This is a genomic window from Sutterella sp., assembly GCF_052272535.1.
Classification (GTDB): domain Bacteria; phylum Pseudomonadota; class Gammaproteobacteria; order Burkholderiales; family Burkholderiaceae_F; genus Sutterella.
In genome coordinates this window covers 1-48013 of record NZ_DAVZJY010000002.1, presented here as the reverse complement: position 1 = coordinate 48013, position 48013 = coordinate 1, and the positions used below count along the sequence as shown (strand labels likewise).

Sequence of the window (48013 nt, the reverse complement as noted above, 5' to 3'; positions counted from 1 at the left end):
TTGGTGGAGATCTATCGTTCGACGAAGTGACCACTTCGCCGTGCGTCAGCCCTGTGTGGGAAACTTTTACTAACCGAAGTCTTATTGGATATGTGACATTGGTCCGCCCGGCGAGGCTCGAACTCACGACCCTCTGCTTAGAAGGCAGATGCTCTATCCAACTGAGCTACGGGCGGACTGGGATGGGGATGGACGACGATGGTCGGGGTGGCGAGATTTGAACTCGCGACATCTTGCTCCCAAAGCAAGCGCGCTACCGGACTGCGCTACACCCCGAAGTCTGTGGATTATATGGGGTGGGTCCGGAGCGGGGCAAATTTTCCCCCGCCGCCGCCGCGGCCCCCTTAAAATCACGTCTCTCCATAGTCTTCCCAAAGAAGAGGCTTTCCATGAGCGAAGCTCAAGACAACTCCAACGATCCCCTGCATGCCAAGAAGAAGGCCTGGTCCGGCCGCTTCTCCGAACCCGTCGACGCCTTCGTGCTGCGCTACACCGCCAGCGTGGACTTCGACAAGCGCATGGCGCTCGTCGACATCGACGGCTCCGTCGCCCACGCCACCATGCTCGCCAAGGTCGGCGTGATCACGCAGAAGGACCTCGAGGACATCAAGCGCGGCATGGCCCAGATCCGCGAAGAGATCCAGTCCGGCAAGTTTGAGTGGCAGCTTGAGCTTGAGGACGTGCACCTCAACATCGAGGCGCGCCTCACCGCTCTGATCGGCGACGCCGGGAAGCGTCTGCACACGGGCCGCTCGCGCAACGACCAGGTCGCGACCGACATCCGCCTCTACCTGCGCGGCGAAGTGGACGAGATCATCAAGCGCGTCGAGCACCTTCAGGAAGTGCTCGTCGCCCAGGCCGAAAAGAACTATAACGTCATCATGCCGGGCTTCACGCACATGCAGGTCGCCCAGCCCGTGACCTTCGGCCACCACATGCTCGCCTACGTCGAGATGCTCGAGCGCGACCGCGCTCGCCTGCTTGACCTGCGCCACCGCGTCAATGTCTCGCCCCTCGGCTCCGCGGCCCTTGCCGGCACGACCTACCCGATCGACCGCGAATACACGGCTCAGCTCCTCGGCTTCGAGGCCGTTTCCCAGAACTCGCTCGACGGCGTTTCCGACCGCGACTTCGCGATCGAGTTCTGCGCCGCCGCTTCGCTCATCATGATGCACATCTCCCGCCTCTCCGAGGAGCTCGTGATCTGGATGAGCCAGCGCTTTGGCTTCATCAAGCTGCCGGACCGCTTCACGACGGGTTCGTCCATCATGCCGCAGAAGAAGAATCCGGACGTTCCGGAAACGGCCCGCGGCAAGTCCGGCCGCGTCTTCGGCGACTTGATGTCGATGCTCACGCTCATGAAGGGCACGCCGCTCGCCTACAACAAGGACTTCCAGGAAGACAAGGAACCGGTCTTCGACGCCATCGACACCGTCAAGGACACGCTGCGCGCCTTCTGCGACATGATGGCCGGCGTCGAACCGCAGACCGATGCCATGCATCAGGCCGCGCAGATGGGCTTCCCCACCGCCACCGACCTTGCCGACTACCTCGTCCGCCACGGCGTTCCCTTCCGCACCGCCCACGACATCGTGGGTCAGACGGTCCGCGCCGCCGCTGAGCGCAAGTGCGGCCTCGAAGAGCTCCCGCTTGAAGTTCTTCAGGGCTTCTGCGACAAGATCGAAGGCGACGTCTACAAGGTGCTTTCGCTCGAAGGCTCCGTCAACGCCCGCAACCATCTTGGCGGCACCGCCCCCAATCAGGTTCTCGCGCAGACGAAACGTTGGGAAAAGATCTTTGCTGAGCGCGCTGCCAAGGCCGCGAAGTAAGCGCCGATCTTCCTGACCCCAAACGGGCCGCCCGATCCGATTTCGGGCGGCCCTTCGTTTACCCGCTGCCAGACACAGGCGAGCTTTGCTAGCCTCAGGGAGAGATCCTTGAGGAGGGGCGCCAGTCCGGCAAAAGCCTTTGAAAGGCTTGCTCCGACGTCTCAGCCGGTTTTCATTGCGTTCCCAATGCAGCCGCGCGCGGCCGATAGCGCTTTCCTCCCGCGCCAGTTTCCACCCGAAGTTCCATCTAGAGGCAGTCGTGTTCGTTGGTCTGATGTTCGGCGTTTTCGCCTGCGCCCTTTGGGGGTTGGTCTACATGATCCCCTTGTGGCTCTCCGCCTACGACCCCATGCTGATCGCGCTTGCCCGCTACACGATCTTCGGCGCCTTTTCGGCAGTGCTTCTCTGCTTTCAGCGAGAGTCGCTCAGAAAAATGACGCGGAGCGACTGGGGAAACGCTCTGGCGCTCGGCGTCGTCGGAAACCTCTTCTTCTACTGGCTTCTCGCGTCTGCCGTACAGTTGTCGGGCGCGCCGATCGCCGGCGCCTTCACGGCGATGATTCCGATCTGCGTGGCGGTGGTGGCGAACCTCCGTGCGCGCCGCCACGGCCAGGCCGTGGCCTGGCGCAGGCTCGCCTTTCCGCTGACCTTGGTTGCGCTCGGTATGGTCTGTCTCAACTGGACGGAGTTCTCCTACTTTCTCGCGAGTTCCGATGAACCACCTTCTGGCTTCTGGCTCGGCGTCTTCTTTGCCTTCCTCTCCCTCATCGTCTGGACCTGGTACCCGATCAGCAATGCCGAATGGCTGATCCACCACCGCGGCCAGCTCTCGGCCACCTTCTGGACGGCCGCGCAGGGTGCGGCCGCGCTCCCTGCCGCCGCTTTCGGCCTGGTCTGGTGGATCGCCGCCGCGCCTTCCGTTGAGGCCGTGTTTGCCCCAACGCCGGAACACTTCCTCATCGGCACCCTCATCCTCGGCCTCATCTGCTCATGGTTGGCCATCTGCTTCTGGAACGCCATGAGCCAGCGCTTGACGCCTGCACTGGGTGGTCAGATGATCATCTTTGAGACGATCTTCGCCGTGATCTACGCCCACATCATGCGGCACGCCCTGCCTACGCCCCTGATGAGCACCGGCATGACGCTTCTCCTGATCGGCGTCTTCCTCTCCGTACGGGTCTTTCAGAAGTCATCCGCCCGCAAGGGGGAAATTGAACTTTCCGAGAAGACGCAGCATTCGGCTCCCTGAAAAATCACCGACCGACAACAATCAATCCGCATCCTCCATGCTTCGCCTCGTCATCAATCTCGACCGGTCTCCCGAGCGTTGGGAATCCGTAAGAAATCAATTTGACCAACTGAATCTCCCCATCACCCGCATCTCAGGCGTCGACGGGCGGCAACTGAGCACCGAAACACTCCGGAATATTCAGATGCCGCTTAAGGACAAATGGGAGTTCCCGAGACTTCTGTCCCCCGGAGAAGTCGGCTGCTACCTTTCCCATATCAAATGTTGGGAGCTTCTGGCGAAGTCAAAGGAATCCTGGGCGCTCATCATTGAAGACGACATTCAGATCTCCCCGGAAGCCGCAGACTTTTTCCGCGATGCCTCATGGATCCCGAAGGATCTGGAGTTGGTGCAGCCCTTCAACTTCTTCGACAACTGCACCATGAAGGTTGCCAAACATGAGTACTCCGTCATGCACGGGAGGAAGCTCATGCATCCCTACAAGCCCTCCCCGATTGGCACCCTTGCCTACTTTATTACGAAAAAGTGTGCCCTTGATGCCCTCGCAGCCAGTCGAAAATTGGGCATGCCGGTGGATGAATTCTTGTTTGGCTCGATGTCTTCCTGGGCGAAAAAACATCCGGTATGGAAACTCAACCCCGTCCTGGCGTTGCCCGTCGGATTCGATTCAACCATCCAGTTGAACCGCGGCAAGAAGCCCCACACATCGTCGACATGGGCGCGCCTTTCTCCACGTCGCTATTTCATGAGGCTACAGAACTCGCTTCGTCGTCGTCTTTGCTCGAAAAAGGAGGTCTTCATTTTCAAATGACCTCCTTCACCCCGCCGAGGTACCAGTCGACGGTATCCCTGAGGCCCGTGTAGAAGTGAATCTTCGGCTTCCACCCCAGCGTGCGCCTCAACTTCTCCGGATTGAGCCCATAGCGCACGTCGTGTCCGGGGCGGTCCGCGACGTGGCGGATGAGGTCCGCGTAGGAGCCGTCCGGATGAGGAGCGAGTTCGTCAAGGATGCCGCAGATGCGACGGACGTAGTCGATGTTGGCGAGTTCGTTTTCCGCCCCCACGTTGTAGATCTCGCCGGGCGCGCCGCCTTCGAGGATGCGTTCGAGCGCCCTGCAGAAGTCCGAGACGTGGATCCAGTCGCGGATCTGACGGCCGGAGCCGTAGATCGGGATCGGCTCGCGGGCGAGCGCCTTTTGTATGACGCTCGGCGTGAGCTTCTCGCAGTACTGCCGCGGGCCGTAGTTGTTCGTTGAGCGCACCGTTATGACGGGCAGCCCGTAGGTGCGCGCATAGGCGCGGCCGAGTTGATCGGCCGCAGCCTTGCTCGCCGAGTAGGGACTGCTCGGGTCGAAGGGCGTCGTTTCGACGGCGGGCGGCGCGACGGGCGTGAGAAACCCGTAGACCTCGTCGGTCGAGATGTTGATGAAGCGGAATTCCGACTTTTCACTCGGCGGGAGCGACTCCCAGTAGCGCTTCGCGGCGTCGAGCATCGTCGCCGTACCGAGCACGTTCGTCTCAATGAAGATCTTCGGCCCGGAGATGGATCGGTCCACGTGGCTCTCGGCGGCGAAGTGAATCACCACCCGCGGGCGCGCCCGGTCGAAGGCGTCCGCTACCGCCTCGGCGTCCGCTACGCTAGCGTGGATGAAGCGGTGGCGGACGTCGCCGCGCAGATCGGAGAGGTTCTCAAGGTTTCCCGCGTAGGTGAGCGCGTCGAGATTCGTCACCGGTTCGTCGTGGTGAGCGAGCCAATCAAGAATGAAGTTCGAGCCGATGAAGCCGGCGCCGCCGGTGATGAGGAGCATGCGTTCGAATTCCGTCTGTCGCGAGCGCCGCCCCCTATACAATGGGGCGGCATTTTTTCTTTTCGTGAGGAGGCGCCCCGGGAAGGCGGGCGTCGTGAGTTCGTGGAACAGATACTCATCAACAGCTCCAGAGAGGAGGCGCGCGCCGCCATTTTAGAAGACGGCGTTCTGCAGGACATTCTGATCGAGCGCACCTACGCGAGAGGCTTGGTCGGCAACGTCTACTACGGCCAAGTGGTCCGCGTGCTTCCCGGCATGCAGAGCGCGTTCCTCGACGTCGGACTCGAGCGGACGGCGTTCCTTCACATTGCGGAGATCGAAGGCGCGCGCACGGAGTCCGGCGCCTTGAAGCCCATCGAGACGATGCTCCACGAAGGGCAGCGTCTGATGGTGCAGGTGGCGAAGGACCCGATCGGCACGAAGGGTGCGCGCCTCACGACGACGATTTCGCTCGCCGGCAGAAAGCTCGTCTACCTTCCGAACGACAACCACGTCGGCGTGTCGCAGAAAATCGACGACGAAGCGCTCCGCGAGCGGCTGCGCGCCGAGGTGACGGCGCTCCGTCCTCCTGAAGAAAAGGGCGGCTACATCATCCGCACGAGCGCCGAAGAGGGCGCGACCGAAGCGGAGTTCCGCGCCGACATGACGTACCTCTCACAGCTCTGGCAGGGCATCCGCAAGGCCGCGCAGGAAGCGAAGGGGCCGGCGCTCCTCTACGAGGACCTCACGCTCGCACAGCGGATTCTGCGCGACCTCGTGCACGAAGAGACCGTCTCGATCGAGGTGGACGACGAAAAGGCCTGCACCGCCCTGCGGCGCTTCGCCGAACAGTTCGTGCCGGCAGCCGCCGGACGGCTCAAGCACTATACGGGCGACGCGCCGCTCTTCGAGCACTACGGCATCGAGCAGGAGATCGAGAAGGCGCTCGCGCGCCGCGTCGACTTGAAGAGCGGCGGCTACCTCGTCTTCGACCAGACGGAGGCGATGTCCACGATCGACGTCAATACGGGCGCCTACGTGGGCAAGCGCGACTTCAGCGACACCATCTTCAAGACGAACCTCGAGGCGGCGCAGGTGATCGCGCGGCAGCTGCGGCTGAGGAATCTCGGCGGCATCATCATCGTGGACTTCATCGACATGGCGAAGGACGCGCACCGCGAGGCGGTGCTCTCGGAGCTGCGCCGCGAAGTCGCGCGTGACCGCACGAAGATGACGGTCTCGAACTTCAACGAACTCGGCCTCGTCGCGATGACGCGCAAGCGCACCCGCGAGTCACTCGCGCACGTGCTCTGCGAAACGTGCCCGATCTGCGGCGGAAGAGGCGAGATCAAGACCGCCCGCACGGTCTGCTACGACATCCTGCGCGAGATCGTGCGGCTCGCCAAGCAGTACCGCACGATGAAGGAGTTCCGCATCCTGGCGAGCCAGACCGTGATCGATCTTCTGCTCGAAGAGGAATCGCAGGCGCTTGAACTCCTGCAGCAGTCGATTGAAAAGCCCATCCTGCTCGAAGTCGAGAGCGCCTACCCGCAAGAGGAGTGGGACGTGATCATCGCGTAGTGCCCCCCCGAGAGACCAGAGAAACGAAAAGAAGAAAGGACGAAAGACACCATGGCTGAGCAGACAGGGCGCGGCGCCCCCCAAACCTTCTACTGGTACGACTACGAAACCTTCGGCGTCAATCCCCGCCGGGACCGCCCTGCGCAGTTCGCGGGGCGGCGCACGAATCTGGACCTCACGCCTGCCGGTGAAGGCGAAGTCTTCTACTGCCGTCCGCCCATGGACCAGCTCCCGAGCCCGGAAAGCGCTCTTCTCACCGGCATCACGCCACAGCTTTGCGCGGAAAAGGGGCTCAACGAGGCCGAATTCTCGCAGCGGGTGTTCGAGCGGCTCAACACGCCCGGCACCATCAGCATCGGCTACAACACGCTCGGGTTCGACGACGAGGTGAACCGCTTCCTCTTCTGGCGCAACTTCCTCGATCCCTACACGCACAGCTGGCAGCAGGGATGCTCGCGTTGGGATCTCTTCCCCCTCGTCTGCGCCGCCTGGGCGCTCCGGGGCGACGGCATCGTCTGGCCGCAGTGGCAGGACCTGGTCGACGTCTACCCGAAGGCCAGGGGGCGCTCGGGCGTCTGCTTCAAGCTCGAATTCCTCACCAAGGCGAACGGCGTCGGGCACGACCACGCCCACGACGCGCTCTCGGACGTCCATGCGACGATCGGGCTCGCTCGCCTGCTGGTGGAGAAGGAGCCGCGCCTCTGGCAGTGGGCGCTTGAGAACCGCACGACGCAGAAGGTGCACGAGGCGTTGGCCGACCGCAAGCCCGTCGTCTGGGTGACGCCGCGCTTCGGCGTCGCGCGCGGCTGCACGGGCATCGTCGCCTGCCTCCACCAGGAGAAGCACGACTGCTGGATGTGGGACCTCACTGCGGATCCGACCCTTCTGCGCACGCTCTCCTTTGAAGAGCTCCGCCGCCGCATCAAGCTTCCCCACACGGACCCGGAGGCGCTCCCGATCCGCAAACTGAAGGCGAACGCCTCGCCCTTCGTCTGCGCGAACCTGCGGGTGCTTTCGCCCGAGCGCGCCGCGCGCTACGGCATCGACCTCGCGGTCGCGGCGGAAAACATCCGGAAGTTCCAGGAGCTCGCCCCGTTGGTGGCGCCCGCGCTCGCGGACGTCCTCTCCGATCGATTTGCCAACGAAGACGCCGCTCCCGTGACCAACCCCGACGCCTCGCTCTACCAGGGCTTCCCTTCGAGAAACGACAAGCTCGCCTTCGCGCGGATCCGGGCGAGCAGCCCTGAGCAGCTCAAGGCTGCCGCAGCGTCGGGGGAGATCCATTTCGACGACCCGCAGTTCGCCGAGCTGCTGCTGCGCTACCGCGCGCGCAACTGGCCCGAAACGCTCTCGGAGGAAGAGGCGCAGCACTGGCGGGCGTTCTGCCGCTCGCGGCTGATCGAAGGCGCCGACCGGGCGATCACGCTCCAGAAGTACTTCGACGAAATTGACGCCCTGCAGGCCTCGCCCCGGTATGAGGACGAGGCGCATCAGGAAATCCTGGGCGCGCTCTACGACTGGGGGGAATACCTTGGGTCCGCAGCCGAATAGTTGCGCTAAATTGGAGAAATACGGCCGGACCAGCCGTTGAGGAGAAAACACATGGCACAAAAGAAAATCGGCATCGCCTGCGGCATCAATCCGCTGCCCGCTCTGAAGGCGAAGTCCTGGGTGATCGGCGCGGCTTCGGACTCCGACCAACAGGTCGAAGTGGTGGAGTCCGCCGTCGAGCTGCCGCTCGAGGCGCCCACGGACCGCATTGCGTTGGGCGACCGCAAGATCACGGCGTTCCTCGCGGTGCGCGAGCTCGAGCGCGCGGGATGCGACGCGGCGGTGCTCCCCGACATCAAGAGCATGCCCTTCCTCGCCGAGGTGCAGCAGGAGGTGCAGATCCCCGTGGTCTCCCTCTTTGAAGCCCTCGTCGCGAAGGTGAAGACGGGCGCGGTGAAGAAAATCGGCCTTCTCGGCAAGGCGCTTCCCGTCGAGTTCTATGAGAAGCTCTTCGACGATGCGCTCGAGGTGATCCACCCCGACGAAGCGCTTCTGGCGGTCTTCGCCAAGGTGCAGAACCCCTGCGAAGGCCTGAGGAAGTACGGCCTCACGCCGGAATTCAATGAGCTCCTCCTCAAGGCGGGCGAGAAGCTCGTCGCCGAAGGAGCGGAGCTTCTCATCCCGAACTGCACGCAGATGGCGCGCTTTGCCGAAGAGCTCCGCCTCGAAGGCCTTCCCGTCGAGGACATTCTCAAGGACGCGGCGGACATCGCGGTTCTGAAGACGCCCGTGAAGCGCCCGAAGCCCTTCAAGGTCGGCATGATCGGCGGCCTCGGGCCGGCGGCGACCGTCGACCTCTACGACAAGATCGTGAAGGCGACCCCCGCCAAGATCGACCAGGAGCACATCAAGCTCGTCGTTGAGCAGAACCCGCAGATTCCCGACCGCACGGCCTGCCTCCTCAAGGGCGGCGAAGACCCGACGCTCGCGCTCTTCAACTGCGCCAAGCGCCTCGAAGAGGACGACTGCGACGCGCTCATCGTGCCCTGCAACACCGCGCACGCGTTCCTGCCCTACCTCGAGCGCTTCATCCGCATTCCGTTCATCAACATGCAGCAGGCCGCGCTCGACGAGATCAAGGCGAAGCTGGGCGACAAGGCGCGCATTGGGCTTCTCGCCACGACGGGCACGGTCCAGACCGGGATCTACGGCAAGAAGGCCGAGGCGATGGGGCTGCCGATGTTCACGCCGGGCGCCGAAAATCAGGAGCGCGTCATGGCGGCGATCTACGGCCCCAAGGGCGCCAAGGCGGGCTTCACCGACGGTGTGTGCCGCGAGGATCTCCTCGCGGGCGCCGAAGAGCTCGTTCGCGAGCACGGCTGCAACTGCCTCATTCTCGGCTGCACGGAGCTCCCGCTCATCCTCGACGAATCCGACGACTTTGAAGTGGCCGGCGCCCACGTGGTCGTGATCGACCCGACGGCGGCCCTGGCGCGCAAGGTCGTGAAGACCGCCGAGGCTTCGTTTGAAAAGACGGGCGTCCGCTAAAGACACCTGATTCCGCCTCTCCGGCGCCGGTTCTTCTTCAAGAGGCCGGCGCCGTTTTCCTTTTTCCCTCGAGGAGACTCCTCATGCCTCAGCACAACACCACGCCCCGCCGCGCCGCCTTCATCGGGCTCGGCGTCATGGGCTATCCGATGGCGGGCCATCTCGTCCGCGCGGGCTACGCCGTCACGGTCTACAACCGCACGGCGGAAAAGGCCGCGCGGTGGGTGAAGGAAACGGGCGGCGCCGCCGCGCCGACGCCGCGCGAAGCCGCCGCAGGGGCCGACGTCGTCTTCGCCTGCGTCGGCAACGACGACGATCTGCGCAGCGTCGTCCTCGGGCCTGACGGCGCCTTCGCCGGCATGAAGGCGGGCACGGTCTTCGTGGACCACACCACGGCGAGCGCGCTCGTGGAGCGCGAGCTCGCAGCCGAGGCGCAGCAACGTGGCTTCGGATGGCTCGACGCGCCCGTGTCGGGCGGTCAGGCGGGCGCGGAGAAGGGCTGCCTCACGGTCTTTGCGGGCGGCGACGCCGCCGTGCTTGAAGCCGTTCTTCCGGTGCTTGAAGCCTACAGCGCCAAGGTGACCCATTTCGGCGCCGCGGGCTCGGGGCAGCTCGCGAAGATGGTGAACCAGATCTGCATCGCCGGGTGCGTCGAGGGACTCGCCGAAGGGCTCGCCTTCGGCATGAACGCCGGACTCGACATGGAGAAGCTCCTCGACGCCCTCTCGGGGGGCGCGGCCTCCTCCTGGCAGATGGTGAACCGCGGCCGCACGATGGTCGAAGAGAAGTTCGACTTCGGGTTCGCGCTCGACTGGATGCGCAAGGACCTCGGGTTCGCGCTCGCCGAAGCCGGGCGCAACGGCTCGGAGCTTCCGGTCACGCGCGCCGTCGCCGAACGCTACGACCGGCTTTCGGCCGCGGGCGACGGCCGGCTCGACACGTCGGCCCTGATCCGTCTCCTGCCACGCCCCAATGCGGAGGAATCCGCCGCAAAGCCGCGGTAGAGACGCGCTGCGGCGCTAAAATCAAAGGTTTTCAGAACACTTTTCCCTGAGGGCGCGGCGCCTGCCGCCGCGCCCCATCAATCTTTCCCTGGATCACACACGCGATGACGGACAACACGGAAGCCCAGGCCGGGCGCGCGACCAACTTCATCCGCAACATCATTGAAGAAGACCTCGCCGAAGGCGCCAATCAGCCCCGCTTCTGGTGCGGGCATCCGGCCCCGTATTCCGAGCAGCTCGAAAAGGGCGTGCCCGACCCGGCCAAGATCCGCACGCGCTTTCCGCCCGAACCGAACGGCTACCTCCACATCGGCCACGCGAAGAGCATCTGCCTCAACTTCGGGCTCGCCCGCGACTACGGCGGACGCTGCCACATGCGCTTTGACGACACGAATCCGGTGAAGGAGGATCAGGAGTACGTCGACGGCATTCTCGACAGCGTCAAATGGCTCGGCTTCACCTGGGAGCACGGCGCGGAGAAGAACCTCTACTTCGCGAGCTCGTACTTCGAGTACATGTACGCCTTCGCCGAGCATCTGATCAAGACGGGCTACGCCTACGTGGACGAGCAGACGGCCGACGAAATGCGCGACAACCGCGGCACGCTCACCGAGCCGGGCCGGAATTCACCCTACCGCGACCGTCCGGTCGAAGAGAACCTGCGCATCTTCCGCGAGATGCGCGAGGGCAAACACGCCGAAGGCTCCATGGTGCTGCGCGCCAAGATCGACATGGCGAGCCCCAACATCAACCTGCGCGACCCGGCGATCTACCGCATCCGCTTCGCCGAGCACCATGCGACGGGCACGAAGTGGTGCATCTACCCGATGTACACGTTTGCCCATCCGATCGAGGACTCGCTCGAGAACATCACGCACTCGATCTGCACGCTCGAGTTTGAGGACCAGCGCGCGTTCTACGACTGGGCGCTCGAGCGCATCGTTCCGGCGCTGCGCACGCCGCAGTTCGAAGAGGCGAAGCGCCTCGTCGCCGAAATGGCCGCGGGCGCCCACCCGAAGGCGGCCGAATTCGTCGCCGCGGCCTACGCCGCCCGCGAAAAGTTGGGCCAGAGCGCTCCGGAAGCGCGCGCCGCGGAGACCTTCGCCGGCTGGCAGGACGCGGTTCCCGCGCTCGACGACGCCTCCGTGAAGACCTTCTTCGAGCTGCTCCTCGCGCACCCCGAGAACTTCACGCCGCTCCTGCAGGCCGCGCTCTCGGTGGTCCGGAAGAACTTCTTCCTCCTCTCGCACCAGTACGAGTTCAACCGCCTCAACCTCACCTACGTCGTGGTGAGCAAGCGCAAGCTCATCCAACTCGTCACCGAAAAGCGCGTGGACGGCTGGGACGACCCGCGCATGCCGACGATCGTCGGTCTGCGCCGCCGCGGCTACACGCCCGAGAGCCTGCAGAAGTTCGCCGAACGCTGCGGCGTCTCGAAGGTTTCGGGCGGCTGGATCGACTACGCGGTCCTCGAGCAGTGCCTGCGCGAGGACCTTGAGGCGCGCGCGCTGCGCCGCTCCGCGGTGCTCCGCCCCCTGAAGCTCGTGATCGACAACTACCCCGAAGGGCGGTCCGAAACGCTCGTCGCCGAGAATCACCCGCAGAAGCCCGAGCTCGGCCAGCGCGAGATCACCTTCTCGCGCGAACTCTGGATCGAGGAGAGCGACTTCGCCGAAGTGCCCCCGAAGGGCTTCCGCCGCCTCACGGTCCCCGCCGACGGCTCGCCCGCGAAGCCCGTGCGCCTGCGCTACGGCTACGTGATCGTGCCCACGGGCTTTGAGAAGGACGCCGACGGGCGCGTCACCGTCGTGCACGCGAACTACCTCCCCGAGACGAAGTCCGGCACCGAGGGGTCGCTCGCCGTGAAGACGAAGGCGACGATCCACTGGCTCGACGCCGCGACGGCCGTGCCCGCCGAAGTGCGCGTCTACGACCGGCTCTTCAACGTCCCGAACCCGGAGGCGGGCGAAGGGAGCTACCTCGACCGCCTCACCCCCAACTCCAAGGTCGTGCTCTCGAGCTTCGTCGAACCGGCCGCGGCCGCCGCCGCGCCCGACGAGAAGTTCCAGTTCGAGCGCTGCGGGTACTTCGTCGCCGACCGCAAGGACCACGCGCCCGAGCACCCCGTCTTCAACCTCTCCGTGGGGCTGCGCGACTCCTGGGGCAAGTGAGCCCGTAGAGAATCGTTTTGGCCGTTCGGACTACGCCAAGAGGAGTCTCTCCAAATGGGGAGGCTTCTCCCGAACGCCCAAATTCTCTGTGATATCATGAGCCGTCGCTTGAGATACGGGATTACCCCGCCTCGGCGTACAACATTCCAACCTCCGGACGGCCCTCCGGACGAACGAACGTCCCGCCGCCCTTTGGTTCATGCGCATTTTTTTGGAAGGAAACTGCAATCATGAAGAAGATCATCGTCGCCGCCGCCGCCGCTCTCCTCGCCGTCGGCGCTCAGGCCGCCACCTACAAGGACGGCTCCTACACGGGCGAAGGCAAGGGCCGTGAATCCGTGATCACCGTCCAGGTTGATGTTGCCGGCGGCAAGATCTCCAACGTCAAGGTCCTCAAGCACGGCGAAACCGAAATGATCATCGCCGCTCCGATCGAGCAGATGATCCCGGAAATCGTCAAGAAGAACGGCGTCGAGGGTGTTGACTCCGTCGGCGGCGCCACGCTCTCCTCCGAGGGCATCAAGGCCGCCGTCAAGGACGCGCTCTCCAAGGCCAAGTAATCCGGCTTTGAGCTGAGATCCGGTCTTCGGGCCGGTTCGCAGAAGATCCGCAAAGGGGGAAACGCAGTTTCTGCGCCTTCCCCCTTTTTGTTTTGAGACCTTCCCCGCACCCGGGAGCCCCTCATTGAACCGCGCCGCCCCTGCTCCATCATGCGCATCGCCACTCTGAAGCCCCTTCTTCTCTCCTCCGCTCTTGCTCTTCTTCTTGCCGCCGGTCTTCCCGCCGCCGCGGAGCCCGCCGCGCCCGCAGCGGCGGCCGGGCAGCCCGAAGCCGTCGAATACGAGCTCGACACGGCCACCTTCCACATGGGCACGCTCGTGAAGGCAAAGGTCTTCGGCAGCACGCAGGAGGAGACGAAGCGCTTCGCCGAGCTCGTTGAATCCGAGGTCGTCCGCTTCGACGACATGATGAGCGTGCACAAGGCGACGCCCCTGAACGAAGTCAACCGCCGTGCGGGCGAGTGGGTTCCCGTGACGCCCGAGATCGCCGAAATGTCCAGTACGGCCTTCGAAATCGCGGACCTCACGGGGAGCGCCTTCGAGCCGATGATCGGGCCGCTCGTGAACCTCTGGAAAATCGGCTTCGGAGGCGACAAGGTGCCCGACGAGGCCGAGATCAAAAAGGCCATCGCCCTCGTGGACCACCGCCACGTAAAGATCACCGAAAAGAAGGGGCAGTGGTATATGCGGATCGCCCCGGGGCAGAACGTCGACATGGGCGGCATCGCCAAGGGCTACATCGGACAGAAGCTCGTCGAGAAGCTCTCGGCCGAAGGCGCCCGCCATGCGCTGCTCGACCTCGGCGGCAACGTGGTCGCCCTCGGCGAAAAATTCCCGGGCCAACCCTGGCGCATCGGACTGCAGAGCCCCGACAAGACGCGCGGCGACTACTTCGCCGTCCTCTCGGCCGCAGACGAAAGCGTGATCACCTCGGGCGCCTACGAGCGCAACTTCGAGAAGAACGGCCATCGCTACGGCCACATCCTAAGCCCGACCACGGGACGCCCCGTCGAGACCGACCTCGCCTCCGTCACCATCGTGGACCGCGACGGCGCACGCGCCGACGCACTGTGCACGGCGCTCTTCGCGATGGGCTTTGAAAAGGCCGAAGCCTTTCTCACGGCGCACCCCGAAATTCACGCCGTACTCCTGCGCGACGACCTGAAGGAGACGCTGGTCTCGGCCGCCCTGAAGCCGAAGTTCCAAGCCTTCGACGAACACCTCGTCGTGCGCTTCCTCGAGGCGAAGTAGCACTCCCGCGCAGAGGGAGAGTACGCAGAGACTCACCGAACGCTCTTCCTCTATCATCCTTCATCGGCGCCGATCCTCCGTCGGGGACCGGCGCCTTTCCTTCCGCCCAATCCCCGCCGCGCTCCTCCGCCCGCATGTCGTCCGATCCCCGCTTCATCCATCTGCGCTTCCATTCCGAATATTCGATCACGGACGGCATCGTCCGCATCGACCCGATGATCCACGCCGTCGCGCAGTCGGGCGGCGTTGCGGTGGGCATCAGCGACCTGATGAACATCTTCGGCGGGCTGCGCTTCTACACGCATGCGCTCGCCGCGGGCATCAAGCCGATCCTCGGGTGCGACCTGCGGATCATCAACCGCAAAGACCCGGCGAAGCCCTACCGCATGGGCGTCGTGTGCATGAACCACACGGGCTACCACTCGCTCTGCGTGATCCTCACCAGGGCCTTCCTCACGAAGAACGACGCCCAGAGAGGGCTCGTGGACCCGGCCTGGTTCGACGACGGCGGTGCCGAGGGGTTGATCGGCCTTTCGGGCGCGGCCCAAGGTGAACTGGGGCAGCTCCTTCTCGCGAAGCGTTGGGTGCCCGCCAAAGAGGCCTTGGAGCGCCTCAAGGCGCAGTTCCCCGGGCGCTTCTACATTGAGCTTCAGCGCGCCGGAAGGCCTTCGGACGAGCTCGCCACCGCCCGGCTCGCGAACTTCGCGGTCGAGCATCAGATGCCCGTGGTCGCGACCCACCCGATTCAGTTCCTCAACAAGGAGGACTTCGAGGCGCACGAAGTGCGCTGCTCCATCGCCGAGGGCTACACCCTCGGCGACCCGCGCCGCTCACGGCTCTTCACCGAGGAGCAGTACTTCAAGAGCGAGGAGGAGATGTGCGCGCTCTTTGCGGACATCCCCGCCGCGCTCGAAAATTCCGTCGAGATCGCCAAGCGCTGCAACCTCGACGGCGTGCTCTCCAAGCCCCAGCTGCCGCTTTTCCCCACGCCCGACGGCATGTCGCTCGACGACTACATCGACAAGCTCGCCAAGGAGGGCCTGCAGCGCCGTCTCGAATTTCTCTACCCCGACCCGAAGGTGCTCGAGGAGAAGCGCCCCCCGTACGACAAGCGCCTTGAGTACGAGCTCGGCATCATCAAGGGGATGAAGTTCCCCGGATACTTCCTCATCGTGCAGGACTTCATCAACTGGTCCAAGCGCAACGGCGTGCCCGTGGGGCCGGGCCGCGGCTCGGGCGCGGGCTCGCTCGTTGCCTATTCGCTCGGCATCACGGACCTCGATCCCCTGCACTTCGACCTCCTCTTCGAGCGGTTCCTCAACCCGGAACGCGTCTCGATGCCCGACTTCGACGTGGACTTCTGCCAGTACAACCGCGACCGCACGATCGAGTACGTGAAGCGCGCCTACGGCGCCGACGCGGTGAGCCAGATCGCGACCTTCGGCACCCTCGGCGCCAAGGCCGTGGTGCGCGACGTCGGCCGCGCGCTCGACGTACCGTACATGAAGACCGATGCGTTGGCGAAGCTCATTCCGATGCAGCCCGGGCGGAACATCTCGCTCGACGAGGCGATCGCCGAAGTGCCTGAATTCAAGGAGGCGATCGAGAACGACGACGAGTACCAGGAGATCATCCGCATCGCCCGGCCGCTCGAAGGCCTCACGCGCAACCTCGGCATGCACGCCGGCGGCGTGCTGATCGCGCCGGGCAAGCTCACCGACTTCTGTCCGCTCTACAACTCGGACGGACGCCCCGAGAACACCATCAGCCAGTACGACAAGAAGGACGTCGAGAACGTCGGCCTCGTGAAGTTCGACTTCCTCGGCCTCACGACGCTCTCGATCCTCGCCAAGGCGGTGGAGTTCATCGACAAGCTCTACCCCGAGCAGCGCTTCGAACTTGAGCGCATCCCGGTGGACGACGCCGAGACGTACGAACTCTTCCAGCAGGGCAACACCGCCGCGGTCTTCCAGTTTGAATCGGAAGGCATGCGCACGCTTCTCAAGCAGGCCAAGCCCGACCGCCTCGAAGACCTCGTCGCCTTGAACGCCCTCTACCGTCCGGGCCCGATGGACCTGATTCCGTCCTTCATCGACCGAAAGTTCGGCCGCGAGAAGGTCGAGTACCTTGACCAACGCATGGAGAGCGTGCTCAAGGAGACCTACGGCATCATGGTCTATCAGGAGCAGGTGATGCGCGTCGCGCAGGTCGTGGGCGGCTATTCGCTCGGCGGCGCCGACCTCCTGCGCCGCGCCATGGGCAAGAAGAACGTCGAGGAGATGAAGCGCCAACGCGCCGTCTTCGTCAAGGGCGCGGGCGAGCGCGGGGTGAAGGAGTCGGTCGCCACCGAAATCTTCGACCTGATGGAGAAGTTCGCGGGCTACGGCTTCAACAAGTCCCACGCGGCCGCCTACTCCTACGTCGCCTATCAGACGGCGTACCTGAAGGTTCACCACACCGCGAGCTTCTTCGCCGCCAACCTCTGCATGGTGATGGACGACGGCGACAAGATGAAGGCGCTCGTCAACGACGCCAAAGCGAACGGCGTGAACTTCCGCATCGCCGACGTCAACAAGAGCGAATGGTTCTTCTCGGTCCCGACGGAGGCGCACATCCGCTTCGGTCTCGGTGCGATCAAGGGCATGAACCGCTCGATAGTCGATTCGATCCTGCGCACGCGCGCGGCCGAAGGCCTCTTCACGGACATCTTCGACTTCGCCAAGCGCGTGCCGGAAGTGAACCAGAAGATCTTCGAGAGCCTCATCAAGGCGGGCGCCTTCGATTCGATCGACCCGCGCCGCGGGGTGCTGCTCGCGAACGTCTCCGACGCCATCCAGTATTCGCGCAACCTCCAGGAGCACCTCGGTCAGGACGCGCTCTTCGGCGACGAAGTCGAAAAGCCCACGCTCACGAAGCCCTCGATCGACTGGTCGCCCATCAAGGCGCTCGATGAGGAGCGCGGCGTCTACGGCTTCTGGGTGAGCGGCCACCCCTACGGCGCCCTGCAGCGCCTGATGCCCCGCCTCAAGGAGAAGCGCCTCCTCGACCTCGCCCCCTCGCAGACCTCCGAGCAGGTCTGCGGCCTCGTCTCCGAGGTTCGTCAGGTGACGGGCAAGAAGGGCGTCTTCGGAATCCTGAAGCTCGACGACGGCACGGCCGCGCTCGACGTCCTCTGCTACAGCTCGATCTGGGAGCACGTGAAGGGCAAGGTCGCCGTCAACAACTTCCTCGCCGTCACCGGCAAGGTGAAGTTCGACGACTACACGAAGCAGCTCTCCGTCATCGCCGACGGGTGCCTCTCGCTCGAGGAGTACATCGCGGCGAACGACCTGCGCCTGAGCATCACCTACGTGCCCGAGCTCTTCGAGGCGCTCACGAAGGACCTGCTCCACAACACCCAGGGCATTCCCGCTTCGATCGTCTACGCTTCGAAGGAGAAGGGCTACGCGGGACGGATCGACGTCCGGCGCTTCCGCGGATCGGCCGCGAAGCTCCTGCAGCTGAGCGACATGGTCCCCCTGAGCTTGAACTGACCTGAGGTGAACGACATCATGCGCATCGGATTCTTCTTCCGCCCCGCCAACCCCTGCGGATGGCGCGACGCCTACGTCGCCGACCTCGTCGAAGCGGCGGCCGTGCTCGGACACGTTCCGGTCGTCTTCGCAATGGCGGAGGACGCCGCGGAACTCCCGTCCAAGACCGTCGAGACGCACGTCTACGCGCCGCCGAGGCTGCTTCCGGCGGCGCTCCGCCTGCGGCTCTTCCACAATTGGCTCGTGAAGGAAGCGCCCCGTCATGCGCTCGACATCACGATCGGCTTCGGCGCCGGAGGGCTCCCCGACATCCTCGTCATGAGGAGCGTCGAGGAGAGCCGCCTTCTCGCGGTGTGCGAGCACGCACTTCCCTTCGACCAGATCGTGATCAGCCTCGAGAAGGAGGCCTGCGCGAAGGCCTCGCGCGTAATCGCGCTCTCCCCGCGCATCCGCGAGGAGCTCATTGCGACCTACGGCGTTCCGCCCGAGCGCATCCGGGTCGTCCGGCCGCCCTTTCAAAAACCCGCAGCGTGCTCGCTCACGCGCCGGGAGCTGCGCGACAAGTACGGCGTCCCGCAGGACCGGACCGTCTTTCTCTTCCCCTCCTTCGATGTGAAGGGGAACGGCTTCGACTTTCTGAAGCGCTACTTCACCTCGAACCCGCACGACTTCATGCTGCTCGCGGCGGGCCGTCCCGTGCCGGGGAACCGCTTCATCAAGTCCGTTCCACGACTGGAGAACATGTCGGACCTCTACCGGCTCGCCGACTACACGATCCTCGCCGCGCCCTACGATCCTGTCGGCACGATTGCGTGGGAGAGCGCCGCCTGCGGCACGCCCGTCGTCGCGACGGAGAATATCGGCGAACCAGAGGAACTTCCGGAAGATGTCTGCAGGACCTACAGCCCGCTGGAGATCAACTCTCTGGGGCTACTGATGGATGATTTGGCAAAGAATCCATTATCCCCGGCAAGTCAGTCTCGTATTCCTCATGAGCGAGACGAGCACACGCTGCAAGCACATCTGCAGACATTATTAATAGCAAATAGCTGAATAATTGAAGCAAGCGAGTGATTTAATTTACTTAATTTAAAACAAGGGGGCACGGCATGCGGATCGGTTTCTTTTGCTGTACTTTTGGCAAATCTGGGGGCATGGAGACCTATGCACTGAACCTGATACAGGCCGCTATTTCACTTGGACACAAGCCCATAGTTTTCTGCATGAAGTCGGACCCTCAATTGAAGCTGCGGGAACAATGCGAAGTTGTCGAGCACAAAATCCCATCCCTTATTCCGAATAAACTTGGCGTATATCTTTTCCATCGTTGGCTGATCAGCGAGTCAGCCAAGCACAATTTAGACTTATCCATTGGCTGCTGCACTGGGGGGTTACCTACCGTCATGGCATGTGGCGGAATCAAGGCAGGATATCTGAAAGCCATGGGGAAAATCGCCCTGCCGCTAGATCAGCTGATTATGCGGATTGAGAAATCCGCATATTCTGCTGCAAAGATTATCGTAGCTCATTCCAAAATGATGGCCTCCGAACTGGAAAAATACTATAAAATAAACAGTAGCAAAATACACGTCATCTACCCCCCGGAAAAAACAAACCAATCACCCAAAATGTATGACAAAAATAAACTGCGGGAGAAATACGGCATTAAAAAATGGGAAACAGTATTTCTATTCCCCTCATCCAGTCACAAAAGAAAGGGGCTGGATGTTATCAGAGATTACTTTACAACCAATAAAACGCATGATCTTCTCTTGGTTGCCGGAAAACCTGCGAAGGAAGAAGGCAACATCAAATCCCTCGGTTTTTGCGAAAATATGCAAGAACTTTATCAATTGGCCGACTACACCGTATTAGCAAGTCGCTACGAGCCCCTTGGCTTGGTGGCGGCAGAAAGCATCCTTAATGGAACTCCCGTCATTATCTCCAAAAATAGTGGATGCTGCGAAGTTTTGTCCGAGAAGGCTATACGCACGTTTGATCCATTCAAAAAACACGACTTTGAGGACCTCGTTGCAAAAGTGAAGGTCGCCCCACCTGCCATAACGCCGCCATTCTCTAAATACATATCCCCCGAGTTTTTTGAGACTCCTTGCAAGCACCTCGAGAAAATCATCACATTAACGCAAGGAGAGTGACGCAATGACATTAATCCACAAAACCCTCGCAGCATACAGAAATATCAATACCAAGAGGCTTTTGCGCCGAAAAGCATAAGGAATAAACAACTTTGTCGAGAGAATTAACAGCGATTCGCTCAAGCTCCTTCATGGAGTCGTGCAGAACATACCCGGATGCTCGTTGATTATTACTCCCGACACTTCGATCATTCATGTCGCATCAGCATTCAACATCCCCGTCGTCGCCATGTATAGAAACAACGGCAGGGAATACTACAATTACACGATGTTGGAGACTTTGACCCCTCTTTTCGAAACAAGAGAAATCATCATCAGTTCTGAAAAATTAAAACGATCACCCCCATATCTCGGATATCAAACCACACAATCATAAATTCAATCGAAAGCATTCTCACCAAACTCTCTACATTGGATCGTTGATATGCCTAATGTCTTGTGTCGTCTCCCAAACCACGTCGGCGACTGCTGCATGGCGCTTCCCGGTCTTCGTCTGCTCGAGGCGAGCGGCGTCAAGCCCGTTCTAACGGGCAAGCGCTGGGCTGAAGATCTGCTCGCCGGCACGGGCTGGCAGTTCGAGCCGATCGAAGGCCACGTGACGGAGGATCTCTCCCGCATCCGCAACATCGCCAACCGCTTCGGCGGCCACCCCCGCGGACTGCTCTTCCCGAACTCCTTCAGCTCGGCGCTCCTCTATGCCGTGGGCGGCATCAAGAGCGCGGGGTACCCGACGGACTGGCGGCGGTTCCTGCTCGAAAAGTCCGTCCCCGAACCCGGGAAAATGCACGAAGTGGAGCGCTTCTTCACCCTTGCGCACGGGGCTCTCGAAGCCTGGGGCGTCAAGCCCGCCTGGGACAAAGTCCCGCCCTCGCTCGGTCTCACGCCCTTGAAGCGCCATGAAGCCGCCGCCCGCAACCTCATGGCCGAATACGGCATCCCGCAGAACTTCGCGTTGCTCGCCCCCGTCGCCAGAGGCCTTCACCACGGCAAGAAGAAGCACTGGGAGCACTTCAATGCGCTCTGCGCGCCCTTGCGTGCCATGGGCGTCGAACCGGTGGTCTTCCCGGCCGTGCGGGAGGTCGAGGAGGTGAAGGCGGCGTGCCCCGACGCCAAGATCTGCCCGCCCACGACGCTCGGGACTCTGGCGGCGCTCGCGAAGCGCGCCCGCGTCGTCGTTGCGAACGACTCCGGCATGAGCCATGTGGCGGCGGCGGTCGGCGCCAATCAGATCACGCTGATCGGCGTCACGGACCCCACCCGCACGAGCCCCTGGAACCCCCGGGCGGTCGTGCTTGGGCGCGAGGGCGCCTGGCCGACGGTGGATGAAGTCCTCGCCGCCCTGAAGAAAATCATCGGCTGACGAAGACGCCGGATGAATCGCGCGCGAACGGCGCTACGCGCCGTTCGACTTCACCATCTCCTCGGCGAGGACCTTCGTCTTCTGCGTGATGAGGAGGCCGCCCAACATGCGCGCGATTTCATCGACCCGCGCCTGACCGAAGAGCTCCTTGAGGTAGCTCACGGTCTCGATGCCGTCGGAAACCTTCTCGACCTTGAGGTGATGGTCGCCGCAGGCGGCGACCTGCGGGAGGTGCGTGACGCAGAGCACCTGGCGCGTTTCGCCGAGCTGCTTCATCATGCGGCCCACCACTTCGCCCGTAGCGCCGCCCACGCCGCTGTCCACCTCGTCGAAGATGAGCGTGGGGACGGTGGTGTTCCGCGAGGTGAGCGTGAAGACCGCCAGGCCGATGCGGCTCAGCTCGCCCCCCGAGGCCACCTTTGCGAGCGGGCTCACCTCGACGCCGGGATGACCCGCCATCAGGAATTCACACTTTTCGGCCCCCGACTCCGAGGGAGGGCAGGGATTGAGCGCGATCTCAAAGCGCCCGCCCCTCATCGAGAGCTTCTGCATTTCTTCGGTGACGGCGCGGGCGAGCTTCTCCGCCGCGGCGCGGCGCAGCTTCGTGAGCTCCGCCGCTGCGGCGTCGTAGGCGCGCCTCGCCGCCGCTTCGTATTCCTTGAGCTGATCGAGGTTCTCCTCGTCCTGCAGCTCGGCGAGCCGCTTCCTGCTCTCGGCCTGGAGTTCGTGCAGAAGTTCGGGTTCTGTGCGGTACTTCCGCGCCGTCGTGAAGTAGCGCGAAACGCGCCGGTCCACCTTCTCAAACCGCGCGCCGTCCGTGTCGGTGCGGTCGAGGATGTTCTCAAGGTCCCCTGCGGCGTCGTCAATCAACTCCGCCGCGCTCGTGAGCGTCTCGCTCACGTTGCGCAGACGCTCGTCATACTCCGCGAGCTCCTCAACCTTCATCTGCGCCTTCGTCACCAGGTCGCCCGCGGCGTTCTCGCCCTGCGTCAGCCACTCGATGCATTCGGAGAGCCCTTCGGAGATGGAAACGCCGTGCGCGAGGCGCGTGTGCTCGAGGTTGAGCGCCTCCCATTCGCCCTTTTTGGGTGAGAGGGCGTCGAGGTCTTCGAGCACCCAGGAGAGCTGCTCGATCTTCGCGGCGCGGACTTCCGAGCTCGAGGTCGCCTCGGCGAGGCGCTTCGCCCGGGCGCTCCATTCGGCATGGGCCGCCTTCACGCGCTCGAGCGCCGCGCCGTCTTCTGCGTAGGCGTCGAGGAGCTTGAGCTGACACGCGGATTTGAGGAGCAGCTGATGCGCGTGCTGCCCCTGGATGTCCACGAGGTTGTCGCCCAACTCCCTCAGCTGCGAGAGCGTCACCGTAATGCCGTTGATCCACGCGCGCGAGCGCCCGCTGCGGTCGATGCTGCGGCGCACGAGCACGTTCTCCATTCCCTCTTCGAGCAGGTCGTTTTCGACGAGCCAGCGCTTCGCGGCCTCCGTCACCGCAAACTCGGCGATGATGTTTGCGCGCTCGGCGCCCTTGCGCACGAGGTCGGAATCCCCCCTCGCGCCGCGGATGAGCTCGATCGCGTCGATCAGGATGGACTTGCCCGCGCCCGTCTCGCCCGTGAGCACCGTGAAGCCTGAAGAAAGATCGAGCGAGAGCTGGTCGACGATGACGAAGTCCTTGAGGTTCAGGGTCGTGAGCATGAGGGAAGCGCTCCTCGGAGCGGCGTCCTCCCGGCCGGAGGGACGCCCGTCGAAGGGTTGGTGGGGAATGAAGGCGGCGCCGCCGGCCGCCTATTCAGGCTTCTCCGGGTGCGGCGCGCGGCGCACGCTCGCCGGGGAGAAGTTCCACTTGAGCTTGCGGCGCAGGAGCTCGAAGTAGTCGTAGTTGAGCGGGTGGAGGAGCTCGATCGTGCGCTCGGAGCGCTCGATCCGAAGAACGTCGCCCGGCACCACGTCGCAGAAGTCCTGCATGTCGAAGTACGCGACCGCGTCGCGGGCGCTCACAAGCTCGATCTCGACGCGCAGATTGGCGGGGATCACGATCGGGCGGTTCGAAAGCGTATGCGGCGCGACGGGAACGAGCTGCACGGCGTCCAGGGTCGGATAGAGGATCGGGCCGCCGGCGGCCAGCGCATAGGCCGTGGAGCCCGTCGCCGTCGAGCAGATGATGCCGTCGGCGGACTGAGCGCTCATCTGCCTGCCGTCCACGTAGATGATGAAGTCCACCATGCCGCCCGCGCGGCCGTGGCTGAAGCCGATGTCGTTGACGGCGAGTCCGTGGAAGATCGGCTCGTCGTGACGCAGCACCGTGCCCTCAAGGAGGTGCTGCCGGCCCGACGAGCATTCGCCGCGCAGCATCGCCGGCAACGTCGTCTCCATGTCTTCGAGCACGACGTCGGTGATGAAACCGAGCCGCCCGGCGTTGACGCCGATGATGGGCTTCTCCCAGGCGGAGATGTCGCGGGCGACGCCGAGAATCGTGCCGTCGCCGCCCAACACGACGGCGACGTCGCAGAGCTCACCCAACTTCATGCGGGGGTAGCCCTTGACGGCGCGCCGGCCGGCGAGCGACGCCGCCGCGCGCTCCTCAAGGAGCACTTCGTAGCCGAGGCTCTCGAGGAGCTTCAGAAGGTGCTCGAGCAGAACGCAGAGACTTTCATTGGGCTTGACGAATACGCCGATTCTCTTCATGACGGGGTCCTGTGCGGCGTCAGAGCTCGCCGGAATAATGCTTGAGGAAGTAGTACTTCACGTACTTCATCATCGTATAGACGGAATTGTTGATCGAGAAGACGAATCCCGCCTTGCCGTCGAGGAATCCCCGGTTGATGAAGTAGATCTTGATGAAGGACCAGATCGGACGGAGCATCACGTCCCGCCAGAACACGACGTTCCGACCTTCCGACAGGTACTTCTCGGCGGAGAGTTCGCTGTAGGTGTTGATCTTGTTCATGTACTGCCGCCAGGTCCGGTACGGGTAGTGGATCATCCCGTCGCCGTGAATGCGCTCAGGCGGGCACTGCACGCGGATTTCCGGATGAACCTGCCCATAGATGCGCACCTTGGTTCTCGGCATCAAGCGGCAGACCCAGTCGGGGCGCATCGTGCCGTGTTCGGCGCAGATGTGCTTGAAGCGGTTGTGCCGCTGCACCCAGTAGGCTTTGTCTTCGCCCGCGGCGCATTCAAGGAGCTTTTTCGCAAGGTCAGGCGTCACGCGCTCATCGGCGTCGAGGAGAAATACCCAATACTGAGTCGCCTGGTCGATGCCGTAGTTCTGCTGGGCCGCCCAGTCTCCGTTGAGGGCCCGGTGGAAGACCTTGGCCCCGTAGGACTCGGCAATCTCGACGGTGCGGTCCGTGCTGCCGTCGTTCACCACGATCAGCTCGTCTGCAAAGGAGCAGCTCTTCAAGCAGGCGTCTAGATTGAGTTCTTCGTTCCGGACGATCAGAACAACGGAAATCCCCTTCTTCATTTTTGATGTTCTCCTTTGCATGCGAAAGGCCCCAGAACGCGCCGCTCCGGAGCCTTTCCCGTCGTTTTTTTTCAGTGCGGATCGTCAGGCCGAAAGGTCTTCGTCCACCGCGACGCCGACGGCATGGAAGCCTGCATCGACGTAGACGATGTCGCCCGTGATGCCGCTCGCGAGGTCCGAGAGGAGAAAGGCCGCGGTGTTGCCGACTTCCTGAATCGTCACCGTGCGCCCGAGGGGAGCGGTCTTCTCCATGATGTGGAGCAGCTTGCTGAAGTCCTTGATGCCCGAAGCGGCGAGCGTCTTGATGGGGCCCGCGGAAATGGCGTTCGCGCGGATCCCTTCGCGGCCGAGGCTCGCGGCGAGGTAGCGGGTGGAGGATTCAAGCGCGGCCTTGGCGAGACCCATCGTGTTGTAGTTGGGAACGACGCGCTCGCCGCCGAGATAGGTGAGCGTGAGGGCCGAAGCGGGGCGCCCCTTCATGAGCGGCAGGAACGCCTTGCAGAGCGCGGGATACGAGTAGGCGGAGATGTCGAGCGCCGTCTTGAAGGCGTCGCGGGAGAGGCCCTCGAGGAAGTCGCCGGCGATCGCCTCGCGGGGCGCGAAGCCGATTGAGTGAACGAGACCGTCGAGCGCGCCCCACTTTTCTTCAATCGTCTTCACGGCGGCGGCGATCTGATCATCCTGCGTGACGTCGAGCGGCATCACGATGTCGCTGCCGAATTCGGCCGCAAAGCCCGTGAGGCGCTCGCGGAAGCGTGTGTCGGAATAGGAGAAGGCGAGCTCGGCGCCCTCGCGGCGGCAGGCCTGGGCGATGCCGTAGGCGATGGAGCGGTTGGAGATCACGCCCGTGATCAGAATCTTCTTGCCGGAGAGGAATCCCATGCTGGTTCTCTGTTGTTAAAGCGTAATGGGGGTCGAAGAGGACTGCGGCGCGGCAGCGCCGCATGCGCCTCCGGCGCCCCCGGGAAATCATTCGGGGAGCACGCGGGGCTCCCCAGTCCAAAAGATTATTTTAGGGGGAAGCACCGGCAGACCGCTAGAAGATGATGCGTGGTTGCGGGAGCGCCCTGAAGCCGGCGAAGCGTGAGGCGCCTACGGAAGGCGCAGCGTCTGACCGACCGAGAGCCGGTTCGAGCTGAGGTTGTTGAGGCGCTTGATCACCGCAATCGTCGTGCCGGCCGAACGCGCGATCTTCGAGAGCGTGTCGCCCGACTTCACCCGGTACGTGCGCAGGTCCGTGGGGTTCTTCTGCGGCAGGCGCGCGGAGGTGGCGGGAAGCACGAGCCGGTCGCCGACCGCAAGGTTCGACGTGCGCAGGCCGTTCGCCGCACGGAGCTTCTCGACGGTGGTGCCGTACGTTGCGGCGACCTCCGAGAGCGTGTCGCCCGAGCGCACGATGTGGTGCGCCGCGGAGGGACTCCCGGCGGTCGCGGGCTGCACGGGCGCCTTCGGGGCGTCGCCCTCCGGGATCTCCAGTCGGTCGCCCACCTTGAGGGCGGTCGTAGCGAGGCGGTTCTGCCGCCGCAGCTTCAGCACCGACACGCCGTAGCGGTCCGCGATGGAGGAGAGCGTGTCGCCCGAGCGCACGGTGTAGATCACCGTCTCGGAGCGCACGGGCGCGGCATCGTCCACGCCCGCCTTCGGGATGCGCAGGCGCTGGCCCTGCCGGATGGCGTTGCCGGAGATGCGGTTCGTCATCCTCAGATCGCCCACGGAGACGCCGTACTTCTTCGCGATCGAGAAGAGCGATTCACCCGCGCGCACCGCGTGAATGGCGTGGCCGCCCGAAGACGCGGTCTTGGCGGAGCCCGCGGAAGCGGTCAGGATGGGCGAGCGCGCGACGTTGGGGACCGTGAGGACGAGGCGCTGCCCGACGCGCAGCCGGTCGCTTCTCAGGCGGTTCGCCCGCACGATCGAGCCCGCGGTGATGTGCCAGCGGCGGGCGATCGAGGAAACCGTGTCGCCCGAACGCACGCGGTAGGTGACGCGCCTCCAGGTCGTAAGCGGCGAGAGCCGCAGGCGGGCGTCGGCCTCCTCGGCCGAGATGTCCACCTGCTCGTCGCCCTCGGCGAGCACGAGGAGCGTGGAGTTGGCGAGCACCCTGCGCCCTTCGGGAATGCCGTTCACCTCGCGCAGGAAGGACTCGGTCATGCCGGCGCGCTCGGCGACGGCGGCGAGCGACTCGCCCTCCTTGAGCTTGTAGGTGGACCAGCGCGACAGGGGCTGGCCCGAATCCATCCAGCTCGCGAGGTTGTCCACGAAGAAGTCGAGCCGGTCCGCCGGCAGGAGCATCACGTTGTTGTGGGACGCGACGATCACGGGAAGCTTGAAAGAGGGGTTGAGCGCCCGGAACTCCTTCTCTGGCATGCCGGCGAGCTCAGCGGCCGTCTTGAGGTCGATGTCGCGGGGCTTCGTCACGCGCACGAAGAAGGGCTCGTTGCCGACGTCGGGAAGCTCGATGCCGTACTTGCCCGGATTGGTCACGATGCGCTTGATTGCCTCGAGCTTCGGGACGTAGTTCGCCGTTTCGCGCGGCATCTTGAGGTGGGCGTAGTCGGCCGGCTGCCGGCGGGCCTCGGCGCGCCTCACCGCCCGCTGCACGGACCCTTCGCCCCAGTTGTAGGCGGCGAGCGCGAGCTGCCAGTCGCCGAAGAGGCCGTGGAGGTATTCGAAGTAGTCGAGCGCGGCGCGCGTGCTCTCGAGCACGTCCCGGCGGTCGTCGCGCCAGAGGTTCTGCTCGAGCGAATAGTTCCGCCCGGTCGCAGGCATGAACTGCCAGAGGCCGGAGGCCTTCGCGCGCGAAAGGGCTTCGGGCTGGAAGGCGCTCTCGACGAACGGAAGCAGCGCGAGCTCCGTGGGGAGCCTTCTCGCCTCAACCTCCTCGACGATGTTGTAGAGGAACTGGCTCGCCCGCATCGCCATGCGGCGCACGTAGTCCGGATCCTTCGCGTAGAAATCCGTCCACCGGTCCACCGCGGCGGAATTGAGTTCGGGCACGCCGAAGCCGGAGCGGATGCGCACCCAGACGCTCGAGGGCGCCTCCTGTTCACGCGCGAGCGCTGCTTCGGTTGCCGCCTCCTCGACCTCAACCCCGGCGGCTGCGTCGGAGTCCGCCGCAGCCGCTTCGGCATGCGCCGGCGCGGACGCGAGCGAGGCGAGGGCGCCGAGCAGAAGAAGCGGAAGGCGGAGCGGACGAAGGACGGGCACGGACATGAGCGGCAACAGAATGAGGATGACGGACGGGGAGAGAAGTCCTGCGGAATTCGCTAATCTTAATGTCCGTGCGCGCCCTCGCCCGCCCGCAGGCGACCTGCGGCGCGCGCCGGCGCGCCTTTTCGCAACCAATTGTTAGCCGACTCCTCAATGTCCGACCGACTCACCTTCAATGCGTTTCTCTCCACCGCCCCCGGAGAGCTCCTGCAGGAATGGGAGCGCGCGGCCTATGCGGAGGAGACCTCGGACGTCTTCGGCGCCGCGGCGCTGCAGATCGGCATGCCGCAGATCGATACGCTCGCGGAAAACCGCATGCAGTCGCACTGGCTGATCGAGTCGCGCGAAAACGTCTCCATCCCGGTGTCGAACGCAAACCGCATCGTGGCGCTCCCGGAGATGCTCCCCGTCGCCGACGAGTCGGTGGACCTCGTCACGCTCCCCCACGCGCTCGACTTCACCGCACGCCCGCAGCAGGTGCTTCGTGAAGCGGTGCGCGTCCTCGAGCCCGAGGGGCGCCTCATCCTCACGGCCTTCAACGCCATGGGGCTCTGGTGGCTGCGGCAGCAGTCGGTGAAGCTCGGGCTCAGGCCCTACCTCCCCTCCGACCTCGCGCCGATCTCGTTCTACCGGCTTCGGGACTGGCTCTCGCTCCTCGGGCTCGAAGTGGACGGCGGGCGCTTCGGCATCTACGCACCGGCCCTGCGCACGCTCAAGCGCCTGAAGGCCTGGTCGTGGCTCGACAAGGCGGGAGACCGCTGGGCGCCGCAGTTCTCCAACGTCATCCTCCTCTCGGCCGTGAAGCGCACGCCCGGCCCCCGCATCGTCAACTGCGAGGCGCTCAGGAAGCTCTCCGACGCCGTTCCCGCCACCGGCGTGCCGGCGGCCTCGTCCTCGGCCACCACCCTCAAGAAGAACACCTCCTCATGACCAACTCCACCTCCGCGCAGCCCAGAGCCCTCGAGATCTGGACCGACGGCGCGTGCAAGAAGAACCCCGGCGTCGGCGGCTGGGGCGCCTACCTCGTCTGGGGCGAGCACGCGCTCGAGCTCTACGACGGGTCGGAACTCACCACCAACAACCAAATGGAGCTCTCGGCCGTGATCGCCGCGCTCTCGGCCGTGAAGCGCCCCTGCCCGATCATCCTCCACACGGACTCGAGCTACGTGAAGGACGGCATCACGCGCTGGATCCACGGCTGGAAGCGCAACGGCTGGCGCACGGCCGACAAGAAGCCCGTGAAGAACGCCGAGCTCTGGCAGGCGCTCGACGCGCTCGCCTCGCGCCACCAGATCGAATGGCGCTGGGTGAAGGGACATGCGGGCGACCCGGGCAACGAAAAGGCCGACCAACTTGCCAACCTCGGCGTCGAGGTCGCCAAGGGCCTGCGCCCCGCGAAGCTCCGCTGAGGCGCTCAGCGCAGGGCGGGATACCGCAAACACGGTATTATTTACCGAATCATTTGCAAAACCGCTCGACTTCTGTAGAATTCCCCTTCTCGCAAATGCGCGGTTAGCTCAGGGGTAGAGCACTGCCTTCACACGGCAGGGGTCACTGGTTCAATCCCAGTACCGCGTACCAGAATTCTTCAAGGCCTGCTTCTTCATCGGAAGCGGGCCTTTTGTTTTCTCAGCGCTGAGAGCCGCGAAAAAAAAGGAGCCGCGGAGAGCTCCCTCATTCGGGGCTCCGGGCTCCTTCGCCGCTCCGTGCGCGCATTCGCGGGCGGAGTCTGGGCGGGACGGGAGGCCTCAGACCTCTGCGTCCTCGTCGTGGTGGTGCGTCTTCTCGCGGCACTCCTGGCAGACGCCGTAGAGCACGAGCGAGTGGTCGGTCATCTCGTAGCCGAGACGCGTGGCGACCTGACGCTGGGCCTTTTCGATCTCCGGATCGACGAACTCCTCGACCTTCCCGCAGCGCACGCAGACGATGTGGTCGTGGTGGCGGCCCTCCTGCAGTTCGTAGGTGGCGCGCCCTTCGTCGAAGTGGTGGCGCACGAGGATGCCGGCGTTCTCAAACTGAGTGAGCACGCGGTAGACCGTCGCGAGACCGATGTCGCTGTTTTCGTTCAGGAGAAGCTTGTAGACTTCCTCAGCGGAGAGATGGCGCTTGCCGACCTCCCGGGACTCGGAAAGCTTCTGAAACAAATCGAGGATCTTGAGGCGGGGCACTGTAACCTTGAGCCCCATGGTCTTCAAGTCGGCGGACTGCTGCTTTTGAGTTTCCTTCACGGCAAAGCTACCCTGTCTGAGTTCTTTGGGTTCTTTATCATACGGGGTCAGGGCTCACCGATGAAGAGTCCCCGGCCTGCATTCCACATTTTAATTCGGTTTTATGTTGAAGCGACAAATCCTTCTCCTCGCCGCCGTGCTCACGGGCGCTGCGGGACTGAGCGGCTGCACCACGGTGACCGACACCGTCTCGAGCGCCTGGGACGGCGCGACCAGCTGGGTTCCCTACGTCCTGAAGCCCTACCGCGCCGACGTCCATCAGGGCAATCTCGTTACGAGCGAGATGGCGCTGCAGCTTGAAAAGGGAATGACCGACGCGCAGGTGCAGTTCCTCCTGGGCGTGCCGCTCGTGCAGGACCAGTTCCATGAAGGACGCTGGGACTACGTCTACTACCTGCAGCGCGGCGACGGCGACACGCAGATCCGGCGCCTGACGGTCTACTTCAACGAGGACCGCCGCGTGGACCACTGGACGTCGGACCCGATGCCCGACGAGCAGCAGGCCGACCAGCTCATTTTCGGCACGATCCGCTCCTTCGAGCCGCGCCCGCCGAAGGTCTTCGTGCCCGCCGCACAGCCTGCGACCGCCCAGACGGAGAGCGCGCCTCAGGAGAGCGGGACTGCGCCGGCCGAGTCCGTGCCTCAGAAGGATGGGACCGCACAATGAATCAGGAACTCGCACGGCTGCGCACGCTCATCACGCAGCTCGCCCAACGTCTGCAGAGCGAGCGCGACGCGCGCATCCAACTCACCAATCAGCTCGCGGTGCGCGACGGTGAATTGAAGCGCGCCCGCGATCAGCTCCATGAAATGAAGCGCAAGATCGACGCCATGTGCTCGAGCCTGCGCGACACCAACGGCAACGCCTGAGAAGGAGACGGACCGTCATGTCCGAAGTCACCGTCACCATTTTCGACCGCCCCTACCGGCTCGCCGTCTCGTCGGGCGAGGAGGAGCTCCTCAAGTCCTGCGCCCGGGACGTGGACGCGCAGATGCAGGCCGTGCGCTCCGCGGGCCGCGTGATCGGCAACGAACAAATTGCGGTCCTCACGGCGCTCGAGCTCGCCTACGACGCGAAGAAGCGCAGCCACGAGGCCGAGGCGCGCGCCGCCGCGCCCGCCAGCGCCGCCGAGGCTGCTCACGCCGCGCCCGCGGCGGAGGTCCTGCGCCGGAGCGCCGAGCAGGAGGCCGAGAAGGAGGAAATGCTCGCGGAGATCAAGGCGCTCTGCCAACTCTGCGAGGAGGCGCTCTACCGCGACGCCAAGATGGGTACGCTCTTCTGACGCGCTTTTCACAAGCGTGTTTGTCCGCCCCTTTACAAGGGCGGCGGACCGGGTACAATGGAATCAGTCCTGCGGTGGCAAGCATCCGGGCTCCAAGGTACCTAGAACCAATGCCTCGTGCAATAGGTTGGCCTACTCGAGAGCCGATGGAGTGCCGGTCACGCCGTGTCCAGCCCGTTCCGCTCCGGAGCCGACCGCCCTGAACTCCCGGTTCAGGATACGTAGCCCCGCCCCACTGCAGGTGCCTCATTCGAGAGGGCAGACCCCGCAAAGGTCTGCCCTTTCTGCTTTCTGCGTATTCTCGCGCGGCTTCCGGCGCACCCGGGCGCTCCGGACCGCCCGTCCTTCTGGAAGGAGAACCGGACATGACCGAAGCCGTCACGCCCCACGCCGTCCGCACCCGCGAAGACCTCCACGAGCTTCTCGAATCGGCGCACGCCTGCTGGCTCATGAAGACCGAGCCCGGCGAATGCTCGATCGACGCCGTGATGCACGCCCCCAGCCGAACCGTCTCCTGGTTCGGTGTTAGGAACTATCAGGCGCGCAACTTCATGCGCGACGCCATGCGCCCGGGCGACGCCGTGCTCTTCTACCACTCGAGCTGCCCCCACCCCGGCGTCGCCGGCATCGCGCGGATCGCCTCCGGGCCGCACCCCGACGAATGCCAGTTCGATGCTAATAGCGGCTACTACGACCCCAAAAGCTCACGGGAAGCCCCGCGTTGGGTCGTCGTGGACGTTGAAGGACTCATTAAGATTCCTCTTGTCCCGATCGCCGAGCTACGCGCACGGCCGGAGCTCTCCGGCATGCGGATTCTGCAGCGCGGCAACCGGCTCTCGATCACGCCGGTGACGAAGGAGGAGTTCCGATTCATCGCCGACCATCTGATCCAGTTCCCGCGCGACTAAACCAAAAACACACGCACCCTCAACCAAAAGACTATTCCTCATGACCATTCAGATCATCCTCGCCCTGGCGGCGCTCGGATGCTGCACGGGCTTCCTCGCGGGCCTGCTCGGCATCGGCGGCGGCATGGTGCTCACGCCCTTCCTCACGCTGCTTCTCTCCTACGCCGGGATCCCGCTCGAGCACATCGTGCACGTCGCGATCGCGACCTCGATGGGCACGATCCTCTTCACCTCGATCTCCTCGGTGCGCGCGCACGCAAAGCGCGGCGCGGTGCTCTGGAACGTCGTCTTCTCAATGGCGCCGGGCATCCTCGTCGGCGCCGTGCTGGGCGCGCAGATCTCGGGCGCTCTGTCGACCTTCTGGGTGGCGATGATCTTTGCGGTCTTCGTCTACGCCTCTGCTCTCAAGATGCTTCTCGGCGCCAAGCCCACGCCCTCGCGCCATCTGCCCGGCATGGCCGGCATGTTCGGCGTCGGCACCGGCATCGGCGTCATCTCCGCCCTCGTAGGTGCGGGCGGCGGCTTCATTTCGGTGCCGTTCATGACGTGGTGCAACGTCAAAATGCACAACGCCGTGGGCACCTCCGCCGCGTTCGGCTTCCCGATCGCCTTCGCCGGCACCATCGGCTACATCATCAGCGGCTGGAGCATCGACACGCTCCCGGGCTGGCCCTACACGATCGGCTACATTCATCTTCCCGCGCTCCTCTGCGTCGCGGCGACGAGCGTCTTATTCGCGCCCTTGGGCGCCAAGACCGCCCACGCCATGGACACGAAGCCTCTGAAGCGCATCTTCGCCTGCATGCTCCTGCTGCTCGCGAGCTACATGCTCTACAAGGCCGTGAGCGCGCTTTGATCTAAAGGCGCCTCCTCGACGCTCCTGCGGCGCGGCCTTCGGGCCGGGCCGCAGACCATTCGGGCCGGGATCCCTCAGGGACCCGGCCCGATTTGTCTGAATGCGCCCGCAGGGGCGCACCCCGCCGTTCCCCCTTGCCGAACTACCCTGCGTCCGGGCTCTTCGCCCGCTGTCCGACCCAGATCCAGACCGCCGCACCAACGATGAAGAGCGGGAGCGTGAGCCACTGGCCGCGCGAAAGCCCGAAGGCCTGGAGCCCGAGGAACGCATCGGGTTCGCGGAAGAATTCGCTCGCGAAGCGCGCAACGCCGTAGCCGACGGCAAAGAGCGCGGCCGTTCTGCCGACGGGCCTGGGCTTTCTGGAGTAGAGCCAGAGCAGGATGAAGAGCGTCAGTCCTTCAAGTCCGGCCTCATAGAGCTGCGAGGGGTGGCGCGGCACGCCGCCGTCCCCGGCCTGCGGGAAGATCATCGCCCAGGGAAGATCGGGTGAGGCGGGCCGCCCCCAAAGCTCCCCGTTGATGAAGTTCCCGAGGCGCCCGAAGAAAAGCCCCAGGGGGACGAGGGGCGCGACGAAGTCCGCCACGCGCCAGAAGCCGATCCCCTTCATGCGCCCGTAGAGGAACATCACGATAAGGACGCCGATCAACCCGCCGTGCGCGCTCATGCCGCCGTGCCACATCTGCAGGATCTCCGCGGGGTGCGCGGCGTAGTAGTCGGGCTGATAGAAGAGGCAGTAGCCGAGCCTGCCGCCCAGCACGACGCCGAAGACGCCCCAGAAGAGCATGTTCTCGACGTCGTTCTGCGTGACGCCGCGCCAGTCGTCGAGCGCGCGCCGGCGCCCGAGGAGCCAGAAGGCGAGGAAGCCCAGAAGGTACATGAGGCCGTACCAATGGACGCCGACGGGGCCGACCGCAACGGCGATCGGATCGAACTGGGGGTGGATGAGCATGACGGGGGTTCGTGGAGGTGGAGGTGGAGGTGGAGGTGCGCGGCAAGGCGCCCGCCATCGGCGGCGCAGGCCGGACGGCCGGGCGATTCTTCAGGGAGGAGTCATTCTAGCGGCGGGCGCCGGGGCCTCCGCCGGAGCGCGCCCCGAGCGTGCTTTTCCGGGTGTTTCCGGGCGCTGCCGCGGGGTTCGGGCGCTGTGCTACTGTAGGACGCTTTTTCCCAAAAACCGGGCGGCTCCGCCGCCCGCCCACAAGGACCCGTCCACGACCATGCAGATCACGCCCGTCACTCCTGAAGCGCTCGCCCGCACGCTTGAAAAAATGCGCGCCGCGCGCCCCCTGGTGCACTGCCTCACGAATGAAGTCGTGCAGGAGATAACCGCCAACGTGCTCCTCGCCGCGGGTGCCTCGCCCGCGATGGTCGTGGCGATGGACGAAGCGCCCGGGTTTGCGCGCATCGCGGGCGGCGTTCTCGTCAACGTGGGCACCCCCGTGCCGGAGTGCCTCGCCGTGATGCAGGCCTGCGCCAAAGCTGCGAACGAAGCCGGCCGCCCCTGGGTACTCGACCCCGTCGCCGCGGGCGTGATGCCCTGGCGCGACGGCGAGATCCGCAGGCTCCTCGCGCTCAAGCCCGCGGTGATCCGCGGGAACGCAAGCGAAATCCTCGCGCTCGCCGGCGCCGGCAAGGGCGGCAAGGGTGTGGACAGCACGGATTCGAGCGCCGCGGCCGTCGACTCCGCCCGCGAACTCGCCCACCGAACGGGCTCGGTCGTCTGCGTCACGGGCGAAACCGACTACGCCACCGACGGCAGCCGGGTACTCTCCGTCTCGGGCGGCAGCGTCATGACGACGCTCGTAGTGGGTACCGGGTGCTCGCTCTCGGCTCTGGTCGCCGCCTTCGCGGCGGTTGAATCCGACCGCACGCTCGCCGCCGTCGCGGCCTGTGCGCTCGCCAAGCGCGCGGCCTCCCTCGCCGCCCGCACCGCCAAGGGCCCGGGGAGCTTCCACAACGAATACCTCGATGCGCTCTACGCGATCCAGCCCGCCGACTTCCTCAGAGAGGCGCTCTGATGCGGCTTCCCTCCCTCACGCTCTACGTCGTGCTCGACCCGGACCTCTCGGAACGCTCGGGCGGCCTCATCCCGACGGCGCTCGCCGCCGTCCGCGGCGGTGCGTCCATCCTGCAGCTGCGCGCCCCGGCCTGGAAGAAGCGTTGCTTCGTCGAGGCCGCGCGGGCGCTCAAAAAGGCGCTCGCCGAGGCCCCGGCGCTTCCGCCCACGCCCCTTATCATCGACGACCACGCGGACGTCATGCTCGCGGCGGGCGCCGACGGACTTCACGTCGGCCAGGACGACCTCCCAGTCGAGGACGCCCGGCGGCTGATCGGCGCGCAGCGGATCCTCGGGCTTTCCGCGGGGAGCCTGGAGGAGCTCGGGAGCGCCCCTGCGGCGTTGGTCGACTACTACGGCGTGGGCGCGGTCTACTCGACTCAGACGAAGAAGGACGCGGGCGACGCCATCGGGCTCGGGGGCCTCAGGCAGGTGGTCGAGGCCGCACATGCGTGGGGGAAGCCCTGCGTCGCGATCGGCGGCATTCATCTCGAGAACGCCGCCGACGTCGCCCGGACGGGCGTAGACGGCGCCGCGGTCATCTCCGCCGTCTGCGGGCGGCCCGATCCGGAGGCCGCCGCCCGGGCGCTTCTCGCGCAGTTCCTCGCTGGAGTCCCCCGCGGATGACGCCGGCCGCCGGCCTCCTTTCGCCTTCGGGGCGCACCGCGCTCGCGGGCCTCGCCCTCATCGTCCTCCCCGCCGGGCTCTACCTTCTTTCGGGCGACGTGAAGCGCGCTCTGCAGATCAGCGTCCTTGCGCTCCCCTTCGCTGCGGCGGCCCTCGCCGCCCCGGGCGCCTCCGGCCTCCTCCGTTGGAGCCTGCGCGCCTTCGCGCTGTTGGGATTTCTCGTCCTCACGCTCGACGCGGGCGTGCGGGACTTTTTGAAGTGGGTCTACGTCGCCGAGCCGATGTCGACCTTCGTGCTCGAAGCGGCGGCGAACACGTCCGCCGAAGAAGCCCTCGGCTTCTTCGCCGCCCAATGGCCGGCGCTCCTCCTCTGGGCGGGCGTCTCGGCCGCCGCGTTCGCGCTGGAGGCGCTCCTCGTCATGAGGACGGCGCCTGCGGCGCCGATGCGCCCTGCCCTCCGTTGGTCGTGGCGCGCCCTGCTGCTCGTTCTCTTCGCCGCCCTCCTTCTGGCGCTCGCCAAACCCACCTGGCGCGGCCACCTTCCCTTCTGGTTCTGGCCGCACTGGGTGCGGGAGACGGCCGAGCTTCAGGCCGACTGGCGGAGCGCCGAAGCAGCGAAGCGCCGCGAGCTCGCGACGGCGCAGGCGCTGCTTGCGGACGTCTCGCACGAACCGCAGACGATCGTGCTTGTTTTGGGCGAGAGCACCTGCCGGGACAACTGGAGTCTCTACGGCTACGCGCGGGCGACGACCCCGCGGCTCGAAGAGGCGGCGCGGACCGATCCGGGCCTTGCCGTCGTGCGGCGTGCTTGGTCCGTCGACGCCGCGACGGTCGGGGCCTTCAACTCCATGCTCACATTCCCCGTATCCGCCCCGGGCATCGCCGCACGCAGGCGCAACGACCCGGCGGACGGCATGGAGGGCGGCAACGTGCTCGCCTTCTTCGCCGCGGCCGGTTGGCGGATCGAATGGCTCTCCAATCAGGACGACCGTGCGATCAACTCCCGCTACGCGGGCTGGGCGGCAGACTCCACGTTCCTCAACCGCATGACCGGGCGCACGAGCGTGTCGCTCGACGGCGCTCTCCTACCCCATTTCGAGCGCGCGCTCTCCAATCCGGCGCCGAGGAAGCTGATCGTGGTCCACTTGATCGGCGCCCATCCGCACTATTCGCTGAGGTATCCCAAGCGCCTCGCCCCCGACTGGGGTGACGATCCGGTGAAGGCCCATCTTTGGGCGCTCGGGCGCTCCCCCTGGGTCGTGATCTCGCGGAATCAGTACGACGCGGCGATGCGCTACCAGGACGAGGTGGTCGCGAAGCTCCTCGATCTCACGCGGCGCCGTGCGGACGACTCCGGCGTCGAAACCGAGTGGCTCTACCTCTCCGACCATGGTCAGGAGACGGGTGAGACGATCAACCGCGCGGGCCACTCGACGGCGACGCCGGCGGGCTACCGCGTGCCGATGCTGATGTGGTCCGCCGCGAGCGGCGTCTTCAAGGCTTTGGAGGAGAAGCCCTTCCGGACCGACCGGCTGAGTCCACTCCTTCTCTCGCTCGCCGGCATCCACTGGCGGGGCGAGGATGAGCGGGAGGTGTTCACCTCCGGCCGCTACCAATGGGCGCCCCCCGTACTCGGTGCCCGAGACCCGACGATGCCTCCCGCCCGCGCCCCGTCGATAGAATCGAAGTGACTTCTTCACCACCCGCAGCCGACATGACCTCTCCCGACGCCGCCTCCCCAACGCTCCTCTCCCTTGCTCCCGCCGAGGCCGAGGCGCTCCTCAAGGCCGAAGCCCTCGAGGCCGATCCGCCCGAAGGCTGGAGCGCGGCGGACGCGGCGGACGCCTCCCGCGATGCGCTCGCCGTGGCGGGCGACAAGGCTGCACCCGAGGCGTTTCTCACGACGCGCGCGCGGCTCGTGCTCTCGCGCATGGCGGAGGGTTCCGCCGCCGCGCGCAAGCGCGCGGCCTTCAGCGCGCCCGCCGTCCCCGAACCGCTCCTCAAGGGGCTCGCCGCGGTCGTGGTCTTCCTCGGCTTCTTCACGGGCGCCGTCATCGATCAGCTCTCGAGCTCGGGCGCCGTACTGAACCTCCTCTCACCTCCGTTCCTCGGGCTTCTTCTCTGGAACGTCGTGGTGGTGCTGCTCGCCCTCTGGGCGCTCTGCCGCCCGGACGCACTGGGGTCTGGGCTGTCGCACGCCGCAGCCCGCACGCTCTCCTCGGCCGCCTCTCTGCGGCTCTCCGCCAATTCCGCAAAGAGCGCCTTTACGAAGGCGTGGCTGCCGCTTCTCATCCCCGCGCTCGCCTGGCGCGTGCGCGCGACGCTCCATTTGGCCGCGCTCGCCTTCGGCGTCGGCGTGGCCGTGAGCCTTCTCGTGCGCGGCGTCGGCACGGCCTACACGGCCGGTTGGGAGAGCACCTGGTTCGCCGGACGGCCCGACGTCGTCGCGGACATCCTCCACGTGCTCTACGGCTGGATCCCGGCGGCGCTCCCCGGTCTGGAGGCGCTCCCCGGCGCGCAGGAGCTCGCCGCGATGAACCTCACTACGGGTGCGGCCGCTCCGGGTGCGCCCTGGCTCGCCCGGATGATCTGGCTCATCGTTCTGATCGTGATGATTCCGCGTGCGCTCCTCGTCTGGGCTGCACTCTTCAAGGCCGGGCGCGCCGCCCGCACGCTGCGCCTCTCCTTCGACGCCGGCCGGCTCGCCCGCCTTGAGCGGGAGGCCGCTCCCCTCTCGAGCAGCCGCACGCTCGTGATCCTCGGCTCGACGGACGCCGAAGGCCCCGCCGCAGAGGACGGCGCCCTCGTCGAGCGACGCGTGGTGGACGTCTGGAGCGCACCCGACTTCCCCGACCTTGCCGCGATCAAAATCGGTCCCTCGGACTCCGTCGTCCTTGCGCTCGATCCGGCGCAGACGCCTGAGGACGAGGTGCACGGCGCCCTCATCGACGCGCTGCGGGCGAAGACCCGCAGCCTCCGGCTCTTCCTCGACTTCGGTGCGCTTAGGCGGCGCTTCTCCGGCACGCAGGAGCGCCTCGCCGCCCGGCGCGCTCTGGGAGCACTTCGCCGCGGGCCGCGGCGTCCCCGTGACCGTCGCGGGAATGTCTGCGGATGCCGGCGAGGAGAGCGGGCGATAATTGAGGTTCGTCCTCGACACGCATTTCTTTCCCTCCCGCGTCCATGCTTTCTTCTCCGGATCCCCTGCGCATTCATCTGAGTCTCGTGAGCCACACGAACATCGGCAAGACGACGCTCGCGCGCACGCTTCTCATGCGCGACGTGGGCGAAGTCGCCGACCGCGCGCACGTGACGGAGACGACGGACGACTACGTGCTCGCCCGGGGCCCGGACGGCTCCGAACTCGTGCTCTGGGACACGCCGGGGTTCGGCAACTCCGTCGCGCTCGCCCGGCGTCTCGAAGGGCGCTCCAACCCCGTCGGGTGGCTGCTCTCCGAAGTCTGGGACCGCTTCACCAACAAGGCCTTCTGGCTCGATCAGCGCGCCGTCGCCCACATCCGCGACGTCTCGAGCGTCGTGCTCTATCTCGTCAACATCGCGGAGCTCCCCGAGAAGACGCCCTACATCGGCGCGGAGATGAAGATCCTCTCCTGGATCGGCAAGCCCGTCGTGGTGCTCCTCAACCAGATGGGGCGTCCTCAGGAGCCCGAGAAGGAGGCGGCCGCGGTGGACGCCTGGCGGCGTTCGCTCGCGCCCTACGGTTTCGTGAAGAGCGTCCTGCCGATGGACGCCTTCGCGCGCTGCTGGATTCAGGAGGAGCGGCTCTTCAACGCCATCGGCGAGGCGCTCCCCGACGACAAGAAGGCCGCCTACCGCACGCTTCAGTCCGTCTGGCGCCGCAGCCGCCAGGCGGCCTACGCCGGGTCCGTGGACGCCATGGCGCGCCACCTCCGGCACGCCCTCGCGGGCCACGTTGAGCTGCCCGCTCCGTCCCTCAAAGACCGGGCGATCCACATGGGGCGGCGCTTCGGCTTCTTCAAGAACGAACACGACGCGCTCGCCGACGCGCAGGCGGCGCTCGCCGCTCAAGCCGCCGACGGCTTCTGCTCGCTCACCGGCCGCCTCATCCGCATCAACGGCCTCAAGGGCGCGGGCGTTTCCAAAGAAATCTTCCGCCGCATGAAGACCGACTGGAACCTCGCCGTCTACTCGATCGACCCGCAGAGCGCGGCGGCGATCGGCACCGGCATCGGCGCGGCTTCCGGCGCCGCTGCCGGACTGGCCGTGGACCTCTCCACCGCCGGGCTCTCGCTCGGCGTCGGCACGCTGATCGGGGGTTTGATCGGCGCCGTGGGCGGCATCGGCGCCGCGCACGCCTACAACATCACCCGCAGGAAGGCGGGCGCCGAGCTCTCCTGGAGCGACGACGCCGTCACGGGGTTTCTTCTGGAGGCCGTGCTCCTCTACCTCGCCGTCGCGCACTTCGGGCGCGGGCGCGGAGACTGGGAGGAGAGCGAGTCGCCCGAATTCTGGAAGGAGGCCGCGCAGAAGGCGATCGGCGAGGAGAAGTTCTCCTGGGCGGAGCTCCGTGCGCTTCCCCCCGACGAGAGCGTGGCGGCGATCACTCCGCGGATTGACGCCGTGCTGAAGCGGATCTTTGCGGCGCTCTACGGCGAAGGTTGACGGCCGGCGGCGGCAGCGCCGCCTCTGTATGCGTCAGCCGCCGGTGCGGAGGAATTCAAAATACTTCCTCGCCGTTAAAAGGCCGATGAGGAGCTCGCGCTCCGAATTCCGGAACTGGTCCACCCAGACATGGGCGTTGCGGCGGATTTCCGCACACGCCTCCGGCGTGCGCCGCATACCACCGGATCTTCTCTTCGAGATCCTCGAAGTCGTCGCAGATTTCGGTGTAGTGGCGTCCGGCCTCGAGCCGTCCCTCCATGAACCAAATCTCAATAGAGTCCTAATTTTTCACTTGTAGCCAGTTCGCTTAGGGATACAGAACACCCAACCGCACTGTGTAGTCGGCAAGCGCCCGTTCGGCCCTCGCCGCGTCGCCCATGCGTGCGGTCTCCTCACTGCAGACCGCCTCACCCACGAGCCGGTCGTTCTTCCAGCGCAAGCAGGAGAAGGCGCCGCCGGCGTTCAGCTCGACCGCGCCCCAGGAGCCGATCGCAAATCCGCGGCTGCTGAGGGAGGAGAAGGAGAGCACGAGATCGAAGTCGTCCTTGGCGAAGAGGTTGCGGCCTTCATGAAGCGCGGGCGCAAGCCCGAGCGCCAGTCCCTTGAGCGTCGGGAACATGTCGCGGTGCCCGGCCCATCGAGTCGTGTCGGCGGTCGCCTTCACCGCGCTCCAGGCGTCAGGCAGCCAGAAGAGGAGCGGCACGCCGCGCATGTGCTGCAGGTACTCGGGCGACGTGTAGTTGAGGCGCGAATTGTGGTCGCCCGTCGCCGCAATGATGGTTCTTCCGCCCAATGCGCCCGCACGGACGTCGTGCACGAAGTTCCCGAGCGCATTGCTCGAATACTGGTACGTCTCCATCATGCTGCGGATGAGCACCGGGTCCGACTTGTCCACGAAGGCGGGCAGCGCCTTGACGTCCACGGGCGCCGTCTTGTCCCCGTCGGGCACGCGGTGCGGCGGGTGGTTCGTCGCGGAAAGGATCAGAAGGAAGAGCTTCTCGCCCTTCTTGTCGGCCTCCGCGAGGAGCTCCCCGGCCTTTTTGAACATCCACCTGTCGCCGATCCCCCAGGTCCCGACCTCCGCCTCGGGGAAGTCCTTCGCAAGCTGAACGGCGCCGATCACTTCGTCGAACCCCTGGAGAGGAAAGTTGACGTCGACTTGACGCCAGGTTTCCGTGCCCGCCGTGAGATAGACCACTTTGTAGCCGGCCTGCTTGAAGTCGAGCACCTTGCTGAAGGGGAAGGGCTGGCGGCCGTAGCGGCTTTGGGTCAGGGGCGAGAGCGGCGTGTCGAAAAGAAGCCCTTCGAGCGAGGGGAAGGTGCCGTTCTCAACGCTGACCGCGTTCCGGAAGACCACGGCGTGCTCCAGCTCCGGCGCGAGCGCTCCCAGGGTGTCGTTTTCCGGGAGATGGTGGGACTCGAAGATGTCGCGTCCCATCGACTCCATGACCGCGAAAACCACGTGGGGCTTTTCGGCCGGAACAGGGAACGGCGCTTCAGGGCGGCGGAGCGCCGAAAGAACGCCTTCGGCCTCCTGCTTCGTCCTGAAGCCCATGTCGGTGAGCGCCGCGTCTGCGCCTCCCTTGAATTCGAGCGCCTTCTGTCCCTTCCAGGCTTCGTAGAGCGAGGCCGCACCGCCCGGAACGGCGGCGTTCACGAAGGCGTGCGTGGAGACGGCGTAGTCCTGTTGGCGCAGAGGAAACTTGCCGAAGCTCCCTCGGATGAGCCCGACCAGAGCGACGGTCATGACGAGCGCCGCGACGGAGAGCGTGATCACCCCCCTAAGGCCGAGGACGGTGCCGGAAGCGCCGCACCCGGCAAAGAGACGGCCCGCGCCCCAGGCGCAGGCGGGCGCAAAGCAGACGGCGGCCGCGAAGACGACGAGGTAGCGCACGACCGGCCAGTCCTTCCAGATGGTCGCGATGATCGCCTTCGTGTCGTCCTACAGGAACCCGAAGATGATCGGGCTGATCGGCGTGCCGTAGAAGGCGTAGTAGCCGAAGTTCACGACGGCGACGATGAGCATGACCGCCGCACCGACAGCGCCCAACACCTTGGCGGCGCCCCAAAAGACGGGCTTCCAAAGACCGAGAAGCACAAAGGCCCAGGCGGGAGCAAGGAGGATGCCCGTCCACTTGGCGTCTACGCGCAGCCCCATCCAGAGCGCCGGCAGGCAGTCGTTCCACGAGACGTCGGCGGGTTTGTAGACGCCGCAGAAGACCCCTCTCACGACGAAAAGAAAGAGCAGCGCGGCCGCATAAAAGACGGCGCTTTGAAGAAGTCTGCGGGCAGGTCTCGACATCATGGCGAACATTCTCTTGAGGTGGGATTCAGCCAAAGGAAAAGCCCCGCGGTCCGGTCAAGGCGCCTCGGGGCTGTAAGGATATGCGTTGAGCTCTTGGGGTGTGCGCTTAGGGCACCATTTCCTCAAGATCCTCCTTCTTCTTGGGCTTCACGAGGTCCTCGCGCTTCACGCCGAGGTAGAGCGCGATCGCCGCGGCAACGAAGACGGACGAGTAGACGCCGAGCAGGATGCCGATCGTGAGCGCGAGCGCAAAGTAGTGCAGCGCCGGACCGCCGAAGAAGAACATCGAGAGCGTCATGCAGAGCGTGGACGTGTGCGTGATCACCGTTCGGGAGATCGTCGCCGTGATGGCCGAGTTGATGACCTCCATCGAGTCGGCGCGGCGCATCGTGCGGAAGTGCTCGCGCACGCGGTCGAAAATGATCACCGACTCGTTCACGGAGTAGCCGAGGACCGCGAGCACGGCGGCGAGAACCGGGAGCGTGAACTCCCAGTGCATCACCGAGAAGATGCCCACCACGATCACGATGTCGTGGAGGTTCGCGATGATCGCGGCCACCGAGAACTTCCACTCGAAGCGGAAGGCGAGGTAGATCATGATGCCGATCACCACGAGGGCGAGCGCCGTGCCGCCGTCACGTGCGAGCTCGTCGCCCACCTGGGGGCCGACGAACTCCGTGCTCTTGAGGACGACGCCCGGCTCCTTCGCCTGCAGGACCTTCATCACCTCGGCGGCGACCTGACCGGAGGTCTGCCCCTCCTTGGTCGGGACGCGGATCACGACGTCGCGAGCGGTGCCGAAGGTCTGCACGAGCACTTCGTTGGAGACTTCGGCGAGGTCTTGTCGGATCTGTTCGGTCTGCGCGGGCTGGGGGTAGTTCACCTCGAGCTGCGTGCCGCCCGTGAATTCGATCGAGAGTGCGAGGCCGTGGGTGAAGAGCCAGTACACGGCGACGAGGAAGCTCACGAGCGAGATGGCGTTCAGCACATGGCGGTAGCGCATGAACGGGATGGTGCGGTGGATGCGGAAGAATTCCATTTTTCTTTTGCCTCCCTCGGATTACTTCGCCTGAGCCTTCTTGGGGTCCGGACGCCAGATCTGGCCGATGTGGACCGCGGTGAGCTTCTTCTGGCGGCCGTAGATCAGGTTGATCATGGCGCGCGAGACGATCACGGAGGTGAAGATGGAGGTGCCGATGCCGAGGCAGTGCACGACGGCGAAGCCGCGCACCGGACCGGAGCCGAAGATGAGGAGCGCGAGGCCGGCGATGAGCGACGTGATGTTCGAGTCGAGAATCGTCGCGAAGGCGCGTTCATAGCCCTCGCTGATGGCGGTCTGCGGCAGTCTGCCGATGCGCAGCTCCTCGCGCACGCGCTCGTTGATGAGCACGTTCGAGTCCACCGCCATGCCGAGCGTGAGCGCGATGGCCGCGATGCCCGGCAGCGTCAGGGTCGCCTGGAGCATCGAGAGGATGGCGATCAGCATCATCACGTTGCAGATGAGCGAGATCGCCGAGACGACGCCGAAGACCTGGTAGTAGAGCGCCATGAAGACGGCGATGATGATGAAGCCGTAGAGGGTCGAGCGGAAGCCCGCCTCAATGTTCGCCTCACCGAGGCTCGGGCCGATCAGACGCTCCTCGACGATCTCCATCGGCGCGGCGAGCGAGCCCGCGCGCAGCACGAGGGCCGTGTCGGTCGCCTCGATCGTGGTCATCTGACCGGAGATCTGCACGCGCCCGCCGCCGATTTCCTGACGGATCACCGGGGCCGTGACGACTTCGCCCTTGCCCTTTTCAAAGAGCAGGATCGCCATGCGGCGGCCGACGTTTTCGCGGGTCACCTCCTGGAAGATGCGCGCGCCGCGGTTGTCGAGCTCGAGGTTGACGGTCGGCTCCTGCGTCTGGCTGTCGAACCCCGGCTGGGCGTCGTTGAGGTTTTCGCCCGTGAGGATCACGCGGCGCTTGACGAGGATCGGACGGCCGTCGCGGTCGTTGAACTTCTCGTCGCCGAAGGGGACGCTGCCCTGGGCGAGCTGCGCGAGCGCTTCGGGCGAATCGTCCACGAGGCGCACTTCGAGCGTGGCCGTGCGGCCGAGAATGTCCTTCGCCTTGGCGGTGTCCTGCACGCCCGGGAGCTGCACGACGATGCGGTCCGCGCCCTGTTGGGCGATCACGGGCTCGGCGACGCCGAGCTCGTTGATGCGGTTGTGCAGGGTCGAGATGTTCTGCTTCAACGCGTAGTTCTGGACGTTCTGGATCGCCTTCTGCGAGAGCGTCGCGCGGATCAGGTACGGCGCCTTTGAGGCTTCGGGCAGATCAAGCACGAGGTCGGGCTGCGTGTTGCGCAGCAGGTCGTTCGCGCGGTCGCGCTCCTCGGCCGTTGCGAAGCGCACCTCGACGTCGTTGCCGACGCGGCTGATGCCGGTGTGGCGGATGCGCTTGTCGCGCAGCTGCGTGCGCAGGTCGGCCGCGATCGCCTCGGCGCGCTTCGTGATCGCCGCGCGCATGTCCACCTGCAGCAGGAAGTGCACGCCGCCGCGGAGGTCGAGGCCGAGGTACATCGGCAGCGCGTTGATCGAGAGGAGCCAGCGCGGGGTGTTCGGCACGAGGTTGAGCGCCACGATGTGCGTCGGATCCTTCGGATCGGCGTTGAGGGCGCGTTCGATCGCCTCGCGGGCGCGCAGCTGCTCTTCGGTCTGGGTCGGATCAAAGCGCACGCGGATCGTGTTCTGCTGCGCGCCCTGTTCGTAGAAGACGCCGTTGGGCTTGAGGTTCGCCTGAGCGAGCGCGTTCTCGACCTGCGAGAGCGTTTGCTCGGTCACCTTCACCGTGGCCTTGCCCGAGGTCACCTGCACCGCAGGCGACTCGCCGTAGAAGTTCGGCAGCGTATAGACGAGCCCGATCAAGAGCACGACGCCGATCAATATGTATTTCCAGAGAGGATAGCGATTCATGGTTTTCGCTCTTCTCCACGTCGGGATGGGTTGAAGAAACTTTTTGGCTCCGGAGCGTCCGGGCGTCCCGGCACCCGCCGCTCTTGAGTCCGCCTTGCCGGAGCGCAAGCGGGCTTCGAAAGAGGCCTCGCTCATGGGAGGTCCCGCCCTTTCGAAGCCCTTCGCCCGTCTGGGGGACGCATGAGCCCTGAGGGCGCGCCGCCGATCCTCCACAAAGGAGAGGCCCGGCGTCGATCGGATGCCGGGCCTGCTGCTGAACTGCGCGCGCGTCGATCAGAACTTGACCGTGCCCTTCGGGAGCACCATCTGAACGGCCTGACGCTGCATGCGGATGACGACGGGCTTGCCGTCAACGGACGCAACCTGCAGGCTGATCGACTGGTCGTCCACCGAGTCGATGCGGCCGGAGATGCCGCCCATGGTCATCACTTCGTCGCCCTTCGCGAGCGCCTCACACATCTTGGCGTGCTCCTTTTGGCGCTTCTGCTGCGGACGGATGAGGAAGAACCAGAAGACCGCAAAAATGACGATGAGCGGAACCACCTGAACGAGGAACCCCTCCATACCGCCGGCGGCGGCCGCTTCGCCGGCTGCCACGGCATCGCTGATGAAAAGCATGTGCACTCCAAATGAATGTGAAACCCTGAACGCGCGCCGAAGTTTTGGAGCGAATTCAGGCCCCCAGTGGGGGAGTGGGGAAATTATACGGAGCTCCCGCGGCAATAAGGCTTAACGCGCGGGGCCTTTCGAAGCCCCGCGCGGCGGCCTCACCGCCCTCATTCGATCCCGCGGGCGCGGTTCGCGTGGAACTCCGCCTTCCACTCCTCGAACCGCCCGGCGTCGAGCGCGTCGCGCATTTCACGGGCGAGCGTGAGGTAGTAGTGGAGGTTGTGGATGGTGTTGAGCCGGGCGCCCAGCATCTCACCCACCTTGTGAAGGTGGTGGAGGTAGGAGCGGCTGAAGTTGCGACACGTGTAGCAGGTGCACGTGGGGTCGAGGGGCCTCAGGTCGCTGCGGTACCGGCTGTTCTTCAGCTTCACGTCGCCGAAGCGCGTGAAGAGCCAGCCGTTGCGCGCATTGCGCGTGGGCATCACGCAGTCGAACATGTCGATGCCGCGCGAGACGCCGTCCACGAGGTCCTCCGGAGTGCCCACGCCCATCAGGTAGCGCGGCCGGTCCTCGGGGAGCTTCCACGCGATCTCGTCGAGGATGCGGATCATCTCCTCCTTCGGCTCGCCCACCGAAAGGCCGCCCAAGGCGTAGCCGTGGAAGCCGATCGCCTTCAGGCCCTCGAGCGACTCCTCGCGCAGGTGCTCGAACATGCCGCCCTGCACGATGCCGAAGAGCGCGTTGGGGTTCTCAAGGCGCTCGAACTCGTCCTTGGAGCGCTTCGCCCACCTGAGGCTCATGCGCATCGAGGCGCCCGCCTCGGCTTCGGTCGCCGGACGGTCGCCGATTTTGTAGGGCGTGCATTCGTCGAGCACCATCACGATGTCGGAATTGAGCGTCTTCTGGATCTGCATCGAGATCTCGGGCGAGAGGAAGAGCCGGTCACCGTTGATGGGGCTTTGGAACCTCACGCCTTCCTCGGTGATCTTGCGCAGTTCGCCGAGGCTGAAGACCTGGAAGCCGCCCGAGTCGGTGAGAATCGGCTGGTCCCACTGCATGAAGCCGTGCAGCCCCCCGTGCGCGCCGATCACTTCAAGACCGGGGCGCAGCCACAGGTGAAAGGTGTTGCCGAGGATCGTCTGCGAGCCCACCTCCTTCAATTCAAAGGGGGCCATCGACTTCACGGCGCCGTAGGTGCCGACCGGCATGAACATCGGCGTCTCGACCGTGCCGTGATTGAGCGTGAGCGTGCCGCGGCGGGCCTTGCCGCACGTGGTCTTGACCTGGAAGCTGAATGCCATTTGCTCTGGTTCCGTTGCGCAGGGGTTCTGAAGGGGTGATGGGGGGGGGG

Annotated in this window: 41 protein-coding genes and 3 tRNA genes; 28 read left to right on the top strand and 16 right to left on the bottom strand. The window is 65.1% G+C overall.

The genetic code is table 11. The annotated features are described in order from the left end of the window. Positions 1–99: 99 nt before the first annotated feature. Positions 100–176 (bottom strand) — tRNA-Arg (locus ACT6Y9_RS00530). A 23-nt stretch (positions 177–199) separates the two neighbouring features. Further along, positions 200–276, bottom strand: a tRNA-Pro gene (locus tag ACT6Y9_RS00525). 113 nt (positions 277–389) lie between these two features. Between ACT6Y9_RS00525 and argH the strand changes: the two genes are divergently transcribed. From argH to ACT6Y9_RS00510, 3 genes are all read left to right on the top strand, one after another. Then, complete coding sequence (argH, locus tag ACT6Y9_RS00520) at positions 390–1829, top strand: argininosuccinate lyase (protein ID WP_443743137.1); 1440 nt, start codon at positions 390–392, stop codon at positions 1827–1829. A 259-nt stretch (positions 1830–2088) separates the two neighbouring features. After that, positions 2089–3078: a DMT family transporter gene (locus ACT6Y9_RS00515; protein WP_443743136.1), complete on the top strand. Its 990-nt coding sequence runs from the start codon at positions 2089–2091 to the stop codon at positions 3076–3078. Positions 3079–3115: 37 nt separating this feature from the next. After that, on the top strand, positions 3116–3889 hold the full coding sequence (locus tag ACT6Y9_RS00510) for a glycosyltransferase family 25 protein (protein WP_443743135.1): 774 nt from the start codon (positions 3116–3118) through the stop codon (positions 3887–3889). On the opposite strand, the gene rfbB is transcribed toward ACT6Y9_RS00510, so the two are convergent. Continuing rightward, positions 3882–4886: a dTDP-glucose 4,6-dehydratase gene (gene rfbB / locus ACT6Y9_RS00505; protein ID WP_443743134.1), complete on the bottom strand. Its 1005-nt coding sequence runs from the start codon at positions 4884–4886 to the stop codon at positions 3882–3884. The two genes, ACT6Y9_RS00510 and rfbB, sit on opposite strands and share 8 nt — an antisense overlap. Before the next feature lie 102 nt (positions 4887–4988). Here rfbB and rng point away from each other — a divergent pair, with 102 nt between their 5' ends. The 12 genes from rng to ACT6Y9_RS00445 all read left to right on the top strand — a co-directional run bounded on the left by rng (position 4989) and on the right by ACT6Y9_RS00445 (position 21520). Continuing rightward, positions 4989–6446, top strand: a complete 1458-nt coding sequence (rng, locus tag ACT6Y9_RS00500) for a ribonuclease G (protein ID WP_443743133.1) — start codon at positions 4989–4991, stop codon at positions 6444–6446. Positions 6447–6497: 51 nt separating this feature from the next. Next, complete coding sequence (gene sbcB / locus ACT6Y9_RS00495; protein WP_443743132.1) at positions 6498–7997, top strand: exodeoxyribonuclease I; 1500 nt, start codon at positions 6498–6500, stop codon at positions 7995–7997. A 51-nt stretch (positions 7998–8048) separates the two neighbouring features. Next, positions 8049–9485 (top strand): amino acid racemase, encoded by a 1437-nt coding sequence (locus ACT6Y9_RS00490; protein ID WP_443743131.1) that lies wholly within the window; start codon positions 8049–8051, stop codon positions 9483–9485. Between the two features lie 83 nt (positions 9486–9568). Next, positions 9569–10489 carry an NAD(P)-dependent oxidoreductase gene (locus ACT6Y9_RS00485; RefSeq protein WP_443743130.1) on the top strand — a complete coding sequence of 307 codons (921 nt, stop codon included), beginning with the start codon at positions 9569–9571 and terminating at the stop codon, positions 10487–10489. A 104-nt stretch (positions 10490–10593) separates the two neighbouring features. After that, positions 10594–12660, top strand: a complete 2067-nt coding sequence (locus ACT6Y9_RS00480; protein ID WP_443743129.1) for a glutamine--tRNA ligase — start codon at positions 10594–10596, stop codon at positions 12658–12660. Between the two features lie 230 nt (positions 12661–12890). Next, complete coding sequence (locus ACT6Y9_RS00475) at positions 12891–13220, top strand: FMN-binding protein (RefSeq protein WP_295479909.1); 330 nt, start codon at positions 12891–12893, stop codon at positions 13218–13220. A 150-nt stretch (positions 13221–13370) separates the two neighbouring features. Then, a complete protein-coding gene (locus tag ACT6Y9_RS00470) occupies positions 13371–14471 on the top strand; it encodes an FAD:protein FMN transferase (protein ID WP_443743128.1) in 1101 nt (366 codons plus the stop codon). Between the two features lie 134 nt (positions 14472–14605). Beyond that, positions 14606–18004, top strand: a complete 3399-nt coding sequence (gene dnaE / locus ACT6Y9_RS00465; RefSeq protein ID WP_443743127.1) for a DNA polymerase III subunit alpha — start codon at positions 14606–14608, stop codon at positions 18002–18004. A gap of 18 nt (positions 18005–18022) precedes the next feature. Next, positions 18023–19057 (top strand): glycosyltransferase, encoded by a 1035-nt coding sequence (locus tag ACT6Y9_RS00460; RefSeq protein ID WP_443743126.1) that lies wholly within the window; start codon positions 18023–18025, stop codon positions 19055–19057. 101 nt (positions 19058–19158) lie between these two features. Continuing rightward, positions 19159–20160, top strand: coding sequence for a glycosyltransferase family 4 protein (locus tag ACT6Y9_RS00455; protein WP_443743125.1), 1002 nt, complete (start codon positions 19159–19161; stop codon positions 20158–20160). 139 nt (positions 20161–20299) lie between these two features. Beyond that, positions 20300–20536 (top strand): glycosyltransferase family 9 protein, encoded by a 237-nt coding sequence (locus ACT6Y9_RS00450; RefSeq protein WP_443743124.1) that lies wholly within the window; start codon positions 20300–20302, stop codon positions 20534–20536. Positions 20537–20596: 60 nt separating this feature from the next. After that, a complete protein-coding gene (locus tag ACT6Y9_RS00445; protein ID WP_443743123.1) occupies positions 20597–21520 on the top strand; it encodes a glycosyltransferase family 9 protein in 924 nt (307 codons plus the stop codon). Positions 21521–21553: 33 nt separating this feature from the next. Here ACT6Y9_RS00445 and recN read toward each other — a convergent pair whose 3' ends face one another. From recN to ACT6Y9_RS00420, 5 genes are all read right to left on the bottom strand, one after another. Continuing rightward, positions 21554–23212 carry a DNA repair protein RecN gene (gene recN / locus ACT6Y9_RS00440; protein ID WP_443743122.1) on the bottom strand — a complete coding sequence of 553 codons (1659 nt, stop codon included), beginning with the start codon at positions 23210–23212 and terminating at the stop codon, positions 21554–21556. 90 nt (positions 23213–23302) lie between these two features. After that, entirely contained in the window at positions 23303–24202 is a 900-nt protein-coding gene (locus tag ACT6Y9_RS00435) for an NAD(+)/NADH kinase (protein ID WP_295480396.1), read from the bottom strand. 19 nt (positions 24203–24221) lie between these two features. Beyond that, on the bottom strand, positions 24222–24983 hold the full coding sequence (locus ACT6Y9_RS00430; protein WP_443743121.1) for a glycosyltransferase family 2 protein: 762 nt from the start codon (positions 24981–24983) through the stop codon (positions 24222–24224). An 84-nt stretch (positions 24984–25067) separates the two neighbouring features. Next, entirely contained in the window at positions 25068–25865 is a 798-nt protein-coding gene (locus ACT6Y9_RS00425; RefSeq protein ID WP_443743120.1) for an enoyl-ACP reductase FabI, read from the bottom strand. Positions 25866–26075: 210 nt separating this feature from the next. Next, on the bottom strand, positions 26076–28196 hold the full coding sequence (locus tag ACT6Y9_RS00420) for a LysM peptidoglycan-binding domain-containing protein (protein ID WP_443743119.1): 2121 nt from the start codon (positions 28194–28196) through the stop codon (positions 26076–26078). Positions 28197–28346: 150 nt separating this feature from the next. Here ACT6Y9_RS00420 and ACT6Y9_RS00415 point away from each other — a divergent pair, with 150 nt between their 5' ends. From ACT6Y9_RS00415 to ACT6Y9_RS00405, 3 genes are all read left to right on the top strand, one after another. Then, positions 28347–29123 (top strand): class I SAM-dependent methyltransferase, encoded by a 777-nt coding sequence (locus ACT6Y9_RS00415; RefSeq protein WP_443743118.1) that lies wholly within the window; start codon positions 28347–28349, stop codon positions 29121–29123. Then, complete coding sequence (rnhA, locus tag ACT6Y9_RS00410) at positions 29120–29602, top strand: ribonuclease HI (protein WP_295480407.1); 483 nt, start codon at positions 29120–29122, stop codon at positions 29600–29602. The genes ACT6Y9_RS00415 and rnhA overlap by 4 nt, the downstream gene beginning before the upstream one ends. Before the next feature lie 97 nt (positions 29603–29699). Next, a tRNA-Val gene (locus tag ACT6Y9_RS00405) sits at positions 29700–29774 on the top strand. 167 nt (positions 29775–29941) lie between these two features. Here ACT6Y9_RS00405 and fur read toward each other — a convergent pair. Beyond that, positions 29942–30421: a ferric iron uptake transcriptional regulator gene (gene fur / locus ACT6Y9_RS00400; protein ID WP_443743117.1), complete on the bottom strand. Its 480-nt coding sequence runs from the start codon at positions 30419–30421 to the stop codon at positions 29942–29944. Between the two features lie 103 nt (positions 30422–30524). Between fur and ACT6Y9_RS00395 the strand changes: the two genes are divergently transcribed. From ACT6Y9_RS00395 to ACT6Y9_RS00375, 5 genes are all read left to right on the top strand, one after another. Then, positions 30525–31088, top strand: a complete 564-nt coding sequence (locus ACT6Y9_RS00395) for an outer membrane protein assembly factor BamE (RefSeq protein ID WP_443743116.1) — start codon at positions 30525–30527, stop codon at positions 31086–31088. After that, complete coding sequence (locus ACT6Y9_RS00390) at positions 31085–31291, top strand: hypothetical protein (protein ID WP_295480414.1); 207 nt, start codon at positions 31085–31087, stop codon at positions 31289–31291. The genes ACT6Y9_RS00395 and ACT6Y9_RS00390 overlap by 4 nt, the downstream gene beginning before the upstream one ends. A gap of 17 nt (positions 31292–31308) precedes the next feature. Further along, positions 31309–31704: a cell division protein ZapA gene (locus ACT6Y9_RS00385; protein ID WP_443743115.1), complete on the top strand. Its 396-nt coding sequence runs from the start codon at positions 31309–31311 to the stop codon at positions 31702–31704. 449 nt (positions 31705–32153) lie between these two features. Continuing rightward, positions 32154–32612: an EVE domain-containing protein gene (locus tag ACT6Y9_RS00380; RefSeq protein ID WP_443743138.1), complete on the top strand. Its 459-nt coding sequence runs from the start codon at positions 32154–32156 to the stop codon at positions 32610–32612. Positions 32613–32652: 40 nt separating this feature from the next. Then, a complete protein-coding gene (locus tag ACT6Y9_RS00375; RefSeq protein WP_443743114.1) occupies positions 32653–33468 on the top strand; it encodes a sulfite exporter TauE/SafE family protein in 816 nt (271 codons plus the stop codon). A gap of 142 nt (positions 33469–33610) precedes the next feature. Here the strand turns inward: ACT6Y9_RS00375 and lgt are convergent, their stop codons facing one another. Next, positions 33611–34417, bottom strand: a complete 807-nt coding sequence (gene lgt, locus ACT6Y9_RS00370; RefSeq protein WP_443743113.1) for a prolipoprotein diacylglyceryl transferase — start codon at positions 34415–34417, stop codon at positions 33611–33613. Between the two features lie 268 nt (positions 34418–34685). Here lgt and thiM point away from each other — a divergent pair, with 268 nt between their 5' ends. The 5 genes from thiM to ACT6Y9_RS00345 are packed head-to-tail and all read left to right on the top strand — an operon-like array spanning position 34686 to position 40792. Beyond that, entirely contained in the window at positions 34686–35486 is an 801-nt protein-coding gene (thiM, locus tag ACT6Y9_RS00365; RefSeq protein ID WP_443743112.1) for a hydroxyethylthiazole kinase, read from the top strand. Then, complete coding sequence (gene thiE, locus ACT6Y9_RS00360; RefSeq protein ID WP_443743111.1) at positions 35486–36151, top strand: thiamine phosphate synthase; 666 nt, start codon at positions 35486–35488, stop codon at positions 36149–36151. The genes thiM and thiE overlap by 1 nt, the downstream gene beginning before the upstream one ends. Beyond that, the gene (locus ACT6Y9_RS00355; protein WP_443743110.1) at positions 36148–37842 is read left to right on the top strand and encodes a phosphoethanolamine transferase; all 1695 of its coding nucleotides are present in this window, start codon (positions 36148–36150) and stop codon (positions 37840–37842) included. Before thiE ends, ACT6Y9_RS00355 begins: the two co-directional genes overlap by 4 nt. A gap of 23 nt (positions 37843–37865) precedes the next feature. Next, on the top strand, positions 37866–39368 hold the full coding sequence (locus tag ACT6Y9_RS00350; protein WP_443743109.1) for a DUF2868 domain-containing protein: 1503 nt from the start codon (positions 37866–37868) through the stop codon (positions 39366–39368). Then, positions 39332–40792: a DUF3482 domain-containing protein gene (locus tag ACT6Y9_RS00345; protein ID WP_295480077.1), complete on the top strand. Its 1461-nt coding sequence runs from the start codon at positions 39332–39334 to the stop codon at positions 40790–40792. Before ACT6Y9_RS00350 ends, ACT6Y9_RS00345 begins: the two co-directional genes overlap by 37 nt. Before the next feature lie 307 nt (positions 40793–41099). Here the strand turns inward: ACT6Y9_RS00345 and ACT6Y9_RS00340 are convergent, their stop codons facing one another. The 6 genes from ACT6Y9_RS00340 to tgt form a co-directional block, all read right to left on the bottom strand. Further along, positions 41100–42686 (bottom strand): LTA synthase family protein, encoded by a 1587-nt coding sequence (locus ACT6Y9_RS00340; RefSeq protein ID WP_443743108.1) that lies wholly within the window; start codon positions 42684–42686, stop codon positions 41100–41102. A gap of 48 nt (positions 42687–42734) precedes the next feature. Then, positions 42735–43097, bottom strand: coding sequence for a hypothetical protein (locus ACT6Y9_RS00335; protein WP_443743107.1), 363 nt, complete (start codon positions 43095–43097; stop codon positions 42735–42737). A gap of 106 nt (positions 43098–43203) precedes the next feature. Then, positions 43204–44136 (bottom strand): protein translocase subunit SecF, encoded by a 933-nt coding sequence (gene secF / locus ACT6Y9_RS00330; RefSeq protein WP_295480081.1) that lies wholly within the window; start codon positions 44134–44136, stop codon positions 43204–43206. Between the two features lie 21 nt (positions 44137–44157). Next, on the bottom strand, positions 44158–46053 hold the full coding sequence (secD, locus tag ACT6Y9_RS00325) for a protein translocase subunit SecD (RefSeq protein ID WP_443743106.1): 1896 nt from the start codon (positions 46051–46053) through the stop codon (positions 44158–44160). Positions 46054–46326: 273 nt separating this feature from the next. Then, complete coding sequence (gene yajC, locus ACT6Y9_RS00320; RefSeq protein WP_295480085.1) at positions 46327–46671, bottom strand: preprotein translocase subunit YajC; 345 nt, start codon at positions 46669–46671, stop codon at positions 46327–46329. Positions 46672–46829: 158 nt separating this feature from the next. Continuing rightward, positions 46830–47963 carry a tRNA guanosine(34) transglycosylase Tgt gene (gene tgt / locus ACT6Y9_RS00315; protein ID WP_443743105.1) on the bottom strand — a complete coding sequence of 378 codons (1134 nt, stop codon included), beginning with the start codon at positions 47961–47963 and terminating at the stop codon, positions 46830–46832. Positions 47964–48013: the final 50 nt, after the last annotated feature.

What these genes read in the sequence shown, in the direction of transcription:
- argH (WP_443743137.1), top strand. Translation starts at nt 390, where the DNA reads ATGAGCGAAGCTCAAGACAACTCCAACGATCCCCTGCATGCCAAGAAG.
- ACT6Y9_RS00510 (WP_443743135.1), top strand. Translation starts at nt 3,116, where the DNA reads ATGCTTCGCCTCGTCATCAATCTCGACCGGTCTCCCGAGCGTTGGGAA.
- rfbB (WP_443743134.1), bottom strand. Translation starts at nt 4,886, where the DNA reads ATGCTCCTCATCACCGGCGGCGCCGGCTTCATCGGCTCGAACTTCATT.
- sbcB (WP_443743132.1), top strand. Translation starts at nt 6,498, where the DNA reads ATGGCTGAGCAGACAGGGCGCGGCGCCCCCCAAACCTTCTACTGGTAC.
- ACT6Y9_RS00490 (WP_443743131.1), top strand. Translation starts at nt 8,049, where the DNA reads ATGGCACAAAAGAAAATCGGCATCGCCTGCGGCATCAATCCGCTGCCC.
- ACT6Y9_RS00485 (WP_443743130.1), top strand. Translation starts at nt 9,569, where the DNA reads ATGCCTCAGCACAACACCACGCCCCGCCGCGCCGCCTTCATCGGGCTC.
- ACT6Y9_RS00480 (WP_443743129.1), top strand. Translation starts at nt 10,594, where the DNA reads ATGACGGACAACACGGAAGCCCAGGCCGGGCGCGCGACCAACTTCATC.
- ACT6Y9_RS00475 (WP_295479909.1), top strand. Translation starts at nt 12,891, where the DNA reads ATGAAGAAGATCATCGTCGCCGCCGCCGCCGCTCTCCTCGCCGTCGGC.
- ACT6Y9_RS00470 (WP_443743128.1), top strand. Translation starts at nt 13,371, where the DNA reads ATGCGCATCGCCACTCTGAAGCCCCTTCTTCTCTCCTCCGCTCTTGCT.
- dnaE (WP_443743127.1), top strand. Translation starts at nt 14,606, where the DNA reads ATGTCGTCCGATCCCCGCTTCATCCATCTGCGCTTCCATTCCGAATAT.
- ACT6Y9_RS00460 (WP_443743126.1), top strand. Translation starts at nt 18,023, where the DNA reads ATGCGCATCGGATTCTTCTTCCGCCCCGCCAACCCCTGCGGATGGCGC.
- ACT6Y9_RS00455 (WP_443743125.1), top strand. Translation starts at nt 19,159, where the DNA reads ATGGAGACCTATGCACTGAACCTGATACAGGCCGCTATTTCACTTGGA.
- recN (WP_443743122.1), bottom strand. Translation starts at nt 23,212, where the DNA reads ATGCTCACGACCCTGAACCTCAAGGACTTCGTCATCGTCGACCAGCTC.
- ACT6Y9_RS00435 (WP_295480396.1), bottom strand. Translation starts at nt 24,202, where the DNA reads ATGAAGAGAATCGGCGTATTCGTCAAGCCCAATGAAAGTCTCTGCGTT.
- ACT6Y9_RS00430 (WP_443743121.1), bottom strand. Translation starts at nt 24,983, where the DNA reads ATGAAGAAGGGGATTTCCGTTGTTCTGATCGTCCGGAACGAAGAACTC.
- ACT6Y9_RS00425 (WP_443743120.1), bottom strand. Translation starts at nt 25,865, where the DNA reads ATGGGATTCCTCTCCGGCAAGAAGATTCTGATCACGGGCGTGATCTCC.
- ACT6Y9_RS00420 (WP_443743119.1), bottom strand. Translation starts at nt 28,196, where the DNA reads ATGTCCGTGCCCGTCCTTCGTCCGCTCCGCCTTCCGCTTCTTCTGCTC.
- ACT6Y9_RS00415 (WP_443743118.1), top strand. Translation starts at nt 28,347, where the DNA reads ATGTCCGACCGACTCACCTTCAATGCGTTTCTCTCCACCGCCCCCGGA.
- rnhA (WP_295480407.1), top strand. Translation starts at nt 29,120, where the DNA reads ATGACCAACTCCACCTCCGCGCAGCCCAGAGCCCTCGAGATCTGGACC.
- ACT6Y9_RS00395 (WP_443743116.1), top strand. Translation starts at nt 30,525, where the DNA reads ATGTTGAAGCGACAAATCCTTCTCCTCGCCGCCGTGCTCACGGGCGCT.
- ACT6Y9_RS00390 (WP_295480414.1), top strand. Translation starts at nt 31,085, where the DNA reads ATGAATCAGGAACTCGCACGGCTGCGCACGCTCATCACGCAGCTCGCC.
- ACT6Y9_RS00385 (WP_443743115.1), top strand. Translation starts at nt 31,309, where the DNA reads ATGTCCGAAGTCACCGTCACCATTTTCGACCGCCCCTACCGGCTCGCC.
- ACT6Y9_RS00380 (WP_443743138.1), top strand. Translation starts at nt 32,154, where the DNA reads ATGAAGACCGAGCCCGGCGAATGCTCGATCGACGCCGTGATGCACGCC.
- ACT6Y9_RS00375 (WP_443743114.1), top strand. Translation starts at nt 32,653, where the DNA reads ATGACCATTCAGATCATCCTCGCCCTGGCGGCGCTCGGATGCTGCACG.
- lgt (WP_443743113.1), bottom strand. Translation starts at nt 34,417, where the DNA reads ATGCTCATCCACCCCCAGTTCGATCCGATCGCCGTTGCGGTCGGCCCC.
- thiM (WP_443743112.1), top strand. Translation starts at nt 34,686, where the DNA reads ATGCAGATCACGCCCGTCACTCCTGAAGCGCTCGCCCGCACGCTTGAA.
- thiE (WP_443743111.1), top strand. Translation starts at nt 35,486, where the DNA reads ATGCGGCTTCCCTCCCTCACGCTCTACGTCGTGCTCGACCCGGACCTC.
- ACT6Y9_RS00355 (WP_443743110.1), top strand. Translation starts at nt 36,148, where the DNA reads ATGACGCCGGCCGCCGGCCTCCTTTCGCCTTCGGGGCGCACCGCGCTC.
- ACT6Y9_RS00350 (WP_443743109.1), top strand. Translation starts at nt 37,866, where the DNA reads ATGACCTCTCCCGACGCCGCCTCCCCAACGCTCCTCTCCCTTGCTCCC.
- ACT6Y9_RS00345 (WP_295480077.1), top strand. Translation starts at nt 39,332, where the DNA reads ATGCTTTCTTCTCCGGATCCCCTGCGCATTCATCTGAGTCTCGTGAGC.
- ACT6Y9_RS00335 (WP_443743107.1), bottom strand. Translation starts at nt 43,097, where the DNA reads ATGATGTCGAGACCTGCCCGCAGACTTCTTCAAAGCGCCGTCTTTTAT.
- secF (WP_295480081.1), bottom strand. Translation starts at nt 44,136, where the DNA reads ATGGAATTCTTCCGCATCCACCGCACCATCCCGTTCATGCGCTACCGC.
- secD (WP_443743106.1), bottom strand. Translation starts at nt 46,053, where the DNA reads ATGAATCGCTATCCTCTCTGGAAATACATATTGATCGGCGTCGTGCTC.
- yajC (WP_295480085.1), bottom strand. Translation starts at nt 46,671, where the DNA reads ATGCTTTTCATCAGCGATGCCGTGGCAGCCGGCGAAGCGGCCGCCGCC.
- tgt (WP_443743105.1), bottom strand. Translation starts at nt 47,963, where the DNA reads ATGGCATTCAGCTTCCAGGTCAAGACCACGTGCGGCAAGGCCCGCCGC.